This is a genomic window from Burkholderia sp. BCC0397, from assembly GCF_902832865.1.
In the GTDB taxonomy this organism is placed as follows: domain Bacteria; phylum Pseudomonadota; class Gammaproteobacteria; order Burkholderiales; family Burkholderiaceae; genus Burkholderia.
The window spans coordinates 115344-172155 of the sequence record NZ_CADFDL010000002.1 but is presented as its reverse complement, the minus strand read 5'-3'; the positions used below and the strand labels follow the sequence as shown (position 1 = coordinate 172155).

Here is a 56812-nt window from a genome sequence, read left to right as displayed (position 1 = left end):
CCCAGCAAGGGGTCGCCAGTGAACGCCAGTGGTGGGTGAATGACCTTGGCGCGAAGCACGACCTGCTCAGAGCGAGCTTGTGCTGGGGGCACATGCCGCGCCATATGGTCGAGGCAGACCTCGCGAAGGGAACACTGGTCGAGCTCCAGCGGCGCGCGTGGCACATGCGCCCCCTCACGTTCATGATCTCGCAGCGGCGCGGGTACGCGTTTTCCGGATGCGAGATACGGCTGGTCGAACTCCTTGGCAAGTGTCCTTCGCAACGGGTGGGGAGAGGGCGGTCGGCGTGACACGCTACGACGGTTCACGCTCCGTCACATGCTCGAGCAAATGCGCCACAAAGCGGGTGAGCTTGGGCAGCGGGCGCCGGTCGTGTCGATACACGATATGAACGGGATGTGGCTTCGGCGAGTAGCCTTGCAGCACTTGTACCAACGCGCCGCTTGCCAGATCGTGGCTCACCAGGACTTCCGGTTGCAGCAGCAATCCCGCGCCTGCGATTGCGGCCATCCGCAGGCCGTTGCCGTCATTGCAAGTGAACACCGATTCAGCCGAAAAGTGCGCGCTGTCATCGTCCCCGAGCTTCCAGCCGTTTCGGCTGTTCCATACCGTGTGAAACAGGCAGTGATGCGCGCTCAGGTCCTGTGGCGTCTCCGGACGCCCGTACTGAGCGAGATAGCCCGGCGATGCGCAGATCACCATGCGATACCGGGTCAACGGCCTTGCAACGAGGTCGGCATCGCCCAATTCGCCAATGCGGATCGCCAGATCAAAACCCTCGTCGATCAGGTCGACGTTGCGATTGCTCAATTCCAGCTCGACACGCACGAGCGGATACATCTGCCGGAAAGTTGCGGCTAGCGGCGCAATGACACAGGCGCCAAAGGTGATCGGCGCGCTGATTCGCAATGTACCGGAGGGTGACGCGCGTAGCCGTTCGACCGACGTTTCGGCGATGCGCATGTGTTCGAGCGCACGCTTGGCGTCTTCGTAGAACACGCGACCGGCATCAGTCAGACTCTGGCGCCGGGTCGTGCGCTCGAGCAGGCGCGCAGCGAGACGCTCCTCCAGTTCGCGCACATATTTGCCGACCATGACCGCCGAGATTTCCAGCCGCCGCGCCGCCTCGGTGAAGTTGCCGCCTTCGACGACGGCAACGAAGGTTTCCATGGCACGCAGCCTGTCCATATTGCGAACCGTAGGTTAGTAGTGTCGGAAATTAGAGCACATTTATCGGATCGTTGGTTCGGTGAAGAATGGCGACGTTCCAACCTGAAACGCGAAAAGGAGTGTTCGATGAAGATCGTCGTAATCGGTGCCGGCGGGGACGTCGGTCGTGCCGCGGCAGATGAGCTTGCGCGTGATGGCAAGCACGAAATCATTCGCGTTGGCCGCACCCGCGGAGACCATCAGGTCGACATCACCCGTGACGACAGTGTCCGTTCGCTGTTCGAGCGGATCGGGCGCGTCGATGCCATCGTGGTCGCCGCAGGCAATGTCATATTGGCGCCAATCGAAAAGATGACGACGGCCGATTTCCATCAAGGCCTGCAGGACAAGCTACTCGGTCAGGTGCGCGTCGCGCTGGTGGGTCAGCATTACCTGAGCGATGGCGGCTCGATCACGCTGACGTCGGGCATCGCCGTCGATGATCCGATTGCGCAGGGTTCTCACGCTGCAGCGTCGAATGCCGGGATTGAAGGATTCGTGCGTGCAGCTGCGTGCGATTTTCGTCGGGGTATCCGAATCAATGCCGTCAGTCCAGCCATGCTGATCGAATCCGTGGAACGGTTTGGTCCGTTCTTCCCCGGTTACGAAGGCGTGCCGGCAGCACGTGTGGCAATGGCCTATCGCCGCAGCGTGGAGGGCGTGCATAGCGGCCGCATCTATCGGGTTGGCCACTGAAATAAAGCGCTCGCGGCACGTCCGCTGCTCCAGTTTGTCGCCACTGCCAACCCTATTCGTCCGGTGAATGGCCGCTCTACATCGGAACGTGCCGCATGGGTCACGCGATGGCGACCGGCAGCAGTGGCTCGGCTACGGCCGAGCGCGTCGGGCGGCTACCGGCCATGAAGCGTCGTTCGGCGCGATCGCCATATGGACATTCGAGCGGCTGCTCTTCGCTCGTGAGCAGCGGCCTACCACCACTGACTCGCTAGGCCGTCCAGTAGGTCAGCGTATAGTAGTGCTTGCCGGCCTCACGTCGTATTAGCAATTGGCCCCTGAGCCCCGATAGCTCACCGGTTCCGGAGCCGGGCACTATGCCGATGCGCAACGCCTCGCACCCCGCATCCATTTCGCCGAGGTGGGCTAGTGCGAATCCACCGTATCTACCGTCCAACACACCTTCAAACGATTCAAGCGCAACGTAAGTTGCCTCGCCCTGTTGTGGCTGCCCTGCGGTTAGCATTTCCTCGAGTGCCCGACCCTTCAACCCACCACGGTATGCTTTTTCGATAACGTGGCGTCCTATGACCGAGGCATTGGCCGGAACGGCGATCATATCGGGGGGCGCGATTTTCACGTCAAATTTGCCGACGGCGACAAACGACTTTTTGTCTGAAGGAGCAACGTTCATGGGATCTTGACCTTACCCCGCCGAGTACACCATTCGTAATTTAGTCGGCTCGCCGGTTTTCGATTGATGCAATTGCCGGAATTGGTCCGGCGCCAGTTGCCCCAAGGCACTATGCGGGCGGACCGAGTTGTAATCGATTCGCCACGTTTCGATGCGCTTGCGTGCGTCCTCCAGGCTGACGAACGCATGCTGATTCAGGCACTCTTCACGCAGTCGCCCGTTGAAACTCTCGATGTATGCGTTTTCCACCGGCTTGCCGGGACGAATGAACTGCAGCTTGACGCCATGCTCGTGTGCCCAAGCGTCGAGCGCTTTGCTGATGAATTCCGGCCCGTTATCCACCTGAATCAAGTTTGGGCACCGTCCTCGTTGCCGTAGCTGCTCGAGCACGCGCGCCACGCGGACACCCGTTAGCGAGAAGTCGACCTCGATGTGCGGACATTCCCGGTTCCACGTGTCGATGATGGTCAACATTCGAACGCGCCGACCATTCGCAAGCGCATCCGCAACGAAGTCCATCGTCCAGATCTCGTCCGCGCCAGTGGGCGTCGGCATCACGACGCGCAGATGACTCGGACGCTTCTTTCGTCGCCTCATGCGAAGCGACAAGCCTTCTTCGCGGTATAGACGTTCGGTCCGTTTGTGGTTCTGAACCAGTCCTTCTCGACGCAGCAGAACGTGCAGGCGAGGCGAACCAAACCGCGGCCGCTCCTGCGCCAGTTCGCGCAGACGCTGCCGAACAACATGGTCGGCATCTGCCGGCGCCGGTCGCCGAAACGTCCGTCGATTCAAGCCAACGAGCGCGCACGCCCGGCGCTCCGAATAGTCATGCTGTTCAATCACCTGCTGCACGACTTCCCGGCGCTGCACGGGCGAACTCACTTTTTTCCGAGAACGTCCTTCAGAACCTGGATGTCCAGCGCCTGGTCTGCCACCAACCGCTTGAGTCGCTGGTTCTCCTCTTCCAACTGCCGCAATCGGCGCGCTTCCGACACATCCATGCCACCGTAGCGGCTACGCCAGTTATAGAACGTCGCGTCCGATATGCCGTGCTTGCGACAAAGGTCTGCGACCTTCATGCCTGCATCGGCTTCCTTCAGCACCCCGATAATCTGCTCTTCACTGAACCGCGACTTCTTCATGACAAGGTTTCTCCTGCGGCCTCGCCACTAACTTTACAGTGGGATACTTCGGAGGGGAAAGGTCAATCTCTCCCAAGGGATTTGCGGCCATAGACGAGACTACTCTCACGCCGCAAACTAAAATTGCATATATTGCTTCATCATCGACTAAAACGGGGCGGTTCTTCTTCGCATACCCTGTTTCCGAGCGTTCCCAAAAACTATCTGGGAAATTGGGAAACGAGCTGCCCAACGAGAAATCCCAGATGGTGTCTGGGAAATTGAGCCTCGCTTGGGCCGCCACCCGGAGAGGAAAATCCCCCTCCAGGGCACGACAGTGTTTGCCACCGCCGTGCCCACATGTGGCTCCCAGAGCTACGCAGCGCGGATAACGAAGAATGGTCTAATCTGAGCCTAGCTAATGCCCTCGCCGGTCGGGCGCTCTGGTCCGTCACTTCACAGCAGCATTCCCTCCGTCGGCAAAGAGGGCCGATCCAGTGACGAAGCTGGCCATGGAGCTGGCTAAAAAGAGCGCGGCAGATGCGATTTCTTCAGGTTGGGCAATGCGCTTCATGGCATGCAATCCAGCCGCCCATTCTTTTTGGCTCTGGTCGCCCGCCATTCCAGTATCCGCCCCCCCAGGCAGCAGTGCGTTGGCCCTGATGCCTTGGGCGCCGTAGTCGGCGGTGATGCCTTTCACCAATCCCATCAACCCGGCCTTCGAGGCGCCATAGGCAGCCATACCAGGCAGGCCCACGCTGGTGCCAACGAAGCTGGAAGTGAATACGATCGAGCCGCCATTACGTGCGAGCATGGCGGGTATCTGACTGCGGGCTCCCAGGTAGGCCGCCGTGAGGTTGACCGTCAGGGTTTGCTGCCACTCTTCCGGCGAGATGTCGGCAAGCGGTTTAATCGCTCCGACAGTTCCCGCGTTATTGATGGCAATGTCGAGACCGCCGAACTCGTGCATCGCCGCTGCCACACACTGTTCGTGAGTGTCGGCCTGGCCAACGTCGCCAGCGAACACATAAGCCCGCCCGCCTTTGCTGCGAATCTTGTCGGCAACCTGATCCAGCCGCGCCTGATCTCGCGCCGTCAGAACAACTGCAGCGCCTTGCGTAGCGAACATCAGAGCTATTGCCCGCCCGATACCAGCAGATGCACCGGTAACGATGGCCACCTTTCCGTCTAGTAGAGACATTAGTGAGACCTTCTTCTGTTGTTGAAGGCTGCATTCTGGTTATCCCCGCTACGCTTGGCACTCCGTTTCTTGCGGTCAAAGCTCATGCGACGGTGCACGAACCTTGTGGCGATGTGCTGGCACGACGCCAGATTTGAACCTGATTAGCCCCATTTCCTTATACGGAAGTCACTACTCTTCCCGTAGTGCTTGAATGGTGAGCGCGGCGTCCATGGTTCGACTACAGACAACCGCGTCGGGCGGCAGTCGGCCAGGATGAGACATTCGCATCGCTGTTCACGTTCACCGAAATACGCATGCATTGGCCAGAGCGAATCGATGCGGCGATCCTAGCCTTCGGAGTGCTTCACGGTGCACATCAACTCGGCTTCGCAGGCCACTTCGCCGTCCACGGTCGCGTTAGCCTGGAATTTCCAGATACCACGGATGCAACGCACCACGGAAACGTTCAGATGGAGTTGGTCGCCTGGGCGTACCACGCGCTTGAATCGCGCGCCGTCGATCCCGACCAGGTAATACAGCGCCCCTGCCCTCCGCTCCGTGTCCGCGCCGAACGTCAGTAGGCCGGCTGACTGGGCCAACGCCTCAATAATCATGACACCCGGCATCACCGGTTGCCCAGGGAAGTGTCCCACGAAGTACGGCTCGTCGATCGTCACGTTCTTGAGGGTTTTGATTCGCGTCTGCGGCTCGAATTCGAGCACGCGATCGACCAGCAGAATCGGATACCGATGCGGCAGCAGCTCCAGAATCTTGCGGATATTGATGTCGGATGCGTTCATGGTGATTTGTCTTCGTCGTGTTTGTGTGGAGCCCGGTACCCGCGGCTGCCCCGATTTAGGCTCATTTGAAAGTGAAAGCTTTCGGGCCGCGGCTCCGATGAATAAGGGGCGTCAATTCGCATCGTGCACTTTGAAGTTCGAACATAGGGCATATATTCTTTAAGAATTCTCAGCACACAACGCGCTCAGTCACGCGGTCGTGCTCCGGTCTAAGATCGGAGGAAGTAGTCGGTGCCATCACAGGCGAAGCGGCGGCCCGTAGCGATCGTCTGCGCGTGCACGTCGGTATTCGCGTACCGCAACGACCGCAAGATTGCCGCGCGGCACCATCCTCACGGTAAAGTCATAGCCGTCGAGGTATTCGCGCACGAGACGCGCGAGTCGGTCGTTCACACCGGCCTTCGTCCTGCACGTGAGCACGCGGTGCGGAGCCCGAATTCTATCCGTCGTTCCGATCGCACGGGCAGCGCACGACAATCGGGAACAATCGATCACAATTAAGCACACATTTGCCGCAGATTCCGGATAGTCGCGCCACGCGATCGAACCTAGACTTCGGGCTCCGCCACTCTTGTCCCGATATTGTGCGTCCACAAGTCTATCAACGCCGGAAGTCAATCCATTCGGATTCGAAGGGCGGTAGCAGGATGGTGGCGACCACGTCCGGCGCCATTCGGCCAGGAGGGGACATTCGATCTACGAAGCAATTTCGTTGACAATTTGATGTGCCTCCACGTCTCTCCCTGTTATTGTTGCTGCCCGGAATGTGAGAAAACGATCACCCGATTGAACATACATACGGGGAAAAATGATGCTCCGTCGACGACTTGTTGCGATGGCGAGCGCAGTGGTTTGTTTTGTCGGATACACGCTTGTCGCGCAGGCACAGCCAGACCTCGTGCGGTTCCGCGAACATACAGAGGGTGCTCAAAACCGTTACTCCGACCGACCGGAGATCAACCCGTCTCCCCAAAAAATCCTGGACATCCAAATACACAAGGATCCACGCATCGAACTTTGGCTCGACTCGTTATATGCCACGACGCGCGACGAATGCATGACGCAGACCACATTTGCACGCCTCGTGGGTGCTCTGGACGTCGGGCAAGGGGTCTATGATTCGGTTCGGCTACCGGCGGGCCAAAGCGACTTTACCGTACGCTTCTTTCTTGATCGCTATTTGCCTGGTCGGTGCAACTGGCAACCGATGGGAATTGGCCACTCCGAATTTTTGCCAGAAGACTCTGGTCATCCAATCGTCCATAGTGGAGTCGTCGGAATAGCTCATAGAGAGATAACCCCATGGGGACCTGTAGGTCTGAGCGACACGGACGGCGCTTGGGTTTGCCATCGCAGAGAGAATTCTCGGACTCACGTGAAGGAACTCTTTTGTATCGCAAAACCCCGTCCGCTTGAAAAACAGTACATGTCAATCGAGGGCGGTCGCGTGAAAATCGAATTCGCGTTGGCACCGGATTGAGTCAGGTTTTTGACGCTCGGCCCTACGCCGGGCATCGGTGACAACCGGCTCAGCGAGTGTCGTCTTTCAAGACATGCGAGTGGCTGATTCGGGTCGGCATGCGTCATACCCGGTTGCCATGCGAACGCAGCGCGCGCCCGTTCCTTGACGATTGAAATCCGATGGAGCAGGTAATGAAAACAAATAGGGTCGCATTGATTGCCGGGATTTGTGGAAGCCAAGCTTTTGGAATGGCAGGAACATTGGCGTCCTTGTTGTTCAAAGAATTCGCACTCGTCCCCGTTTTTTCAACGTTCGTCTTCACGGCAAGTTACATTGCAAATCGGATTTGCAGGACGGACGAGGCCGTTGCCATGTCATTCCGGCGTCTGCGCCCGTATCACTGGTCTTTATTCATGATCAGCGGGATACTCCTACTGCTGGTTCTGCCGCGCATTTTTCATTAAGAGACAGGAATTTTAAAAAGAGATTGATTAAGGAAGGGGGTGCATGTGACACAAAAAAACGTCCCGTGGACATTGTCCATAATTTCGATCTTTATGATTTTCAATGCCGTTCTCATGGCATTTGTCGTGCGCAGGTCCATCGAAACCGGTGTCGCCAGCGCTTTAGTTAAAGGTCGAATAATTCAATCCGTCCGCTCGGTCGATCCAGCTGGATTCGAACGAATTGTCCATGGGCTATCTATATTAGGCTGGGTCTCTGGAATTCTTGGTGCAATTGGGCTGATTTCGATAGGAAGACTCGCGTTCCCGAGGATAACGAAGTAGAGCGGCATTTCTACCAGCTCCAGCACACCGGCGTCCTCGACGCCTTTCAATGGCGGCAGCTGGCGAGGTCGCTCAATGGCCATTGCGCCTTGGAAGCGGTCGTCGCAGCGGTGGAGGCGCGAATGACGGCAACGGGTCGATATCTGCCGATCCCGAAAAGCGCGAGCATAGGTGTGTGCGCAGGTTTGCGCGCTACGCCTGTCGGACAGGGTGCAGGTACTGCTGCATCACCGGATGGATGCGCCGATGATCGCAGCGTTCTTGTCGAGCGTCACGTCCGGCCAGTCCGTTTCGCGGCCACAAGAGATGCACCGGCACCCATGCCGTCTTCGTCCGCCGACTACCCGCTGCAACTCATCGAACATCCACCGCGCGTGCCGGAACCGTTGCCGCGACCAAAACCGCATCGCTGATTTTCGGCAACCACGCAAACGCGATCGTGACCAGCGTGAGGCCGACGACGAGCATCGGCACCACCATCGGCCACGCGCCCGACTGATAGCGCGGATCGGTGAAAACCGCCGCCGTCTGTCCCACGCCGAAAGCGCAGAACATCATGATGAAGCCGGACCAGGATACTGCGCGGCCGGCAAGGTGAGGCAGGCCGCTGACCGCCCCTGCCTGCCCGCAAGGCTGATGAATTCCGTGGCCGAGGCAATACACGCCATGCCCGACGAGCAGCGGCCAGATGCTGCCGGGAAGCAGCGCACATCCCAATGCCTGGATCAACGCGCCTGAAAGGCTCAGCGTCGCGCCTTGCCGCACCGTTCGCAGCATGCTTTGACGTCGCAGCAACTGGCGGCAGCCGTAGGTACTCAGGACATAGACGAGCGTACCGCTCGCCGGTATCCAGCCGTATCGCTGGGGCGAGATGCCGAGCTGCCGGATGTAGATCGTCGGAGAAAGCAGCAGAAAACAGAACATGCCGGTGTACGTCGAGGCGGCCAGCAGCGTCCAGACCCTGAACGTGGCATTGCCGAGTATCTCGCGCACGTCCCGGCTCGAGCCTCGGCTCGGCGCGATTTCCGCGGCGCTTTCCTCGAAGCCGTACCAGCACATGACGAGCAAGCCGAACGCATACAGGCTCATCCCCGCGAGTACCCATCGCCAGCCGGCGTGCTGCGTGACATACGCACCGAGAATCGGGGCAACGAACGCCATCATCCCCATTCCCATGAAACCGCGCGCCATCACGTACGGGCCGTCGCCCGCCGAATACCGGTCGCGCACCGCCGCACGGGCGCATACCAGTATCGCGGCCATTGCAAAGCCCTGCATCGCACGCGCGGCCACCAGCAGCGCGGCGGTTGACGCGAGCGCCGCCGCCAATGCGGTCAGCGCATAGAGCGCAAGGCCGGTCAGCAAGACGGGACGGCGGCCGAATCGGTCGGAAAGACTGCCCATCGGCAATTGTCCGATACCGAATATCAATGCGAAAACCGTGAGGCTGACGCTGGCGGAGCCCAGCGTTGCGGCGATTTCAGGCAGCGCCGGCAGGTAACTGTCGGTCGCCACCGGCTGGGCCGCCAGCAGCAGCGGCAGCATGAGCGCGAAGTTCAGGCGAGCGGGTCGCGTGGTGTCCGGCATGACGGTTTTCGGCACGGTATCGGGCGTGGGGTGAAGGCAGCGGCAATGCCAAGGCCGCTCGCCGCAGGTCGTTCGTATGGACGCGCCGAGTCTACCGGATCACGCCTGCCGACCCTGTCGCGATCGATGCCGTGGCGCATCGGGATCGCCTGCATGCCGATCCCCATCGCGTGTTCAGTCAAACGGCACGGCCAGCCGATCGATCACCGCACTGGTTGCGGGGCGCACGCCGCGCCACCATGCGAACGCCTCGGCCGCCTGCTCGACCAGCATGCCGACGCCGTCCGCGATGCCGTGCACGCCCGCGTTTTTCGCGAGCCGGAGAAACGGCGTGAGACGCTTGCCATAGGCGAGTTCGTAGGCGGTTCCCGTCGGACTGAACACGCTCGGCGGGACAGGCGGCAGGTCGCCGGTCAGGCTGGCCGACGTCGCATTGACGACCAGGTCGAAACGTCCCATTCGCGCGAGGTCCGCGTAGCTGGTGGCCACGAGCGGGCCGCGCCCGGCGACCTGCGCGGCCAGGGCGCGCGCCTTGTCGACGTCGCGATTCGCGATCACGAGCTCCGCCGGGCCGGCTTCGAGGAAAGGCAACAGCGCGCCGCGTGCCGCGCCGCCCGCACCGAGCACCAGCACACGCTTGCCGGCCATCGGAAGATTGAGGTTCGCTTCGATATCGCGAACCAGCCCGATTCCGTCGAAGTTGTCCGCCAGGATGCGGCCGCCGTCGAACTTGAGCGCGTTGGCCGCGCCCGCAAGCTGCGCACGCTCGCTGCGTTCGTCCGACATCGCGAACGCGTCGAGCTTGAACGGCGCGGTGACGTTGATGCCCTTGCCGCCGCCCTCGAAAAACGCGCGAACCGCGACAGCAAAGGCGCCTGCCGGCTCGAGCGGTCCCTCGATCGCCGTATAGCGGAGGTCCTGCCCCGTCGCTTGCGCGAAGAGGCCGTGAATCAGCGGGGATTTCGTGTGCCCGATCGGATTGCCGATCACCGCGTATTGGTCGGTCATCGTTAGCTCGCTTTTGAATAGAGGACGCCGTCGGCCTGCATCGCGTCGATTTCGGCCGCATCGAACCCGAGGGAGCGCGCGACTTCCGCGTTGTGCTGCCCGAGATCGGGCGCGACGTCGCGAATCGTCGTATCGCAATCGGAAAACCGGAACGGCAGGTTGGGCAGGCGCAGCGTCCCGTAGCGCGGATGCTGTTGCTCGACGACCATGCCTCTGGCCTGGATCTGCGGATCGTTCAACACTTCGTCGATGCGCTGCACCTTCGCGCACGGAACGTCGATGCCGTCCAGCAGTGCCAGTACCGACGCGACGGAACGCGCGGCCACCCATGGCTCGACCACCGACAGAATCTCCACGCGGTGCGCGTTGCGCCCGGTGCTGTCGTGAAACCGCGGGTCGGCGCCGAAACCCGCCGGCCCGCCGTGCGCCGCGATCAGTTCTGCGAAGCGCTTCCACGCGTCGTCGACCTGCGCGGCGATCACGAGATCGCCGTCCGCGGCACGGAACACGCCATAGAGCGTCGAAGTCGGCATGTCGTGTCCGGTCTGCTCGGGCAGCACGCCCTGTAGCGTGTAGCACTGCACAGCATATTCGTGCATCGACACCAGCGTGTCGTACAGCGCCATGTCGACGTGTTGCCCGCGGCCGCTCTTCACGCGCCCCAGCAGCGCGGCGTTGATCGCCGCGACCGCATGAATGCCGGTGTACATGTCGCCGAGCGAAATGCGCAGCAGCGGCGGCCGCTCGCCGGGCGTGCCGACCATCTGCATGATCCCGCTCTTGGCTTCGGCGATCAGCCCGAAGCCTGCGCGATGTGCGTCGGGACCGGTGTGCCCGTACGCCGAAATCGAGCAGTAGACGAGGCCCGGATTGCGCGCCGACAGTTCGGCATAGCCGAGCCCGAGCTTGTCCAGCGCGCCCGGCCGGTAGTTCTCGATGAAGACGTCGGCGGAGTCGCACAGCCGCTGCATGAACGCCTTGCCGCGCGCGTCCTTCATGTTGACGCTCACGCCGCGCTTGCCCATGTTGAGCTGCAGGAAGTAGCCGCTTTGCTGGTCGTCGAGCACGGTCGCGTGCTGGCGCCCGGCGTCGCCGGCGCCGGGACGCTCGACCTTGATGACTTCGGCGCCGAGCGCCGCGAGACAGCGCCCGACATACGGGCCGGCAAGGAAGTGGCTGTAGTCGACGACGCGAATGCCTTCGAGGGGACGAGCCTGCATCACAGTGCCTCCGGGCGGCGCGGTACCATCAGGCGATGTTCGCCGCGTTGAACGACTTCGCCGTCCTGATTGATCAGCTCCGACGGCAGCACGACGATGCCCCAGTCCGGGCGGCTCTTGCTGGCCCGCATCGAACCGACGCGGAACGTCACGTGCAGCACGTCGCCGACCTTGATCGGCAGCAGGAAATCCCAGGTCCAGCCGAGCGACATGCCCGGCAGGAAGCGATAGTCGCTCTGGGTCTTCAGGCCGTCGGCAACGGACAGGCCGAACAGCCCGTGCGCGACGAGGCAGCCGAAATGGCTGGCGTTCGCGTATTCCTCGTCCACGTGAACGGGCGTATGGTCGCCGGTGAGGTCGGCATACGCGAGAATGCGCTCCTTGGTCACGAGGTAGGTCGGGCTCGTGCACGTGTCGCCCTCGCGGGCGTCGTCCCAGTATTTCTCGACGATCGTCATGGTCATGCCTCCGCGCGCGGGTTGATCGCCAGCGCCTGCGCGACGCAGGAAGCCGGCCGGGCCTGGATCAGTTCGACGGCGAGCCCGTCGGGCAGGCGAATCCAGTTGCGCCCCTGCGGCATCTCCGTCACGTCGAATCGCTGCGCGGCGGCCAGCGCGGCCTCCAGGTCTTCGCACATCACGCCGAGATGGGCGAGCCGGCCTTCCGGGCCATCGTGTTCCGGCGCGTGGATGAACTGCAGGCCGCCGAGCGTCCAGTACTGCCGCGGTGCGTCGAGCGTGCCGTCCACTTCGCGCAGCGTCATGCCGAGCACGTCCTCGAAGAAACGGATGTGCCAGCGGATGTCCTTCACCCAGATCGCAACGTGTTCGAGATAGGCTTTCGTGGCACTCATGCGGCAGCCTCCTCGCGTTGGCGATCGGCCATCGCGCGCTCCAGCCCCTTGATGCAGGCGACGAGCGTGGCGTTGACGGGGGTCGGCACGCCGTAGCGCTGCCCGCAGCGCACGACCGACCCGTTGATGAAGTCGATCTCGGTGATCGAGCCTTTCTCCAGGCTTTGCAGCATCGAGGTCTTGAAGGCCGCCGGCAGCCCTTCGGCGGCGAGCGTCCACGCCTGTTCGGGATCGGTCATCGACAGCTTGACGCCGGCGGCCTGTGCCGCCGCGATCGCTTCGGCGACTGCCGCGAGCGACGTCGCCTTCAGCAGCGGCTCGTCGTAGAGCTGCCCGTAGGTGAGGCCGGTGAGGCCGGTCAGCGCGCCCGTTGCGACATTCACCAGCAGCTTGTCCCACATCGTGCCGACGATGTTGTCGCTGATCGTCGTCGCGAGGCCGGCGGTATCGAATGCGGCGGCGATCGCCTGGACACGCGGCGTGATGCGGCCGTCGAGTTCGCCGATGTAGGTGGCCTTGCCGATCACGCCGGATTCGATATGGCCCGGCCCGCGCAGCACGCCGCCGACGTAGGTCTTGCCCGCGAGTACGCGCTCGCGGCCGACGGCATCGCTCAGGATGTCCTCGTGCCCGAGGCCGTTCTGCAGCGACAGCACGACGGTATCGGGCCCCACCAGCGATTGGGCGCCGCGGATGGCCGCGTCGGTGTGGAACGACTTGACCAGCACCACCACCAGGTCGGCCGCGCCGACTTCGGCAGCCTGCGTCGTCGCGTGGACGCGTACCTGCCGGGAGCCGCGGGCGTCATCGACCCGCAGGCCGTCGCGGCGCATCGCATCGACGTGCGCGGGCGAGCGGTCGATCAACCAGGTCTCGTGACCGCCTTCGGTGAGGGTGGCGCCGATCGCACAGCCCAGTGCGCCCGCACCCAGAATTGCAATTTTCAATGGTGTCTCCTTGACGTATGGCCTCACGATAGGAGTCGCCGCTCATATCGACAATTCAATGGATACAATGGCGTCATTGCCATGGACAATAATGCGACGATGCCCGCCGATCTGCCCGACCTGAAGCTGCTTCAGCTATTCGATCTCCTGTACGACGTGCGCAGCGTCACGCGCGTCGCCGAGCAACTCGGCCAGAGCCAGCCGACGGTCAGCATCTGGCTCGGGCACTTGCGGGAATACCTGCACGATCCGCTCTTCATCCGCACGCCCGGCGGCATGGCGCCGACACCGCAAGCCGACGCGCTGATCGGGCCATGCCGGGAAATCCTCGAATCGCTGCGGCGCTTCACGGCGTGGGAGATCGCGTTCGATCCCGCGACCGCCCAGCGGCGCTTTCGCATCTGCATGACCGACGCGAGCCACGTCACGCTGCTGCCGCGGCTACTGGCCCATGTCCGGGCGCAGGCGCCGGGCGTTCGGCTGGAAGCCGCACGGATCGACGGCAATACGGAGCGGGCGCTCGAATCCGGCGAAGCCGATCTCGCGATCGGCTACGTGCCATGGCTCGGCGGCGGGATTTACCAGCAGAAGCTGTATGACCAGGACTGGATTTGTCTGGTGAATCGGCATCACCCGAGGATTCGCGGCCGGCTCGGGATAAAGCAGTATCGGTCGGAAGGACATGTCGCCATTACGGCGGGAACCGGAGCGCAACTGCTCGAACAGGCGCTGCGGCAGGCGCGCATCGAGCGAGACGTGGTGCTGGAATTGCCGGGTTTTCTCGGTTTGGGGGCGATCGTCCAGACGACCGACCTGATCACGACGCTACCGCGTCATATCGGCGAGACACTGGCCCAGGCCGGCGATCTGGCGGTTCATGCATGCCCGATCCCGGTCGACGGGTTTGCGGTGCGGCAGCATTGGCATGCGCGCTATCACCACGAGGCCGGCAACCGGTGGCTGCGCGGCGTCGTGATTCGACTGTTCGGTAATTCGCACTGACGTGCGGCTTCGGCGTTCGCGATGGAGGCCAGAGGCCTCGTGGCTTGTTGGATGCATCGACTGCGGGGCCTGGCCGCGATTGCAAGGTGATCATCGATAGACGATCTGCGCGGCAAGGTCGTGCTTGATCGAGGTCGGCAACTCCAGTTTCGTGATTTCGCAAAAGCGCCCGGCTTTGAACAGAACGGCAACCGCATCACATCCGGTAGGCCGTTTCGGCGCCGAACCGGTCGACCACAAATTCAGTAAAGCTACGCAGCTTCGGTGATTTCTGCCTCTCTTGCAGATAAAGCAGATTCATCGACCGTTCGGGGGCGGCAAAGTCCGGCATGATCTCGATGAGGCGCGCGTCGCGAATGTCCTCGCGTATCAACATGGAAGGAAGCATCGCGATACCCAGTCCTCTCAATGCCGCCCGGCGCAACGCATCCGCACTGTCGATTTTCAGTCTGCCGTCCACGGAGATGCTGATCGGCCCATCCGGACCTTCGAGCATCCATTGAGATTGCGCCGCGTGCCATTCCGATCGGGGCGGATACGCATACGTCAGGCATTGATGCTCGCCAAGCGCGTGCGGCGTAGTCGGCGCGCCATGTTCGTGAACGTAAGCGGGCGACGCACACAGCACCAGCCGATATGGCGCCAGCGGACGCGCCACCACATCCGGGTTGGCGAGCGCGCCGATGCGAATGGCTGCCTCGAAACCTTCATCGAACAGATCGGCGAGCGAGTCGGTTGCGACGATATCGAGCTTGACCTCGGGGTAGCGCTGGTAATAGTCCGCGAGCGCGGGAATCAGGCACTCGTTCGTAAATACGACAGGCGCCGTCACGCGCAAACGCCCGCGTGGCTGCTTGCGGTGATCGAGCGCAAGCTGTTCCGTGTCGTCGACCAGGCCGAGGACTTCGACGCATCGCTCGTAGTAAGCCTGGCCGAACGCGCTGACTTTCTGCTTACGGGTCGTGCGGTGAATGAGGACCGCGCCCAGTCGATTTTCCAAAGCTTGCAGGTAGTTGCCGACCATGGTCGGCGACAGATTGGATGCTTGCGCCGCCGCCGTCAGGCTGCCCGTTTCCACGATGCGGACGAATACGGCCATCGCCTTGAGGAGATCCATTGCGCAATGGTACTGGATTCTGTTTCAAGGTGCGGCGCGTTTATCCGCCACCCGTTTGGAAATAGATTGCGATAGACGAGCGAAAGGAGGGCAGACATGCTGTATGAACTCACGACGTTGTCGTGTCCGCTTCTGGACCAGGATAGGGTGTCCCGCCGCGCGCATCGCTGGGTATCGGATGCCGACGCGCAAGGGAGGCTGCTTGGCGCATGGCGCACGGAAATTGGTGAGCTATCGCGGATTGTCGTGCTGCGTGGCTTCGCGACGATGGATGAATTGCAGCGTGAACGCAATCGGGCATTGCGCGCCGAGCGACCTTTCGGAATTGAAAGCGCGTCCGTTCGATTGACCATGGAAAGCTATGCGCTTTTTCCTTTTCTACCCGACATCGAACCGACGGCGTTTGGCGACTTCTATGAGATTCGCCGCTACTGGCTGAAAGCCGGCGGTATTGCGCCGACCATTTCCGCGTGGGAACGTGCAGTGGGGCCGGCCAAAGCCTATACGTCGCATCTCGTTTGCAACATGTACGCGCTCGATGGACCGCCGCGCATCACGCACATTTGGGGATTCTCGAGTCTGGAAGAACGCATGGCGTTGAGAAAGCGGCACTATGCGGAGGGTCTTTGGCCTCCGGCAGGCGGTCCGGAGCAGATCGAAAGGGCGACGTCGACGATCGGCTTGCCGGAGGCGTGGTCGCCGTTGCATTGAATGCGCCGCCGGCGCAGCACGCCTGGGTGGGCGGCGCGCGGATAGATCTGGCGTCGGTTTTGTTGCCGGGGTTCCCCGATTGCCTTCAAAGGACAGGGCGAGGACATTGCGGGCGTCCCGACCGCGCTGCTCGCGCTGGCAGCGGTTCTGCTACTGACGCTGCCGTTATCGTGGTGCGTACAGAAGGGCCTGGAAGCCTAGCCCGGTGCGATCGACCTGGCGAACTCGATGAATTGCTCGACGCAGGGTGACGAGAACGGTTCGGACCACGTGACGACCAACTCGAGAACATGCGGCCTCGCCAGCGGCACGTAAGCGACGCCCGAGCGTTGCAACGTCGACGCGAAGCTGGGCACGATGGCGACACCGCGTTCCGCTGCCACCAGCGACACCAGCGTCGTGATCTGCGATGCGGTAGGTCCGATCCGCAGCGTAACGCCTTCATGCGCGCACAGATCCTCGAGCGCCGCGTTCAGCGCGGAACCGTAACCCGCCGGGAACGTGACGAAGCTCTCCTCGACGAGTTCGGAGAACTCGATCGTCGCCTTACCCGCATATTGGCTCTGGGCGGGAACCGCGGCGACGAGCGGCACCCGCGAGACGACGAGGGAGGACCCGATGCTCGGCCCCGACGTCTTTGCCGCCGACCAACCGAATCCAACGTCCATCGTGCCGTCGGCGATCTGCTGGCGTTGACTGGCGGTCGATACTTCCCGAAACGCCAACTCGACTTCCGGCATGCTCCGGCTCACATTGCGGATGATGTCCGAAAACGCGTCGGACATCGGAATGGAGCTCGCATAGCCGATCACGACGCGACCGACCATCCCTTGCGCCATCTTGCGCGCCGTTGCCTCCGCCTCGCCGACTGCCTGAATGACGCTCCTCGCGTGTTCGAGAAACAGCGCGCCTGCCGGCGTGAGCTGGACCGCGCGTGTCGATCGTTCGAACAGCCGGATCCCGAGGTCGGTTTCCAGCGCGGCGATATGGCGCGTCAACGGCGGTTGGGCGATACGCAAACGCAACGCCGCGCGTCCGAAGTGCAATTCATCGGCGACGGTCACGAAATAGCGGAGGCGGCGTAGGTCGAGCATTTTTGTCTTTTCGGTATCAATAGCCACGAAAACAGTATTGGCACGCGTGTCGCCCCCTCGTCAGACTGTCACGCAAACCAGAGAGGGCATCACCCGTGGGCAACAGAACCATTCGATTCGCATTTTTCCTGTGCGGCTTCGCGGCTTTTCTCAATCTTTATTCGACGCAGGGCATCCTGCACGAACTCGCCGCGGCCTTCAACGTGAGCGCCGAGCAAGCGGGCCAAGGCATCAGCGCCACCACGTTGGCGGTCGCCATTATCGCGCCGTTCGTCGGTGCGCTGGCCGCCCGCTTCGATCGCCGGACGGTCATTTCGTGCGCCGCCGTGGCGTGTGCGCTCCCCGTCCTCTGGTCTGCGCACGCGGCGAGCTTTGCATCGTTCCTCGCTGCCCGTTTTGCCGCGGGCGTGCTGATGCCGTTCATCTTTGCGATCTCGATCGCCTGCATCGGCGAGATCTTCAGCCACGACGAGGCGACGGAGGTCAGTGCGCTCTTCGTCGCCGGCACGACACTCGGCGGATTCGCCGGACGCTTCGTGACCAACGTCCTGACGTCCGGGTTCGGCTGGCGTCACGCACTCGATTGCATCGCGTTCCAGTGTCTCGCGACGGGCCTCGCGATCCACGCGTGCCTGCCGGCGTCCGGCGCCGCGCGTCCGGACGCGGATGGCGCATCGACGCCGCGCTGGAAGCTCTTGACGCGCGGCCCGCTGCTCGCGTCGTTTCTGGTCGGGGCGTGCGTGCTCGCATCGCAGGTGGCGACGTTCACCTTCGTCGGACTGCGACTCGCCCGTGCGCCATTTCGCTTCAATACGGTCGAGATCGGCGCGATCTATGCGGTATTTCTCGTCGCGGTCGTCGTCACGCCGCTCGCGGGCCGCGTCGCGGCGAAACGCGGCCCGCGCGATCTGGCGCTCGCGGCGGCCGGGCTCGCCATTGTCGGTGCATTGCTGACGCTGTCGAACAGCGTCATCATGATCCTGACCGGTCTCGCGCTCAGTTCAACCGCGGTATTCGTCGAGCAGGCGTCGGCCAATGCGTTCATCTCGCGGGCGGCACCGGGTGCAAGATCGACGGCGATCGGCATCTACCTGTCCTTCTATTACTTTGGCGGAAGTCTCGGGTCGGTCCTGCCCGTTCCCGCATGGAGTCGCTGGGGGTGGGTGGGCTGCGTCGCATTCGTCGTCGGTGCTCAGGCGATCGCAGGCGCGCTCGTGTTTTTCTTCTGGCGCGGGACGCCTTCCGCCGACGCAAGCAAACCGCGCTTACCTGAAGTCAGGCTGACTCGATAGTTGATTTCGACTTACCGCGCTCAACCGCCGAACCCGCGTTATCCGCCGAACCGTGCACTGCCGGCACCTTGATCCGCACATAAAGAAACGCGCGCCGTTCGCGATCGGGCAGCACCTGCGGCCCGTAGCTGATCCTGACCGCTCCGTCATCGATCTCGCCGGCCTGCGCGAAACGCCACGCACCCGGATCGCTGTCGAGCAGGAATTCGGCGCGCGCATACGCGTGCGGCTCGAACAGTTCGGGAATCGTCACCGTCCTTCCGTCGAGCTTGTCGAGCAACGCTTCGACCACGTTGAAGCCGTAGCCGTCGCGCACGATGTCGCAGATGAAGCTGCCTGCGATGCGCGGATTCAGCTCGATCACGTGCGGCACGCCGTCGTGCACGATGCAGTCGAGATGCACGGGCCCCCACGTGAGCCCGGCGGCGGCCGTCGCACGCGTGCCGACGTCGATCAGCGCGCGCAGCGTGTCGGCGTCGAGATCGAGTTCCGACGTATACCCGCGTTCGAGAAAACCGGCGCCATGCCGCTTCAGCTTGCGCAGCGCGCCGACGTAGCGGCCGTCGAAATACTCGACGCAGTATTCGCTGCCGTCCAGGAATTCCTCGATGACGACGCGTTCGGTCGCCAGCGACGGTGCATCGGCCTGCACGGCAGCGAGCGCATCGAGCTGCGCGCGCACGGCGGCGATGTCCTCGCAGCGGCGCACGCCGTCGCTCGCGGAGCCTTCCGACGGCTTGACGACGACCGGAAATCGCAACGGGGCAGCCGCGGCCGCGAGCGCCGCCGGCGCGGCCAGCGTGCCGGCGACGAACTGGGCAGCCGGGATCCCGTGCGCGGCGAGCAGCGCCTTCTGGTTCGACTTCGACACCGCGTGCGCGACGTGCCGCGCATCGGGGCCCGGCAGCCCGAGCGCATCGGCGACCCACGCGGCGGTGCGCGCATAGGTGTCGTGCGCGGTCGTCACGCGTAGCGTGTCGAGTTCGTCCGGAAAGCGCGCGCGCAGCCAGCCGGCGAGTTGGCCGGCGTCGGGCGCGAGGTTGACCGTCTCGACGCCGTCGGGAAACACGCCGTCGAGACGATGGCCGGGCGCGGTGATGACGGTCACGGCCGCCTGGCGTGCGAGGGCGGCGCGCACCAGCGCGACGCTGCTGCCGGTGGCGCGTGCGCCGATCACGATGAGTCGCTTCATGAGGAATCCTTGACCGAGGGCGGAAGAGGGAAGCCGGTTAGGGCCTGTTCACGCTAATAACGGGCTTGCGCTGGCCCCCAGAAGGGCCGAGCGCAAGGATTGCGACGAAGCGAATACTCGACGTATTCGCGAGGAGCATGACGCGGCGATCGGCCCTTCTGGGGGCCAGCCCCACGAATGCATTTTTCCAAACAGGGGAACGTGCCTTTGCGCCCGCATGGCGGCGTCGTTCGTCGTTGCAATAGCTACGGCTATTGCGCCTCCTCTCTTCTTGCCCTGCGGGCGCAAAGGCACGTTCGCAAGCCCGTTATTAGCGTGAACAGGCCCTAACGTGCGCGCCTGCGCAGGCGCTGCGCTTCGAGGCGCGGCAGCAGATGCTGGACGACGCGCGGCAGCGTATAGATCGGCAACTGCGCGCACGCGAACACGAGCGCCATGGTCGGCGTCGCGGACAGCCCGAGCGCGGCCCACATCAGCCCGACGTTGCGATTGGCGACGATCAGCGCGACGTTCAGGCGCGTGCGGACGTCGCCGGGCGTGAGCCCGTACGCGACGATCTGGAAACTGGCGTTGACGGCGAACGCGAGGGCGATCGCGGTCAGCGCGCGGTGCGGTGCGTCGATGATCGACTGCTGCATGCCGGCCATCGTGCCGAGCGCGAAGATCAGCAGCGCGACGACGACGATCGCGTCGATCGGCGTCGCATGGCGCGCGAGCCGCGCGCCGGCAAAGCGCCGCACGAGCAGCGCGACACCCTCGGCGCTGCCGATCAGCAACGCGAGCCGCAGCGCGAGGCTCGACGGCGAGATCGACACCGCCGCGTCGTGGCCGTCGTGGCTGAACCAGGCCGTCAGCAGCGGCGCGGTCAGCGGCACGAACACCATCGACGCGAGGGTCGCGACGAGCGCGACACTGGCGTCGAGCGACAGCATCCGCGCGATCGTCGACGTGCCGCTCGACGGCGGCGCGCAGTACGCGATCACCAGCGCCACGACCCAGTCGTACGGCAGGCCGGCGAGCCGTGCGGCGATGCCGAGCGCGACCGGGCACGCGATCATCGTCACGGCGGGCAGCAGCAGCGACACGGCAGGCTGCCGCGCCACCGCGCGCACGGCGCTCGGCTCGACGCGCAGCAGCGTGCCGAGCACGAACAGGAACACGGTAACGGGCATCAGCGGCCGCGCGAGATCCGCGAGCGGCGGCGCCAGCAGCCCGAGGCCGACGCCGCACGCGAGCACGGTCGGGCCGCGCCGCACCAGCGCGGCGATCAGTGCGCGCATGGGCGAACCTCGGGCCGGCGGCGAACGAGGGTGAAGCCGAAGCTGGCAGCGGATGGCATGCGGATTCCTTGTAAGGGGTCGGCCGGCATGGAATACCCGCTAGGCTAATCCCGATGATGGGCGAAGTAAAATGATATAAACTGAATCGGTAACAAGAGAAAATGATATGAACATCCCTCTGCTCGAAACTTTCCGGGCCGTCGTGCAGGAAGGCAGCGCGTTGCGCGCGGCCGAACGGCTCGGCTGCACGCAATCGAACGTCACGGCGCGGCTGCGTCAGCTCGAAGAGTCGCTCGACGCGCCGCTGTTCGACCGGCACGGCAAGCGGCTGGTGCTGAACGATGCCGGGCGCCGGCTGATTCCGTATTGCGACCGTATCCTGCGCCTCGTCGACGAAGCGACGCAGGTGGTGCGCGAAACGCCGGTGGCGCGCAGCTTCCGGCTCGGTTCGATGGAAAGCACGGCCGCGACGCGGCTGCCGGCGTTGGCCGCCGCGCTGAAGGAGCGCGATCCGGCGCTCGGCCTCGCGGTGCAGATCGGCAGCGAGCCGGATCTGGCCGACGCGCTGTTGCGCGGCCGGATCGACGCGGCGCTCACCGCCCGTGCGGTCGTGAGGCCCGGACTGCGTTACGAGCCCGCGTTCGCGGAAGACATGGTGCTGGTGAGCGCGGCGACCGTCACGCGCCGGCAACTGCTGGCCGACAACACGGTGCGCTTGCTCGCGTTTCACGACGGCTGCCCGTATCGCGCGGTCGCGGAGCACTGGCTGAAGGCGCGCGGCGTCGCGATCGAATCGGTGTCGTCGTTCGGCACGTTCGGCGCGATCCTCGGCTGCGTCGCGGCCGGGATGGGCGTCGCGATCCTGCCGAAGCGGATCACGACCGAACACGTGGCGCGCAAGGAGCTGCGCACGCATGCGTTCGACGATCTCGACAGCGTGACGACCTACCTCGTCACGCCCGACGAAGCGCCTGCGCTGCCCGAGCTCGACGCGTTGCGCGCGGTGCTTGGCCGGCAGGCGGGTGCGCTGCTCGCGCGCTGATACAAGAATGCCGCGGTCCTAGGCCGGCGCGACCGCACCTTCGTCCGCGAAGAAATCGGCCTCGATTTCACGAATCCGCCGGCAATCCTCGAGCAGTCGCTCGAAGGTCGGGCTGTACAGGCCGACCGTGCCGAGCGCCGTCTGCAGGTCGGTGGTCACGCGCAGCGTGTCGCCGACCTTGATCCACTGCTTGAGTCCGACGAACGACGGCAGCGCCTGGATCGCCTGCCACGTGAAATCCTGCCGCAGCACGCCGTCGCGCGACGACAGCAGCAGCACGTGCCCGCAGTACCCGCGAAAATCCGTCGGCGCGGTGACGTCACCGAACAGCCGCTCCGGATGCAGCACGGCTTCGACGGTGGCCGACACGTGATTCTCGCCGCTGACCGCGCTCGTCAGCCGCGGATCGAGGCTGCCGTGCAGCCGCGCGTTTAGTTCGACGATCGTCGGGCCGTCGGCCGTATCGAACAGCTCCAGGTGGGTCGGCCCGAAGCGCACATCGAGCGCGTCGAGCACGTCGGCCGCGTAGTCGAGCAGCGGCGCGTAGCGCGGGTCGGCGTGATTCAGCACCAGCATCTTGTCGAGCCGCGGCGCGTGGGTGCGGTCGCGATGCACTTCCCACAGGCTGACCACGCGATGGCGGCCCTCGAACGACACCGAATCGACGATGTATTCCTGCCCCTCGGAATAGCTCTGGATCACGATGTCGTCGTTCGGCTGGTTGTACAGCGAACGGGTGGCCAGCACGTCGCGCGCGGCGGCCTCGACTTGCGCGAGCGTCCGGCAGATCTTCACGCCGGCCACGCCCGCGCTGCGCGCCGGCTTCACCACGAGCGGCAACGTGCCGTGCGCGCGCGCCCAGTCGAGCGCTGCATCGACCGACGTGCTGTGGAAGTGCGCCGGTGCGCGCAGCCCGGCCTGGCGAATGCGCTCGTTCATCGCGAACTTGTCGCGTCGCGCGGCGGAGGTCGCGAGCGGGTTGCGAGACGGCACGTCGAGCCGCTCGGCCAGCGTGTCGGCGAGCTCGAGCGCCGCGTCGAGGCCGTGCAGCACCGCACCGATCCGCAGGTCGCTCAGCTGTGCGAGCGTCGCGTCGATGTCGCCGCGATGCTGGACCTGCCGAATGTAGTCGGACGGCACGAACTGGTTCCGGTAGATTTCCGGCAGATCGGGGTCGCTGATCACGTGCACGCAACGGATGCCGTATGCGCGAAACGCGGGGGCCAGGTAGGCGGCGGTCGACGCGCCGTCGACGATCAGGACGGTATCGATGAAGCGATGCTGCATGGATTCCTCGCTCGGATGGGGGATCGGTTGAAGGATGTCGGGCGGCTGCGTGTTCAGGCCCGCGTGCCGGTATCGGCTGCGCCGCCGGGCCAGCGCACGGCCAGCACGACACAGATCGCGACGAGCACGGCCGCGACGGCGAACGCGCGCGACGCGCCGGCTACGATGGCCGCGCCCTGGCCGGCGACCAGTGCGCCGAGCGCCGCGACGCCGATCGCGGCGCCCACCTGGCGCGCGGTATTGAGGATCGCGGACGCGGTGGCCGAGCGGCCGGCCTCGACGCTGCCGAGCATCGTCGACGTCAGCGCGGGAATCGCGATGCCGCCGCCGACCGCCATCGCCGCGAGACCCGGCGCCAGCAGCGCGTACGGCGTGTGCGCGGCGAGCGTCTGCCACAGCCACACGTACCCGGCGAGCGACACGGCGAGGCCGACGATGACGGTCGCGCGAAACCCGTAGCGGACCGCGAGCCGCGCGCTCGCGAGGTTGGCGAGCATGATGATCGTGAGCGGCGCGAGCGCGAGCCCCGATTCGGTCGCCGTGAAGCCGCGCGCGTTCTGGAAATAGAGGCTGAGCGAGAAAATCAGCCCGTAGAACGCCGCATTCGTGACCGCGCCGATCGCGAGCACGCCCGGCACGCGGGCGATCCGGAAGAACGCGAGCTGCAGCATCGGCGCGGCCACGCGCCGTTCGATCGCGATGAACCACGCGCCGAGCGCGACCGATGCGATCAGTGCGCCGGCCGCATACGGGTCGCCGATTCCGCGCGCGCCGGCCCGGATGATGCCGCCCGTCAGCAACCCGAGCGCGAGCACCGCGACGATCTGGCCGGCCGGATCGAACAGCCGCGTACGCGCGGCGGCCGAATCCTGCACGTGGCGCAGCGTGAGCCACAGCCCGAGCGCGCAGATCGGCAGGTTGATGAAGAAGATCGCGCGCCAGCCGAGCGAATCGATCAGCAGGCCGCCGAGCGTCGGCCCGGCCGCGCTGATCGCGCCGCCCGTCGCGCTCCACCACGCGACGGCTTTCACGCGTGCGGCGGCATCGCTGGCGCAGGCATGCGTGATGAGCGCGAGCGACGTGGGCAGGATCATCGCGGCGCCGACGCCTTGCGCGATGCGCGCGGCGACCAGCGCCGCCAGCGACGGCGCGAGCGCGCAGCCGAGCGACGCGAGCAGGAACAGCGCAAGGCCGTACGCGAACAGCCGGCGGCTGCCGAAGCGGTCGGCCAGCGTGCCGGACGTCAGCAGCAGCGCGGCGAACGACAGCGTGTACGCATCGACGATCCACTGCAGCGCGTGGACGCTCGATCCGAACGCCTGGCCGAGGCTCGGAATCGCGACGTTGACGACGGTCACGTCGAGCTGGACGATCGCGAAGCCGAGGCTCGCGGCCGCGACGGTCGGGAAGATGGCGCGCAGCGACGTGCGCGGCGAATCCGCGGCGGCGGTCGGCGCGCGGTCGACGTGATTGACGCGGTCGAGCGCCGGAGCACGGTCGCTCATCGCGGCTCCCGGCGCGTATGGGACGTGCGGGGCGTGCGGGGCGTGTGGTGCGGCAGGCGGTATCGATTCATCGGGCAGGTTTCCGTATGGGGGATGAGGGAGGCCAGTTGCCCATCGGGCGCCGGCCGCGTCGTCGAATCCGACAGAAAACTAGCATCGACCCGTTAGCGAGTACAAATAATAAGCAGCGATTTTTTAACAAGTATTCGTGTTAAGGACGGCGCAAACGACGTGAACCGGTTCCGGCCGCATTGCTGAACTTATATCGATAATTTTTGTTAGCAATCGAATTAATATCATTTCGCAATGCAATGACGGTCTCCTAGTCTTGTCGAGCGCTTCGCCCCGAGGACGGCGGAGCGCGGCGGTGATGCCACGCCGCTCTTCGAACCAGATCTTTATACGAGAGACCTATGACCTATCTCGCAGATGCACGCATCGCTTTGACGGCAGCAGAATCCGCTCATATCCGCAACACGCTCGGCGCGCTGGATTACGACCCGGCCGGCGGCGCAGGCTATATCAGCGCAGTCCGCAAGCTGGCCTACAACGCGTTTCCCGACCGGATCGTCGACGCGTTCGATCGGGCGAAGGCGCCGACCGCGGACGCGCACGGCTCGATCGAGATCGACAACCTGCCGATCGACGACGACGTGCAGGGCAGCCCGCGGTTCGAGGAAACCGGCCGCTCGTTCAAGGCCGGCGTGCTGAGCGAGAACGTGCTGGTCGCGTTGAGCACGCTGGCCGGCGAGCCGTACTCGATCGCGCACGAAGGCCGCGAGCTGGTGAACAACCTGACGCCGCACAAGGCGACTGCGCGCGACTATACGGGCCTCGGCTCCGAGGTCGAGCTCGACTTCCATATCGAGAACGCCGCGCAGGCCCACATGCCGGAAGGCGACACGTCGCCGTTCGTGCTGCTGCTGCTCGGCGTGCGCAGCGAGGTCGGCGGCGGCCCGTACACGCGGCTCGCCGATGCGCGCCGCGCGCTGCAACTGTTGTCGCCGGACGATATTGCGCAACTCTACGGCGAGCACTACATCATCCGTGTGCCGTACCGGTGGCGTGGCGCGGCGCCCACGCCGCGCGACAACACCGACCTGAGCGCGGTGCTGTCGGGGCCGATCGATGCGCCGCGCGTGACGGTCGCGTTCTATCCGGACATGGTGCTGGCGGTCAACACGCGCGCGCAGGAAGCGCTGGCCAACCTGTATCGCGCGGTGCGCGAGGTGTCGTTCGGCGTGCAGGTGTCGCCGGGCAAGCTGGTGCTGATCAACAACCACTTCACGCTGCATTCGCGCGACCGCTTCGATCCGCAGTACGACGAGAACGACCGCGCGTTCCGCTGGGTGCAGCGCGTGTTCGTCGCGCGCAGCCTGTGGAACTTCCGTGCGTTCACGCCGCTGCAGGCGCGCGTGTTCGACCCGAAGGCGCTGTATGCGGGCGAGTCGGCGCAGGCGAGGCAGCCGTCGTCCGTCGTGCAACCCGTGCCGCAGCATGCGGCCGCGGTCGAACTCGAAGCGACGCCTGCGTGACCGACCCGGCGGGGCAGCGACCGGCGCCGAACGTTGCCGGCCCGCTGCCCGCGCTCGCTTCAAGCATCCTCGAATAAAAACAGGACTCCACAAGACATGAGAAGAACCGCCTTTCCCGCTACGCAAATCGTCCGCATGCTGGCCATCGCGCTGATCGCCGGGAGCATCGTCGCCGCGCACGCCGCGTCGTTCGACCTGAGCCCCGAGCAGCCGGCCCGGCAGCGCGGCGCCGTGAACCCGGCGGTCGAGCAGGCGCTGCCGGCCGGCTTCCGGTTTGCCGAAGCGAACACGCTGACGATCGGCATCGCGCCGAACCTGCCGCCGCTCAGCACCTATGCGACCGACGCACGCACGGTGGTCGGCTTCGATCCCGATCTCGCGCAACTGATCGCCGACAGCATCGGCCGCAAGCTGAAGATCGTGCCGCTCGCATGGGCCGACTGGCCACTCGCGCTGCAGTCCGGCAAGGTCGACGCGGTGATCTCGAACGTGACGGTCACCGAGCAGCGCAAGGAGAAGTTCGACTTCTCGACCTACCGGAAGGACCAGCTCGGCTTCTACGTGAAGACCAACAGCAAGCTTGCCGCGATCCGCGAGCCGAAGGATGTCGCCGGGCTGCGCGTCGTGACCGATTCGGGCACGAACCAGGAAAAGATCCTGCTCGAATGGAACCGGCAGAACGTCGCGCGCGGCCTCGCGCCGGTCGAGATCCAGTATTACGCGGATGCGGCCGAGCGCTGGGTCGCGCTGCAATCGGGCCGGGTCGACACGATCTTCAGCGTGAATTCGATGCTCGCGTACCAGGCGTCGCTGCGCGGCGATGCGAAGCTGATCGGCACCGTCAGCGGCGGCTGGCCGCGCACCGCGGATATCGCGATCACGACCCGCAAGGGCAGCGGCCTCGCCGATCCGCTGACCATCGCGATCAATGCGCTGATCGCGAACGGCAGCTACCGGAAGGCGCTCGATCACTGGCGGCTCGATGCCGAGGCGATCGACCGGTCGCAGACCAATCCGCCGGGGCTGCCGCGCACCTGAATCCGGCACGCGGCGACGCTCATGTGATCGCCTCTGCAGGATCACGTGAGCGTCGTCGTAGTCGTTGTCGGCGCCGTCCTCCGCGCCGATCGCGTTGAAGTCGGTATGCGACGGCAGCGTGAAATGGCCGTCGCGATCCGGCTACGGTTTGACGCCGGGTGGTTTCGTGTCCGGCCGGCTGGAGGCGATCTCGATCGTCGTTTCCCAGCGGAAGTAGCCCGATACGGCGCCGTCGCGATCGAGCACCGCGAAATCGGCCTTGCACGTGGTGGCGCCCGGGGCCAGCACCTCGCTGCGCCAGAAATGGTCCTTCATGGGCCGGCACGACGGATGCAGCAGGTCGTCGCCGTCCGGCACCGCCGTGGCGGCGTCGCGGATTTCCGCTTCGATCGGCGCGACGATGCCGGCGTCCTTCAGCGTGAACCGGACGAACAGCACGGTCGCCTCCGCACGCAGCGCCAGCGCGGTTTCGCGCAGATGAAGCTGATCGCCCGGTTGCAGGCCGGCGAAGAACCGGTTGTCGTTGTGGCCGACCTGCCCGGCGTCGCCGGGACTCAACACGTAGATGTGCCTGCCGTCGATCACGGTCGGCGCGTCGGCATCCCGGCTCGCATCGGGGTAGGCCGACAACAGCGTGATGGCGTCGACGATCGCGAGTACATCGCAACGAACACCAGACATGAGCACGTCCTCCGCAACAAGAGAGCGGCACGGGCGGCCGTCGCGCGCCCGCCCGCGTGCAGCGATCAGTTATGGATCGAGATGAACGGATCCCACGAGAAGCAGCCCTGGCTCTGGCAGTTGCGATCGATGATCTGGAACTGGAAGTGGTAGGTCACCCGGCCGACCTTCAGGCATTCCGACGACCAGTAGTAGTTCGCGACCTTCTGGCACGTCGGCACTTCGGGTTTGCTCGTGTTCGGCACCGGGATCGACGCTTCCGCGACCCGCGGCGTCGGCGTCGAGATCAGGTCGTTGCCGACGTTGCCGATGAACTTGTAGAACACCACCTGGTTTTCGAAGCCCAGCGACAGGCTCGTTTCGCGCCAGCGGATCAGGTCGCCGACCTGCGCTTTCAGGTCGAGCTCGCCGCCGGCCTGCCCGGAAATGACGTTGTCCTGGTTGGTCACCATATAGACGTAGCGCCAGTCGATCAGCGTCGGCGCGGCCGGATTCTTGCTGGGATTCGGATATTTTTTGAGAATGGTTTCGGTATCGAACGAGACGAGCACATCGGTAACGCGTGACATAGAAGCTCCCGTTTGAAGTAATGGGACTCATCGTTGCGCGAATTGCTTCGTGCAGTCGCCATCGCCTTGTGCTGCAAGGCTTTTCGCCGGTATCGACACATGCAGCAACGACGGCAAATGCAGATTATCCCGTTTGGTTAAATATGGAAGCTGTAAATGTAAACAGGTCGATAAAATGATTTATCGGGTTAATTTTAAAATCTGAATCAACCGAATCGATGCGTGACATAAATATCACGACATTGAATCTGTTAATTGATTGGCCGATTATTGGCGGGGACGGGAAACGGGCCGCTTACCGGTACGTCCAGAGCCGGTGCAGCACGAACGTCGTGGGCGGGATCAGCAGCGCGATCGCGACGACGCCCATCGCGCGCGACGCATCCAGCGCCTCGGCGGCGCGCGCGATGAGCATCGTTTCGACGAAGCCGGCGAGCGTGACCGCGAGAAAGCGCGTCGCGTTACGGGTGCGCACCGTCGACGAGAAACTCCACAGCGTATTCGCCAGATACGAGAACGCGGTGGCGCAGAGGAACGCAACCGCGTTCGCGGCGACCGGCGTCGCATCGAGCAGCGCGAACAGCGCGGTCGCGACCAGCGTGTGGATCGCGGTCGAGCAGAGCCCGGACATGCCGAAGCGCACGAGCCGCGTGCGCTCGGCCTGGAGCAGGCCGATCATGGCGCCCGCGCGTCAGCGCGCGCCGATACGCGGCCGGGCCGGCTGCACGCGCCGGCGGGCGGGCTGGCGGCGTGCGTCGCGCGCGACCGGCAGTTCGATCACCTTGCCGTGCGCCTGGTAGCGGCGGCGGATCAGGTAGACGGGCCGTTGCTTCGATTCGTCGTAGATCCGCCCGACGTATTCGCCGACGACGCCGATCCCGATCAGCTCGATGCCGCCGATGAACAGCGTGACCGAGATCAGCGACGCGTAGCCGAGCACCGGATTGCCGAACAGCAGCGTGCGGAAGATGATGAAACTGCCGTACAGGAACGCGAGCGCCGCGATGCCGAGGCCGATGTAGGTCCAGCTGCGCAGCGGTACGGTGCTGAAGCTGGTGATGCCTTCCAGCGCGAAATTCCACAGCTTCCAGCCGGAGAATTTCGAGTGCCCGGCGCTGCGCGGATCGCGCTGGTACTCGACGATCACGGTCTTGTAGCCGACCCACGCGAACAGCCCCTTCATGAAGCGGTGCCGCTCGGGCAGGTTGCGCAGCGCGTTCACGACCTTGCGGTCCATCAGCCGGAAATCGCCGACGTTTTCCGGCAGCTTCACGTCCGACAGCAGGTTGTGCACGCGATAGTAGATCGCGGCGGCGGTGCGCTTCGCGAACGAATCGCACGCGCGGTTGCTGCGCTTGGCCGCGACGACCTCCGCGCCGTCGCGCCAGTGTTCGATCAGCACCGGGATCAGGCTCGGCGGATCCTGCAGGTCGGCGTCGAGCGGGATCACCGCGTCGCCGGCCGCTTCGTCGAGGCCGGCCGTCAGCGCGGCTTCCTTGCCGAAGTTGCGGGTCAGGTCGATCACGCGCACGCGCCGCTCGGCGGCGCCGATCCGGACCAGGCGTTCCAGCGTGTCGTCGCGGCTGCCGTCGTTCACGCAGACGATCTCGAAGCGGATCGCGTCGATCGCGGTCAGCAACGGAATCACGACGTCGAAGAAGCGCTCGACGGCTTCGCCTTCGTTGTAGAACGGCACGACCAGCGAGACGAGCGGCGTGTAGATGGATTCCCGCATGATGATTCCCCTTGTGATGTCGCTTTACCGGTGGGCGCCGAGCGTCGGGCGGTCGGTGCGGCGCATGCCGTGCGCCGGGCGGTGGTGCTGTCGGAGCGGGTGGGTGAACCCGGTCTCGGTCGAGGTGTCGCGCGCGTCGGGCATCGACGGCACGTCGCGTCTTTCCTGGGCGATCCGGCTGACGAGCAGCGCAAGCGACGCGAGCGTCACGAGCGGCATGAACTGGAACGACAGGTGCGGCACGATCGCGAGACCCGCGAGCGGCATCGGCCACAGCAGCATCAGCCATTCGCGATCGAAGTGCCGCCAGCCGTGCGTCCACGCATAGCGTGCGTACCACGCGATCACGATGCCGTACCACGTCAGGTCGTAGTCGTACAGATAGGGGCTGACGAGCAGGCAGGCGCACGCGAGGGTCGCGGCGCGCAGCGCGTACGAACAGGCGCCGCGCCACGCGTAGACGACGGCGAGCGCCGCGCCCGCCGCCGACAGCAGCTGAAGGCCGCGCGCGACGAACACGGGCCAGCCTGCCATCGTTGCGAGCGCGAACACGGTCGGCATGCGCGCGAGCTTCGCGTGACCGGTGCCGACGATTGTGTAGACGTGGGCGATCAAGTGCATGAACGCGATCCACGGGCCGACGCCGAACGCGAGCGTCGCGAGCAGGGCGCTGACGGCGATCGTCGCGGCCCATGCGGCCAGCGCGCGCCATTGGCCGGCACACAGCAGCGCGAGCGGGAACAGCACCGCGAGCTGCGGCTTCATCGTCAGCAACCCGAAACAGATTCCGGCGCAGACGGGGCGGCGATTTAGCGCGAGCAGGCCGACAGCGGCGAGCGTCGCGGTGAAGAGGCTCGTCTGCCCGACGATCACCGTGAGGAACGCGCCGGGGAACGCAAGTGCGCACAGCCATGCGGCATCGCGCTGCACGGTCGCGCGGATCGCCGCCGCGAACAGCGCGATTCCGATGCCGAGCCACAGCACGATCGCCAGCGTGTACGGCAGCCAGCCGAGCGGCAGCACGAGCAGCAGCATCGTCGGCGGATAGAGCCACGGCAGCGTGCCGTCCGCGAGCGTCATCGTCGGGATCGCGAGCTTTTGCACCGCGAACAGCGTGGAGTAATGCCACGCGTCGGCGCCGTGCCCGTGCGCGGCGAGCCATGCGGCGCTCCAGACCGGCGAGAAATCCTGCGACAGCGGCTCCAGCGCGCCGTCGTGCGACAGGTGCAGGCGGATCAGGTAAATGACGATGAACAGCAGTTCCGTCAGCAGCACGGCGGCCGCATAGAGGCGCACGCGATCGCGATTGAGCCAGTGCGGATAGCGGCGCGGACCGGCGATCGGGAGTTCCGGATGCAGGTCGGCGGCCGGGTGTGCGTGGCGGGCGAACGACGGCGTTTTCATCGTGCGCTCCGGGACGCGAGCGTCGTGCGGCGCACGACGACGAACAGCACCGCGAGCAGCACGACCGGCCCGATCTGCGGCAGCTTCATCAGCCGGTTCAGCATTTCGAAGATCGGCAGCAGCCACGCCAGCACGAGGATGCCCTGGTCGCCGGGCAGCCAGCCTTCGTCGAGACCGTACGCGATCAGGCAGAAGAGCGCGATGCCGAGCCACGTCAGTTCGTAGTTCCACAGGTACGGCGTCGTCAGCAGCGTGGCGACCGCCAGCACCGCGCCGCGCAACCGCATGTCGCGCGTGCGGCGCCATACGTCGACGGCCGCGGCGAGTGCGACGAGCGCGACCGCCGCCTGCGCGGCCAGCGCGGCCGCCACCGGCGCGCCCGCGAGCCGCAACGCGGCGAACGGCGTCGGCGACGCGAGCCAGTACGACGCGAGCATGAAATGCTGCTCGCGTACCGTCGACATCGCATGACTCAACCCGTGCAGCGCGGCGGGGCCGGCCAGTGCGACGCCGGCCGCCGCGAACAGCGTCGCGCTGAGCGCCGCCGCCGCGAAGGTGCGCCACGCACGCGTCGCGATCAGCACGAACGGGAACACGACGGCGAGTTGCGGCTTGATCGCGAGCAACCCGATCAGCACGCCCGCCACGACCGGGCGCTTGCCGAGCAGATGCAGCGCGAGTGCGGCGAGGCCGGCGGTCAGGATGCTGTTCTGCCCGAACAGCGCGGACATGCACACCGCCGAATACGCGACGACGACGAGCGCCGCGGCACGCGGCACGGGTAGATGCGCGCGCAGCCCCGACAACCGCGAGACGGCGAACGCGTAGCATAAAAGACTGCCCGCGAAAAAGAGGAAGTAAGCGGGCAGGAAAGGCACGAGGGCAACCGGCGCGATGAACAGCAGCATCGTCGGCGGATAGAGCCAGGGAAGCGGCCGGTTTTGCAGATACGCACCGAAGTGCGCGAACTCGGCCTGCAGGAATGACGTGGTGTCGTAGGCCGCCGCGGCATGGCCTTGCAACACGAGATGCGATGCGGTCCAGAAGACCGAGAAGTCGGTGCCGGGGCGGGCGGTGGCATTCGACGTGAAGCCGTCGGTCACGACACCCCAGACGATCAGCAGCGCAGCGAAGAGCATCAGCATGATGCAGCTGTACGGAATGATCCGGTCGGCCGTCAGCCATTGAGCACAGCGTCTGGCGCGAACCCGCGTTTCACCACGATTGGCTGTGTGCATGATGCCCCGTCTGTCGTTTGGCCGCGTGGTCTGTCGCAGCCGTTTGATGTTGTCGTGCCTGCGGATCGATCGCTCTGAAATGGCGTTGTCCGGTGAATTCATTGTTGAAGAAAAAAACGCGTGATGCAAACCACGCACGGCCGGCCGGCATTGAATGTGTTCAGCGATTCGGGTGAAAACCGCCATTTCTGGTATGAGAAAACGCCGCGGCGGGGATTCGTGTTTCTGGCCTGAAACATTCCGCGATTTTTGCCGGCTGTGCATGCCGCCGAACCCGCGACGCACGAGCGGCTCGCCGCGTTCGGGAAAATCCCGAGAAAATTTTTTGGATCCTTTGTGCAGCGCGGCGACGGGGTTTCATGCCGACCGTGTGCACCCGAACCGCGTATATCAAAGTTGAAACATTTCGGCAGCCGGGCGTTTGGCGGGGGGGCGTGCGGATCGCCGGAACCCTTGGTGCGCCTCGATTCCGCCCGGGATGGCCTGCTCTTTGCGTAAGCGTTGGCACGGCAGTCGACGGCGTGACGACCGGGCGGTTCAGGCAACAGGCAGACGAACCGGCTCGCGAATCACCTGCGGAAAAGACGGTCCGGCGCGCGTCGGGGAACACGCAGCTCCAGCTCGATCAACCGCGGGAACCGTCGTCGAACGACCAACCAGACCCGATAGCTTCCGGGCGATAAGAAAGCGGCATGGCAGTACATGGGGAATAAAAATGAAAGACCACAGCACATCGCGGATCGCAAGCCGCGTTAAAGACACATTGCGGCTTTGCCGGGAGTTCATCTCCCGTTCAACTGGATTCCCTGCGTCGAACGGCCGTCGTGCCGTTCCGGTCGATCGACCTGCCCGGTTCATCCGGCCGGTCGAACCGTACACGCGTCTCTCGCGCTCCGTTTCACTGATACCCGTTCGCACGGACAGGGATATGCCAACCCGTCCCCGCAGCTGAGCGTTGCGCTTCCGAATTTTCGAGTAGTGCCGGTGGTGCCCACCCCCGACGTCCTGACCGACGAAGGGTATTTCATAGCAGTCCGAAAGGAGAGTGCTCATGTCAAGAATCATCGAAAAGATCGCGTGGTTCGTCCAGGATCAGGACGGCGTGACGGCCATCGAATATGGCCTGATCGCCGCGCTGATCGCGATCGGCATCGTCGCCGCGCTGGCGACGGTCGGTACGGATCTGAAGACCGTGTTCAGCACGATCGCAGCGGATCTGGACTCGGCGGTAGCAGGCCTCTGACGGACGGTACGACGAACGGTTCGTCCGAATCGTTCGAATCGTTCGGCGGCGCCACACGGCATCAACGACATACCTCGACGTATCGATGCACGGTCATCCGACCAGCCGGTGCGCGAGGGTTTTGAAAGTTACCACGCAAGGAGATCACCATGTCCAAGTTCATTCAACAAGCCGGCCGTTTCATTCGCGACGAAGACGGCGTGACGGCCATCGAATACGGCCTGATTGCCGCCCTGATTGCGATCGGCATCATCGCCGCGCTGTCGACCATCGGGAAGGACCTCAAGACCGTGTTCAGCACGATCGCGGCCGACCTCGATTCGGCGGTGGCAGGCATCTGATGCACCATGCCGCGGACGGCTCGGCTGGTGCAGCGTTCGAGCCGTCCCCGGCGATTCCGTCAACCGGAAACCGGAGACCATCATGCAAGCCATCACGCGTGTCGCACGTCGCTGGATCGCCGACGAACAGGGTGTGACGTCGATCGAATATGCATTGCTCGCATCGATGTTCGCCATCGCGGTACTGGGCAGTGTCGTCACGCTGAAGGGCTCGCTCGGCGATGCGTACGAGGTGATCGCCGCGGCCGTGACGGCTGCCGTGAGCACCGCCGTGACCACCGCGTTGTCCATGGTTTCCTGATCAACCGATTCGATTCGCGAGGTTCGCCATGCTTCCCGTTGCGCTGCCTTATCCGGTTCCGTTGTGCGTGACGCTGCTCGCGGTCGCCGCTGCCAGCACGGACATCGCGACCCGTCGCATTCCGAACCGTCTCGTGTTGCTCGGCCTGGCCGGCGCGCTGGTCGCCCAGTGCCTGCTGCACGGCGCGCCGGCGGGCGTGCTCGGATGGCTCGCCGGCGCTGCAACCGGCTTCGGCCTGCTGCTGCCGTTCTACCTGTTGCGCGGGATGGCGGCGGGCGACGTGAAGCTGATGCTCGCGATCGGCGCATGGGTCGGTGCGGAAATGACGTTTTACATCGTGCTGGCCACGTTCCTGGCCGGCGGGATCGGCGCCATCGCCTACGCGCTGCTGCGCGGGCGGATGCGCCAGATGTGGGCGAACGTGCGCACGCTGATCGTGCGGCGCTCGCCGGCGGCGCGCGCCGAGGCCGACGACGGCCCCGTCGAGATAGCCTCGGTCGGCACGCTGCCGTACGGCGTGGCGATCGCGGCCGGCACGCTGGGCATGCTGTTCGCGTCGTGCGCATAGCGCGGCGGATCCGCAACGAGAACGCAACGAGGAAGCAACGATCATGAACACGAACCACACCGAACCGAGACGCGACGCGCAGGTGGCACGCCTGCCCGATCCGCCGCCGTCGCGGGAGGTCCATACGAAGCTGGGCGCGCAGCTGCCGTCGGCGCCGCGCTCGCTCGCGGAAACCGGGCTGAGCATGGCGTTCGTCGGCGGCCTCGTGCTGAAGTCGACGCTGGTGCTCGGCCGCCCGTCATACGGCGACCTGGTCGAGCGACACTGCCTGCCGCTCGCGGTGCTCGACGACGTCTTTGCGTTCCTGGTGCGCGAGCATCTCGTCGAGCTGACCCATCGCGGCGCGACCGATCTCGACGTGACGTTCCGCCTGACCGATGCGGGCCGCGTGCTCGCGCTCGAGGAACGGGAGCGCAGCGGCTACAGCGGGCCCGCGCCGGTGACACTCGACGCATATCTCGCGAGCGTGGCCGCGCATTCGGTGCGCAAGCTGCACATCGGCCAGAGCGACGTGTGGGCGGCGTTCGAAGGCGTCGTGATCGACACGGCGGTGCTCGATGCGGCGGCCGCCGCGCTGAACGCGGGCCGGCCGCTGCTGATCTACGGCCCGGCCGGCAGCGGCAAGACCTTTCTCGCCGAGCGGCTCGGCGCGCTGATGCACGGCCGCGTGCCAGTGCCGCACGCGATCTGCGCGGCCGGCGAAGTAATCCAGGTCTACGACCCGCTCGTGCATGTCGACGCGGAAGTCCAGGCCGGCGGCCAGTCGGTCGATCGCCGCTGGCGCCTGTGTCGCCGGCCGGTCGTGATGTCGGGCGGCGAGCTGACGCTCGACGAGCTCGACCTGCGTCGCGACGAAGCGGCCGGCTTCTACCAGGCGCCGCCGCACATGAAGGCGAACATGGGCATGTACGTCGTCGACGATCTGGGCCGCCAGCGCGTCGAGCCGCGCGACCTGCTCAATCGCTGGCTGCGTCCGCTCGATCGCGGTGTCGATTTCATGACGCTCGAATCCGGCAACCGCTTCGTGCTGCCGTTCGACGTGTGGCCGGTGTTCTCGAGCAACCTGGCGCCGGAGCAGTTCTGCGATGACGCGTTCATGCGCCGCCTCGGCTCGAAGCTGCACGTCGGCGCGATGTCGATCGACGACTACCGCGCGGTGTACGACGCGGCCTGCGCATCGTTCGGGCTCGTGTCGGCGAGCGATGCGTTCGACTTCCTGCTGCATCGGCTGCATCTGCCGACCGGCAAGGCGTTTCTCGCGTGCTTTCCGGCGGACCTGCTGCGCCTCGTGGCCGCCGGCGCGCGTTACCGCGGCGATCCGCCCGAGGTGACGCACGACGCGCTGTACGACGCGTGGGCGAGTTACTTCGGCGCGGCGCCTGAACGGGACGGCAGCCATCCGCCGCCCATCGAGCGCGGCGGCCGTACGTTCATCACCGGTTGAGCGGTTTCTTTCACGATTCGTCGAGGAGCATTGCCATGAAAAACAGTCGAGCGGTCATGATGCTGGTCGTCGCGATGATCGCGGGTCTTGCCGCGGTCGTATTCGCCTCCCACTGGCTGATGCAGACATCCACGAGCTCGGTCACGTCCGTCGCGGTGGCCACCACCGACCTGAACCTGGGCGAGCCGCTCGGGCCGAACCAGATCCACATGGTGAGCTGGCCGTCGGGCAGCGTGCCGACCGGCGCGTTCGCCGATACGAAGGCGCTCGAAGGGCGCGTCGTACGCACCAGCCTGTCGCGCGGCGAACCGGTGATCGAGTCGAAGCTCGCGCCGGTCGGCACGAAGGGCGGGCTGTCCGCGGTGATCGCCGACGGCAGCCGTGCGATCACGGTGCGCGTGAACGACGTGGTCGGCGTCGCGGGCTTCGCGCTGCCGGGCAACTACGTCGACGTGATCGTCAACACGCAGGCGCAGCAGGGCAAGACCGACGGGCAGAGCATCTCCAAGATCGTGCTCGAGCACATCCTCGTGCTCGCCGTCGCGCAGCAGGTCAGCCGTGACGACACGGCGCCGAAGGTGGTCAACGCGGTGACGCTGGAAGTCACGCCCGACCAGGCCGAACGGCTCGACCTCGCGCGCAGCGTCGGCACGCTGTCGCTCGTGCTGCGCAACCAGGTCGACCAGAAGACGCTGAACACCGACGGCGCGACGAAGATGACGCTGCTCGGCAAGGAACCCGCACCGGAAGCGCCGCCGGCGCCCGTCCATGCGCGGCCGGTCCGCATACACGTCGCGTCGCATGCGGCGCCGGAAGTGCGGCGCGATTGCGTCGGCGTGCTGACCGGCGTGAAGGGCAGCGTCGAATGTTTCTGAAGCAGATCAAACCAGCCAGACAAACAAACCGGCCGCCGGCAACGCGCGGCGGCCTTGGAAGTCGATAACCGGCACGGCGCCGGTCTCTCGGGGGATCAGACGAAATGAAGATCAAACCGCAACGCACAGGTACCGGCCCACTGCGCACACGCGTCGCACGGGGCACGATGATGGCCGCGATCCTCTGTTCGGGATGGCTGACCGTGTATGGCGCACTCGCGCAGGAAGGCATCGAGTCGGCGGTGCTGACGAAGGGCGGCGCCAGCGCGCCGGCCGCGGTCGGCAAGGGGCCGATGCAGATGACGATCAGCATGGCGCCGGTGCCGGCCGCCGCGCCCGCCGCGTCGGCGGGGCCGCTGCGCGGGCCGAACTGCGTCGGCCCGGTGCGCGAATCGACCAGCGTCAGCGTGCCGCTCGGCAAGTCGCTGCTGGTGCCGATGCCGGAGCCGGTGCGCAACCGGACGATCGGCAATCCGGCCGTTGCGCAGGCAACGATGGTGTCGCCGCAGACGCTGTACATCCTCGGGCTTGCGGTCGGCACGACCAACATGATCGTGCAGGGCCGCAGCGGCGCATGCCGCGTGATCGACGTCGCGGTCGGCGCGGACGCCGGCGGCCTGCAGGCGTCGCTGCTGCAACTGATGCCGAACGAGCGCGACATCCACGTGTCGACCGCGGCCGGCACGATCGTGCTGGCCGGCACCGTGTCGAGCTCGCAGGCCGCGCAGCAGGCCGTGCAGATCGCCCATGCGTACGGCGACAGCGCGGGCGATGCGGCGGGCGGCGGCAAGCAGGGCGGCGGCGTGCTCAACATGCTGAACGTCACGTCGCCGCAGCAGGTGATGCTCGAGGTGAAGGTGGCCGAGGTGTCGAAGACGCTGATCAACCAGATGGGCAGCGCATTCAACATCCAGGGCGGCTTTGGTTCGTGGAGCGGCGCGCTCGTCAGCAACCTGCTCGCCGGTGTCGCGAGCGGCGCCATCTTCAACAAGGCGAACAACAAGCCGTTCAGGGTCGCGATCGATACGCAGAACACCGACAACCTCGTCAAGATCCTCGCGGAGCCGAATCTCGTGACGATCAGCGGCCAGGAAGCGACGTTCCTCGCGGGCGGCAAGATCTTCATCCCGATCCCGCAGAGCGGCAGCAACGGCGTCTCGTCGATCACGCTGCAGGAAGAGGAATTCGGCGTCGCGCTGAAGTTCACGCCGACGGTGCTGGCGAACGGCCGGATCAGCCTGAAGGTTGCGCCGGAAGTGTCGGAGCTGTCGCAGACGGGCGTCACGCTGAGCGCGTCCAACATCGGCGGCACGTCGATCCTGCCGCTGATCACGACGCGGCGCGCATCGACGACGGTGCAGATGAGCGACGGCGAATCGTTCGCGATCGGCGGGCTGATCAAGGACAACGCGTCCGGTGCGCTGAAGGCGATCCCGGGGGTCGGAGAAGTGCCGGTGCTCGGCGCGCTGTTCCGCAGCACGTCGTTCCAGCAGGATCGCACCGAGCTGATCTTCCTGATCACGCCGCACCTGGTGAAGCCGCTGCAGACCGCGGATGTTGCCTTGCCGACCGACAGCTTCTCGAAGCCGAACGAAGTCGACGTGTATGCGACCGGCAACATGGAAGGCCGCGGCGGCGTGCGCAAGGCAGGCGCCCAGCCGATGCAACCCGCGAACGGCGCAGCCGCCCCGCAGACCCCGGCCCAGGCGCCGGCGCCTGCTCCGGCGCCCCAATCGGAAGCACCGGTCGCGCCGGCCGCGCTGCCCGCGCCGCGTGCGCCGCAGGACGCCGACGTGCAGCCGCCGGTGCCGGCCGAGCCGCCGAAGGCGCCGGTCGCGGCCGCCCCGCCGGAGCCCGACCCGGCTACCGCGGCCCGCGTCGCGCGCATCGAAGCCGCCGCCGCACGCCTCGCGGCCGCCGGCCCCGATATGTCGGCCCAGCCGACGGCGCGCTCGAAGCACCGGACCGCGGCGGCGCCCAACGCGCAGATTGCGCGCGCCGGCGCGGCACCCCAGTCCACCGATCGTTGAAGCCCTCCAAGGGGAAGCTCATGAAATCCGCCTACCTCGTATTCGTGCGCCGCGCGGCGCTCGCCGTCCCGCTCGCGTTCGCGCTTGCCGGCTGCATGTCGTCGACCCCGGTGTGGGACAGCCGCTTCGGCGATTCGGTCCGCACCGTGATGCACGCCCAGATCATCGATCCGCATGCCGGAGAACATCCGGCGTCGGCATCGGGGGTCGACGGCAGCGCCGCCGCGGCCGCGCTCGACAACTATGACAAGTCGTTCAAGCAGATCCAGCCGCCCGCCAATGCGTTCGTGATCGGCATCGGCAAGGCCACGCAGTAACGACAGCACGCTCAGGGAGAACGCCATGAACCGCGCAGCCCGCTATCCGAAAGTCACGCGTCGCAGCCTGCACCGCCAGCGCGGTGCCGTCGCGATCATCGTCGGCCTCTCGCTGGCGGTGATGATCGGGTTCGTCGGGCTCGCGCTGGATCTCGGCAAGCTGTACGTCACGCGCAGCGAACTGCAGAACAGCGCCGATGCCTGCGCGCTGTCGGCTGCGCGCGACCTGACGTCGGCGATCAGCCTGTCGGTGGCCGAGGCCGACGGTATCGCCGCCGGCCACCTGAATTTCGTGTTTTTCCAGAAGAAGTCGGTGCAGATGTCGACGAATGCGAACGTCACGTTCAGCGATTCGCTGACCAACCCGTTCCTGGCGAAGAACGCGGTCACGAATCCGGCGAGCATCAAGTACGTGCAGTGCACCGCGACGCTGAGCAACATCGCGCACTGGTTCATCGAGGTGCTGAACGTGCTGCCGGGCACGAAGCTCGCGAATGCGGCGGAAGTGTCGGCGAGCGCGATCGCGACCGTCGGCGGCGGGCAGACGACCTGCGCGATTCCCGTGTTCGTGTGCCGCGGCCCGTCCGATCCGGCCTACAAGGTCGGCGACTGGATCTCGTCGCCGTCCGGTTCGTCGTCGACCTACGGGCCTGGCAATTTCGGCTGGGCGGCGCTCGACGGCTCGACGAACGAGACGACGCTCGCGAGCGAGCTGTCGGGCAATACCTGCAACATCACGAGCCCGCCGGACCTGAGCACCGCGGGCATGAAGTCGGCATCGCAGCGGGCCTGGAACACGCGCTTCGGCATCTATACGAACGGTGCGAACGGTTCGAGCGGCCAGCCCGACTTCACCGGCTACGCGTATGTCGGGCCGGACTACGGGCCGCCCGGAACGGCGGGCATCAAGGGTGACGCGTACACGCAGTTCGTGGCCGACCGCGCGGGCTTCAAGTCTTACCAGGGCGACGGTGCGCCGCCGTCGGGCAGCGGAATCGCCACCAACGGCACGGCGACGGCGAGCAACTACCAGACGTTCGGCGGCGATCGCCGCGTCGCGCTCGCGCCGGAGGGCGACTGCTCGACGCTGTCCGGCAACAGCGGCAAGGTGCACGTCACGCAATGGGATTGCGTGCTGATGCTCGATCCGCTCCCGTTCAGCGCCGGCAGCGGCGCCGTCGTGGCGCACCTCGAATACCTCGGTTCGTCGGTCTCCGGCAACAGCCCGTGCGCGACGCACGGCTTGCCGGGCAGCGGCAGCGCGTCGGGAACCCAGGTTCCGATGCTCGTTCAATAGCGGAGAGACGATCATGAAGAAGCTGTCGATTCGTCGTTCGCGCACCCGAGGCGCCGTCGCCGTCGAGTTCGCGCTCGTGCTGATGCCGATGATCATGCTGGCGACCGGCGTGGCCGAGTTCGGCCGCGCGATCTACCAGTACGAGACGCTGACCAAGGCGACCCGCGACGCGGCGCGCTACCTGTCGGTCTGGTTGCCGACCGACAGCGCGTATCCGGTGTCGCAGGCGCAGTGCCTGGTCGTCTACGGCAGCACGACGTGCGGCACGTCGGGCACCGAGCTGGTGCCCGGACTCACGACGTCGATGGTCACGATCTGCGACGCCCAGCACACGACCGGCTGTGGCGACGCGTCCGATCCGTCGCAGTTCGCGAACCTGCCGACCTACGATTCGAACAACAACGCGGCAAGCGGCACGGCCACGGGCGCGATCAACGTCGTCGAAGTGAAGATCAGCGGCTACCAGTACCAGCCGATTCCTGCGTACCCGGGGCTGCCGTCGATCACCTTCGGCAACATCGTCACCGTGATGAGGCAAGTGTCATGAACGCACGCCATTTTCCGCGGTCTCGCCGGGGCGCGCAGCGCGGCGCGGCGATCGTCGAATTCGCCCTCATCGCGTCGGTGCTGATCATGCTGCTGATCGGCATCTTCGAGTTCGGCCGCGTGCTGTTCTACTGGAACACCGCGAGCGAGGCCGTGCGCCTCGGCGCACGCACGGCGGTGGTCTGCGACGTGAACGCCGCGGGCGTCGTGAAGCGCGTGCGATCGCTGCTGCCGCTGCTGTCGAACGCGAACGTGTCGGTCAGCTACACGCCGTCGAGTTGCGACATCAACACGTGCTCGTTCGTGACGGTGAGCGTCACGAACGTCACCGTCAAGACCATGATCCCGTTCGTGAACGTCACGCTGAAGATGCCGCCGTTCACGACGACGCTGCCGCGCGAAAGCCTGACTTCCGCGACCGGCGGCTCCGCCTGCAACTAAACGAACACACGAGGCACACGACATGATCAATATCCTCGTAGCTTCCGACGACACCGCGCGGCTCACGCAGATCGCGCGTCTCGTGGCCGACTGCGGACGCTATCGTACGACGCGGGCCACCGGCCGCCCGTCGCAGATCGAACATCGCACCGACGGGCTCGACGCGTTCGACATCCTGCTGGTCGACGGCACGTCGCTCGAGCCGTCCGAGCTGTCGGCGATCGAGCGCATCTGCCGCGCGCACGCGAACCTGACATGCATCCTCGTGACGGCCGATGCATCGCCGCACGTGCTGCTCGACGCGATGCGCGCAGGCGCGCGCGACGTGCTGCAGTGGCCGCTAGATCCGCAGGCGCTGGGCCGCGCGCTCGAACGGGCGGCCGCGCAAAGCACGCGGCGCGACACCGACGACACGCGGATCGTGTCGTTCATGTCGTGCAAGGGCGGCGCCGGCACGAGCTTCGCGGCCAGCAACATCGCGTTCGAGATCGCCGAGGGCTTCAAGCGCCGCGTGCTGCTGATCGACGTGAACCAGCAGTTCGGCGACGCGGCGTTCCTCGTCAGTGACGAAACCCCGCCGTCGACGCTGCCGCAGCTGTGCGAGCAGATCGAGCGGCTCGACAGCGCGTTTCTCGACGCGAGCGTCGCGCACGTGACGGAAAACTTCCACGTGCTGGCAGGCGCCGGCGACCCGGTCAAGGCCGCCGAGATGCGTGAGGACGCGCTCGAATGGATCCTCGGCGTCGCGGCGCCGCGCTACGACTTCGTGATCTTCGACGTCGGCGTCGGCATCAACCCGTTGTCGATGGTCGCGCTCGATCGCAGCGACCAGATCCAGATCGTGCTGCAGCCCGCGATGCCGCACGTGCGTGCCGGCCGCCGGCTGCTGGAGATCCTCGTGTCGCTCGGCTACTCGACCGACCGGTTGCGGCTGATCGTGAACCGCGCGACGCGCGCGAGCGAGCGGACCCGCACCGCGCTCGAGGAAGTGCTCGGCCTGCAGGCGGCCTGCACGATTCCCGACGACGCCGACACCGTGCTCGAAGCGATCAACCAGGGCCATCCGGTGTCGCGGCTCGCGCGCGGCTCGGCGGTCGCGCGGGCGTTGCAGGGCTGTGCGAAGCAACTCGTCGACGGCGAGGTGCGCGCGGGACGCAGCGCGACGCACAGCGAACCGTTGATGTCCCGGCTGTTCGGCCGCAAGGCCACGCCGAAGCTCAAGTCGATGTAATTCTTTCGGGGAACCATCATGTCATTGCGCGAACAGATGTCCTTGCACCGGGCCCAGCCGCTGGCGGCGGGCAGTGAACCGGCCGGCCCGGCGCATTCGTCGGTGCGCGACGCATACCAGAAGCTGCGCCGCGACATTCACCTGGCCGTGCTCGAGCGCGTCGAGCTCGAGCGCTTGTCGCGGCTGCATCAGGATCAGGTCCGCATGGAAATCGGCGCGCTGATCGCGCGCATCCTCGACGAGGAGCGGGTGCCAGCGAACGACATCGAGCGGCGCCAGCTCGCGATCGACGTGTACGACGAGATGTTCGGCTTCGGCCCGCTCGAAGCGCTGCTGCGCGACCCCGGCATTTCCGACATCCTCGTGAACACCTACCGGCAGGTCTATGTCGAGCGCAGCGGCCAGCTCGAACTGACCGACGTGACGTTCTACGACGACGCGCACCTGATGAAGGTGATCGAGAAGATCGTGTCGCGCGTCGGGCGCCGCATCGACGAATCGAGCCCGATGGTCGACGCGCGGCTGCCGGACGGTTCGCGCGTGAACGCGATCATCCCGCCGTCCGCGATCGACGGGCCGCTGATGTCGATCCGGCGCTTCGCGGTCAACCCGCTGAAGATGGACGACCTGGTGCGCTACCACAGCCTGACGCCGCCGATGGCCGAGCTGCTCGACGCGCTGTCGCGCGCGAAGGTCAACGTGCTGGTGTCGGGTGGCACCGGCAGCGGCAAGACGACGCTGCTCAACATCCTGTCCGGTTTCATTCCGCGCAACGAGCGGATCGTGACGATCGAGGACGCGGCCGAACTGCAACTGCAGCAGCCGCACGTGCTGCGGCTTGAAACGCGGCCGCCGAACATCGAAGGCAAGGGCGAGATCACGCAGCGCACGCTGGTGCGCAACGCGCTGCGGATGCGCCCGGACCGGATCATCCTCGGCGAAGTGCGCGGCGCCGAAGCGCTCGACATGCTCAACGCGATGAACACCGGCCACGAAGGCTCGCTCGCGACGATCCACGCGAACACGCCGCGCGACGCGCTGACGCGGCTCGAGAACATGGTCAGCGTGTCCGGCCTGACGCTGCCGCCGAAGACGATGCGCCAGCAGATCGCGTCGGCGATCTCGGTGGTCGTGCAGGCGGCGCGGCTGACCGACGGCAAGCGCAAGATCGTCAGCATCCAGGAGCTGACCGGGATGGAAGGCGACATCATCAACATGCAGGAGATCTTCACGTTCAAGCGCACCGGCGTGGACCGCGACGGCTCGGTACGCGGCCACTTCTGCGCGACCGGCGTGCGGCCGAAGTTCGTCGAGCGGCTGCAGGCGTTCGGCATCAACCTGCCGGATTCGCTGTACGACCCGTCCGTGCGCTACGAGACGGACTGACGCCAGGGCGCCGTGTGCTGCCGGGGAGGCCTCATGAATGCGATCTTTTACGGTTTTGTGATTCTCACCTTCGTCGCGGTCGTGCTGTCGATCGAAGGCATCTATCAATGGTGGAACGCGCGGCACGGCGCCGCCGCGCGCCGGATCGAATCGCGCATTCGCGCGATGTCGGCCGGCGGCAACGTCCAGCAGGAGCGGCTGTCGATCCTGAAGAAGCGGATGCTCGACGAATCGAAGTCGTTCGACCGGCTGCTGCTGCGCATGCCGCGCGTGCACGCGCTCGATCTCGTGCTCCAGCAGTCGGGCCTCGACTGGACGCTGCCGAAGCTGATCACGCTCAGCGCGACGTTCGCGGTGCTCACGTGGTTCGCGGTGAGCTTCGCGCGGTTGCCGCAACTGGCCGCGGTGCCGATCGCGCTGTTCGCCGGGTGGGTGCCGATGATGTACGTGCTGCGCCGCCGCGCACGCCGGATGCGCAAGCTCGAGCGGCAGTTGCCGGAAATCTGCGACATGATCGCGCGCGCGCTGCGTTCCGGCCATTCGTTCACGAGCACGCTCGGGATGGTCGGCGACGAGTTTTCCGAGCCGATGGGCGGCGAATTCCGCGTCACGTTCGACGAGGTCAACTACGGTGTGTCGCTGCACGACGCGCTGATGAACCTTGCGACGCGCGTGCCGGTGCAGGACCTGCGCTACTTCGTGATCGCGGTGCTGATCCAGCGCGAGACGGGCGGTAACCTGGCCGAGCTGCTCGACAGCATCGCCGGGCTGATCCGCGAGCGCTTCAAGCTGTTCGACAAGGTGCGCGTGCTGTCGGCGGAAGGGCGGCTGTCGGCATGGATTCTCGGGCTCTTGCCGTTCGGCACCGCGGCGGTGATGGCGCTGCTGAACCGCGAATTCCTGTCGGTGCTCTGGGAGGATCCGGCCGGGATCCGGATGGTCGGCACGATGCTGGTGTCGATGCTGTTCGGCCTGTTCTGGATCCGCCGTATCGTCCGCATTCGCGTCTGACGCGCGAGCCGAATAACGAACCGTTGCGAGGCTGTCATGCAAAACCTGAGCGTGGTCCAGGCCGTGATGCTGGGCGGATTGTTCATCTTCGTGGTCGGCGGCGTGCTCGTCGCGATGCTGCTGTTCGCGCCGCGCGGCATCCAGCGCCGGATCCAGCAGGCCGGCGGGGCCGGGGCGGGCGCCGTCGCCGGCACGGGCGACGGCGACGACGCGGCGTCGCGCTGGGTCGCGAAGCTGGTCGAGCTGTCCACCCCGATCTCGAAGCTGTCGGTGCCGAAGGAGGGCTGGGAGAATTCGCCGCTGCGCATCCGGCTGATGAATGCCGGCTGGCGCAACCAGAGCGCGGCCGCGCTGTATTTCACCGCGAAGACGGTGCTCGCGCTCGGCTTGCCGTGCGCGGCGCTGCTGGTGCTGATCACGACGCCGCTCGGCGACGAGCGTGCGCTGCTGTCGGTGATCCTCGTGGCGCTCGCCGGCATCGGCTACTACATCCCGAACATCGTGCTGTCGCAGCGGGTCAAGGTGCGCCAGCAGAAGATCTTCGAGGATTTCCCGGACGCGCTCGACCTGCTGACGGTATGCGTCGAAGCGGGGCTCGGGCTCGACGCGGCGCTGATGAAGGTGAGCGAGGAGCTGCGGTTTCGCAGCGAGGTGGTCGCGAGCGAACTCGACCTGCTGCTGCTCGAGATGCGCTCCGGCTTCACGAAGGAGACGGCGCTGCGCAATCTCGCGCTGCGCACCGGCGTTGAGGATATCGAATCGTTCTGCGCGATGTTGATCCAGGCCGACCGGTTCGGCACGAGCATCAGCGAATCGCTGCGCGTGCTGTCGGACATGCTGCGCACGCGGCGCCGGATGCGCGCGGAGGAACGCGCGGCGAAGATCGCGCTGAAGCTGCTGTTCCCGCTGATCTTCTGCATCTTTCCCGCGCTGATGATGGTGCTGCTCGGGCCGGCGATGATTCACGTCTATCGCGTGCTGTTGCCGACGTTCGTTGGCGTCGCGCAGTGAGTGGCGCGCGGATGCGGCTTCTGGCGCATCGATAAAGGCTGGACGTGCCGGCCGCTGGCGATTCGGCGGCCGGCACGGCAACAGGCTTCATGGAGGCTTCCTCCCCAGGCGGCGCCGCGAGACAGGTCGACCATAGCGGCGTCAATGCATCCTGGACCCATGGTCGGCCATGGAACAAGCCGTAGTCCACCGCCTTCGCGGCTGCCCCCTACTGCTAACCTGAAGCGGCATGTCCCGTGTCGGGGCGGCCGGCGCGCGGCGCATCACTGGAAGTGGTTGCCCGGATTGATCGCGCGCTTGCCGGATCGTCTACGTCACCGTGCCTTTCTTCAGCTCGTCGATGCACGGAATCCCGGCGCGCCGTTTCGGCCGCAGGAATTTCGGCACCGCGCTCGGCTGACCGACGCCTGCATGGCTTTGATCGGCCTTGGGCTTCAACGCGGCCGGCTTCACCTTGCGCGGCATCCGGCAGCCGCCGGCCGGCAGGTCGCCGTACGGTTCCTCGTCGACGGCCGCCGCGGGGGCCGCCGTCATCGCGGGCGAGGCCGAGGCGACCAGCATCGGCGCGAACGGCAACGCATGCAGCCGTTCGCCGGTCAGCACGAACGCACCGTTGGCCACCGCCGGCGCGATCGGCGGCACGCCGGCGTCGCTCAACCCGGTCGGCTGAGCGTCCGACGGAACGAAGAAGACATCCACCGGCGGCGCTTCCTGCATGCGCACGGGCGGATAGTCGGCGAAACCGGCGTTGCGCACCGCGCCATGATCGACGTCGATCGCGAAGCCCGGCTTGGTCGTCGAGAGGCCGAACAGCGCGCCGCCCTGGATCTGCGCTTCGGCGCCGGTCGGGTTGACGATGCGGCCCGCATACACGCCCGCCGTCACGCGATGCACGCGCGGCTGCTGCGCTTCGATCGACACTTCCGTCACGTACGCGACGACCGAGCCGGCCGTTTCGTGCATCGCGACGCCCCACGCGTGGCCGGCCGGCAGCGTGCGCGTGCCATAGCCGGACTGGTCGACGGCCAGCGCGAGCGCCTGGCGATGGGGCGTGTGCTCGGGGCCGGCCAGCCGCGCCATCCGGTAGGCGACCGGATCCTGCCGAGCCGAGTGCGCGAGTTCGTCGATCAGCGTCTCCATCACGAACGCCGTATGCGTATGGCCGCCCGAACGCCACGACTGGACCGGTACGTCGGCGTCGGTCTGATGGACCGACACCTGCATCGGGAAAGCGTACGGGCTGTTCGCGACGCCTTCGGTCAGGCTGGGATCGGTGCCGCGCTTGAGCATCGCCGTGCGCTCGAGCGGCGAGCCCTTCAGCACCGACTGGCCGACGACGACGTGCTGCCAGTCGCGCACGGCGCCGCTGCTATCCACGCCGACGTCGACGCGATGCAGCACCATCGGACGGTAATAGCCGCCGCGCAGATCGTCCTCGCGCGTCCAGATCGTCTTGACCGGGCCGAGATGGCCGGCCGCGAGGTACGCGGCGGACACGCGGGCGGCTTCGACCACGTAGTCTGAAGTCGGCGTCGAGCGCCGGCCATAGTCGCCGCCCGTCGTCATCGTGAAGATCTGGACTTTCTCCGGGGCGACGCCGAGCGCCTTCGCGACCGCCGCGCGGTCGGTCGTCTGCAGCGACGAGCCGCCCCAGATCTTGATCCCGCACGCGCAGCTCGCCGGCCCGACATCGACCGTGCAGCTGAGCGGCTCCATCGCCGCGTGCGCGAGATACGGAAATTCGTAGTCCTTCCGGATTCGCGTTGCCGCCGGCGGCGCGCTGCCGGCGTCGGCCGTGCGCACCACGGTGCCCGGCGTGCCGGCGAGCTGCTTGTACGCCTGCATCTGTTCGGCGGACGTGACGGTCGAGCCGGCGTCCTTCCACGTGATCTTCAGCGCATCGCGGCCGAGCTTGGCCGGCCAGTAGCCGTTCGCGATCACGGCCACGCCGGTGCCGCCGCGATCGGTCGGGATCTCGACGACCTCGACCACGCCCTTGACGGCCCGGGCCGCCGCCGCGTCGTAGCTCGCCACCTTGCCGCCGAAGCGCGGCGGGCGCGCGACCACGGCCACCATCGTGTCGGGCAGGCGCCAGTCCATCCCGTACTTGAGCGTGCCGTCGAGCATCGCGCGCGCGTCGAGGCGCGGGGTCGGCTTGCCGATGAGGCGGAACTGGTCCGGCGACTTCAACGGCACCTGCTGCGGTACCGGCATCGCCATCGCGGCCGGTGCGAGCTCGCCGTAGGTCGCGCGGTAGCTGCCGGATGTCACGACGCCGTTCGCGGTCCGGCACGTGGCGGGATCGACGTTCCAGCGCTGCGCGGCGGCGGCGACGAGCATCGTGCGAGCGGACGCGCCGAGTTCGCGGTATTGCGCGAACGAGTGATTGACCGACGTCGAGCCGGCCGTCATCTGGATGCCCGTCACCGGATCCTTGTACGGCTCGCCGGCCGGCGCGAGCACGGTACGCACGTTGCGCCAGTCGGCATCGAGTTCGTCGGCCAGCGCCATCGGCAGTGCGGTGCTGACGCCCTGGCCGGATTCCGTCCGGTTGACGGCAACGGTCACGGTGTTGTCCGGCGCGATGATCAGGAATGCTTGCGGTGGCGAAGCCTGCAAGGTCTTGCCCGCTTGCGCCGCGGCGCGCGTCGGCGCGATGCCGAGCGCGAGGCAGCCGCTCGCCGCCATCGTCAGCTTCAGGAAGCCACGCCGGCCGAGCATCGGCGCATCGGCTCCGGTGACGGGCGACGCGTCGCGGTGGGGGGCGTCGGCGCTTGCCGGGCGCCCGAAAGTGCGGATACGCATGGTCACAGTCTCCCGGCAGGCTCAGGCAAGCGCGTGAGCCGCATCGTGAATCGCGGCGCGGATGCGCTGGTAGGTTGCGCAACGGCACAGGTTGCCGGCCATCGCGCGATCGATGTCGGCATCGGTCGGGGCCTTGTTGCCGCGCAGCAAGCCGGCCGCGCTCATCATCTGCCCGCTCTGGCAGTAGCCGCATTGCGCGACGTCGTGCCGGATCCACGCGTCGAGGACGGCCTTGCCGACCGCATCGTCGGCGAGATGTTCGGACGTCGTGATGTGCGCACTTCCGACCGCCGACAGCGCCAGCGTGCAGCTTCGGGCCGCCCGACCGTCGACATGAACGGTGCAGGCGCCGCAGTCGCCGGTGCCGCATCCGAACTTCGTGCCGGTCAGCCCGAGGTTGTCGCGCAGCACCCAGAGCACCGGTGTGGACGGATCGGCGTCGATCTCGGCCGGCCGGTTGTTGATGTTCAACGTCACCATCGTGAAGTTCTCCCTTGGACACCTCGTTATCGCCCGCGAAACAGAAAGGCAATGCGGCGGATCTGAACCAATTAAAGCAGATCCGCTAAAAAAACTGCATCGAGGAATTTGAGTTTTTTGCCATTCTTAATGATTTGCGTGGTTTATTTAAAGAGAATCGTTTTCATCTTGCGTAAAAATGAGTTAATGGGAATGAAAGAATATTGAGTTTTGCCAAAAAAATATCCGGCCGATGGAAAACGTTTGCGAGTCGGGCCTATATTTGACTCGCGATCACGCCAGGAGACAGGCGGATCGGACGGCAGGCACGAACAAATCGGTATGCGGGGCAACGGGCGTACGGTCGTCCGACAAGGCTGTTCCAGCGTTTGATTGTCGGGCGGGAGGCCCCGAGTGTGCGGGGTTTCGGCGGGGATGCGTTGTTGGCCTGTATGGGCGGACGTGTAATGAGTCGCGCCCGCCGGGGCTACGCTTCCGGTGTTATGAAAACAACCGTTTTTGATTGGCGGAAAATTTACCGGGTGACGAAGGGGGTTAAAAGTAAAATATGCCGATTCAATAATTCTCGCCGATTCGTTCTCATTTGTTTTTAATCCAGCCAACCGCTTCGGATTGGTGACGGGACGGTGTTTTTCAAAAAAACATCGAATAACGAATTCCGGTATTTGGCTCCGGCATTTTGAATGCGCGGAGTGAATGCCCGGTGTCGTCGATTCTCTTATGGGAAGGTGTGATTATGCGTATGCGCATGGGCTCGAACAAAAAGCGCGCGGAAGCACGTCCGAAATTCCTCGTTCCGACCGGCATGCTGGTCGCGCTGGTCGGCGCCGGGATCGTCCCCGTCGACGCACTGGCCGCCTGCACCGGCACGACGACCGTCACCTGTACCGGAGCGAGTACCACCTATTCGAACGGCACGAACAATCTCAACCTGACCGTGGCGCCGCTGGCGACCGTGTCCGTGGTGCCGTTGATCGGCGGCACCGCGCTGTCGCTGACGGGCAGCGGCGTCACGCTGACCAACAACGGCAGGATCGACCCCGCGCTGTCCGGGTTGAGCTTCGTGTCGAACGGCACGGTGGTCGGCAATAGCGCGTCGGCGAGCACGGTCAACGTCACGAATACCAGCTCGGGCGTGATGATGGGGTCGACGAGTTCGCTGATCAACGGGCCGGCGTTGACGGTATACAACGGCATCGGCGGCACGACGAACATCACGAACGCCGGCACGATCGGTACGACCGGCCTGCTCGGCTTCAGCGCGGGGCCCACCGCGCAGGTGGTGACCACGTCGGGCGGTGCGCAAGCCAACTTCACCAACGCGAGCGGCGGCACGATCAACGGTTCGGTGGTGCTCGCGCCCAGCGGGACGCTGGGCACCGGGAACACGTTCACCAACGCCGGCACCGTCACGGGCAACGTGTCGCTGGGCGCGGCCCTCGGCACGTCGAATACCTTCAACGCAATGACCGGGTCGTCGGTCGGGCTCGGCGTCGATGCCGGGCTGGGCGGCAACAACACGCTCAACCTGCAACTGAACACGGCCGCCGGCGGCGCGACGAACGGCACCATCGCGGTCGATACGTTCGGCAATTTCAACAACTTCGCCGTGCAGGGCGGCACGTGGGACATCACCGGCGCATCGACCGCGACGAACGCGTCGCTGACCGGCGGCACCGCGATCGTCCACGGCGCCGGTGCGCTGGGCACCGGCACGATCGTCGGCGGCGGCGGCACGCTCGAGGCCGGCACGGCCGGCGTGAACCTGCTCAACAACGTGACGCTGACCGGCGGCCTGACAGTGGACGGCGCGACCGGGCTCGCGTTGTCGGGCACGATCGCCGGCGGCGGCGCGCTGAACGCGAGCGGCGCCGGCACGCTGGCGCTGAACGGCGTCAATTCGTTCACGGGCGGAACGAATCTGACGGGTGGCGGCGGGCTCCTCGTCGGCACCGGTGCGGCGCTCGGCGGCGGCGCGCTGAACGTGAGTGGCGCGGGCGGCACGCTCGGCACGAGCGTCGGCGGCACGCTGCTCGGCAACGCGGTGAATATCGATACCGGCGTAACCCTGGGCCTGAACGGTTCGGCCGACCTCGGCCTCGGCGGCACGATTGCAGGCAACGGCAGTCTCGCGCAAACCGGCACGGGGACGACGACGCTGCTCGGCGCGAACACGTTCTCGGGCGGCACGGCGCTGAGCGGTGGCGGGCTGATCGTCGGCGGCGGCGCGGCGCTCGGCACGGGCGCGCTGCAGGTGACCGGTGCGGGCGGCTCGCTGGCGGCCAACGTGGCCGGCACGCTGCTCGGCAATGCGGTGAATCTCGATGCAGGGGCCACGCTGGGCCTGAACGGTGCGGCCGGCCTGAGCCTCGGCGGCACGATCGCCGGTAACGGCGGCCTCGCGCAAAGCGGCACGGGCACGACGACGCTGCTCGGCGTGAACACGTTCTCGGGCGGCGCCACGCTGAGCGGCGGCGGGTTGATCGCCGGCAATGGCGCGGCGCTCGGCACGGGGGCGCTGAACGTATCCGGCGCGGGCGGCACGCTCGCGACGAGCGTCGGCGGCACGCTGCTCGGTAATGCGGTCAACCTCGGCGCGGGCGCGACGCTCGGCCTGAACGGCGCGGCCGACCTGAGCCTCGGCGGTGCGATCGGCGGGAACGGCAGCCTGGCGCAAACCGGCGCCGGCTCGACGACGCTGCTCGGCGCGAACACGTTTACGGGCGGTACGGCGCTGAGCGGCGGCGGACTGATCGCCGGCAACGGCGCGGCGCTCGGCACGGGGGCGCTGAACGTGATCGGCACGGGCGGCACGCTCGCGACGAACGTCGGCGGCACCGTGCTCGGCAATGCAGTCAACCTGGGCGCGGGCGCGACGCTCGGCCTGAACGGCGCCGCCGATCTCGGCCTGAACGGCGCGATCTCGGGCGCGGGCGGCCTGGCGCTCGGCGGCACCGGCGCCACGACGCTGTCCGGCGCGAACACGTTCACGGGCGGCGCGAGCCTGACGGGCGGCGGCAGCCTGATCGTCGAAGGCGGCAGTGCGCTCGGCATCGGCGGCGCGTTGAACGTGGGCGGCCTCGGCGGTTCGCTGAGCGCGGATCTGGCCGCCGGCGCGGCGCTCGCGAACGGCATCAACCTGAACGGTGCATCGCTGACGCTGAACGGCGCGAACGACCTCGGCCTGGGCGGCGCGATCGGCGGCACCGGCGGTCTCGTGCTGAGCGGCACGGGCACGACGACGCTGTCCGGTGCGAATACCTTCGGCGGCGGCACGACGCTGAGCGCCGGCACGCTGCTCGCCGGCAGCAATACGGCGCTCGGCACCGGCGCGCTGAACGTCGCCGGCACGGGCGGTGCGCTCGGTGCGAGCGTGAACGGCACCGCGCTGGGCAACGCGGTGAACCTCGGTGCGGGCGCGACGCTCGCGCTGACCGGCGCGAACGATCTCGGCCTGAACGGCGTGATCGCCGGTACCGGCGGCCTCGCGCAAATCGGCTCGGGCATCACGACGTTGACCGGGGCGAACACGTTCTCGGGCGGCACGACGCTGAGCGGCGGCGGCATCCTCGCCGGCAACGGCAGCGCACTCGGCACGGGCGCGCTGAACGTGACAGGCGCGGGCGGCTCGCTCGGCACGACCGTCGGCGGCACGGTGCTCGGCAATGCGATCCAGCTCGGCGCGGGCGCGGCACTGACGGTTGGGGGAGCGAACGATCTCGGGCTGGGCGGGATCATTTCCGGCGCCGGCGGCCTGTCCGTGAGCGGCCCGGGCACGACGACGCTCACCGCGGCCGAGACGTTCACCGGCGGCACCACGATCGGCAGCGGCACGCTCGCGATCGGTGCGGGCGGTAGCCTCGCCGCGTCGAGCCCCGTCAACCTGACGGGCGCCGGTGCGCAGTTCAACATCACCGGTTCGACCACGCCGCAGTCGATCGGCACGCTGTCGGGTGTCGCGGGTTCGACGATCGATCTCGGTTCGAACCACCTGACGCTGGCGGGCAGCGGCAGCGGCGTCTTCGCGGGCAACATCGGCGGGGCGGGCGGGCTGACGCTTTCCGGCACGGGTTCGCAGGCGCTCACCGGCAACAACACGTTCACGGGCGGCACGGCGCTGACGGGCGGCAGCCTGGTCGTCGGCAGCGGCGCGGCGCTCGGCCTCGGCGCACTCGACGTCAACGGCTCGGCTTCGCTCGGCGCGAGCGTGCCGGGCGTGACGCTCGGCAACGCGGTCAATCTCGGTGCCGGCGTCACGCTGGGGCTGAACGGCGCGAACGATCTCGGCCTGAGCGGCACGATCGCCGGCAACGGCGGCCTCGCGCAAACGGGCACCGGCACGACGACGCTGCTCGGGGCGAACACGTTCTCGGGCGGCACCACGTTGAGCGGCGGCGGGCTGATCGCCGGCAACGGCGCGGCGCTCGGCACGGGCGCGCTGACCGTTGCGGGCGCGGGCGGCACGCTCGCCACGAACGTCGCCGTCACGGTGCTCGGCAATGCGGTGAACCTCGGCGCCGGCGCGACGCTGGGGCTGAACGGTGCGGCCGACCTGAGCCTCGGCGGCGTGCTGTCGGGCGACGGCAGTCTTGCGCAAACCGGCACCGGCACGACGACGCTGCTCGGCGCGAACACGTTCACCGGCGGCACGACGCTGAGCGCCGGCGGTCTCATCGCGGGCAACGGCAGCGCACTCGGCACGGGCGCGCTGAACGTGACGGGCACGGGCGGCTCGCTCGGCACGAGCGTCGGCGGCACGGTGCTCGGCAACGCGGTGAATCTCGGCGCGGGCGCGACGCTGACGGTTGGCGGTGCGAACAATCTGGGCCTCGGCGGCGCGATTTCGGGCGGCGGCAACCTCGCGGTGAACGGCCCGTCGATCACGACGCTCACGGGGGCCGGCAGCTACACCGGCAACACGACGATCGGCAACGGCAGCACGCTGGCGGTGGGCGCGGGCGGCACGCTGTCGGGCGGCAGTTTGTTCGATCTGGCCGGCGCGGGCGCGACGCTCGACCTGAGCGCGGCCACGTCGCCGCAGACGACGGGCGGGCTGGTCGGCACGGCCGGCTCGGCGGTGAATCTCGGCGGCAATACGCTGACGCTCGGCGGCGCCGGTAACGGCACGTTCGGCGGCACGATCGGCGGTGCGGGCGGGCTGACGATGTCCGGCACCGGCACGGAGACGCTGACCGGCGCGAACACGTATAGCGGCGGTACGACGATCAACAGCGGCACGCTGGCGATCGGCGCGGGCGGCAGCCTGGCAGCGGGCGGCGCCGTGAATCTGGGCGGGGCCGGCGCGACGTTCGACCTGAGCGGCGCAGGGCTGCCGCAGGCGATCGGCACGCTGTCGGGCGTGGCCGGTTCGACGGTGAGCCTCGGCGGCAACGGCCTGATACTGGGCGGTGCAGGCAGCGGCACGTTCGGCGGCACGATCGCGGGGGCAGGCGGCAGCGTGACGCTGTCGGGTACGGGCACCGAAACGCTGAACGGCGCCAACACGTACACGGGCGGCACGACGTTGACCGGCGGCGGCACGCTGCTTGCCGGCAACGGTGCGGCGCTCGGCACGGGCGCGCTGAACGTCACCGGCGCGGGCGGCTCGCTCGGCACGACCGTCGGCGGCACGGTGCTCGGCAACGCGATTCAGCTCGGCGCGGGCGCGGCCCTGACGCTCGGCAGTGCGAACGACCTCGGCCTCGGCGGCATCATCGCCGGCGGCGGCAGTCTCGCGCAAACCGGCAGCGGAACGACCGCGCTCACCGGCGCGAACACGTACACGGGCGGCACGACGCTGAGTGCCGGCGGCCTGTCGGTCGGCAGCAACACGGCGCTCGGCACGGGCACACTCAGCGTCACCGGCAGCGGTGGCGCACTCAGTGCGAGCACGGCGAACCTGCTGCTGGCGAACGCCGTCGATCTGGGTACCGGTTCGGTGCTGAATCTCGGCGGCGCGTTCGACTTCGGCCTGAACGGGATGATTTCCGGCGCGGGCGGCGTGGTGCAGTCCGGCTCGGGTACGACCACGCTCGGCGGCGCGAACACCTATGGCGGCGGGACGACGCTGAACAGCGGCGGACTGAGCGTGGGCAGCAATACGGCGCTCGGTTCCGGCGCATTGAACGTGACCGGCAACGGCACGCTGAACGCGAGCGTGAGCGGCACGACGCTCGGCAACGCGGTCACGCTCGGCGCGGGCGCGACGCTCGGGCT

52 protein-coding genes and 1 pseudogene (2 of these 53 only partly in view) are annotated in these 56812 nt (G+C 66.3%); 26 read left to right on the top strand and 27 right to left on the bottom strand.

Features of this window, described 5'->3' with window-relative positions; translation table 11 throughout:
- On the top strand, positions 1-290 hold the 3' end of the coding sequence (locus tag HWX03_RS05870; RefSeq protein WP_175870645.1) for a LysR family transcriptional regulator. It extends 634 nt beyond the left edge of the window; only the last 290 of its 924 coding nucleotides appear in the window; its start codon lies beyond the left edge, outside the window; the stop codon is at positions 288-290.
- 4 nt (positions 291-294) lie between these two features.
- On the opposite strand, the gene HWX03_RS05865 is transcribed toward HWX03_RS05870, so the two are convergent.
- Positions 295-1188: a LysR family transcriptional regulator gene (locus tag HWX03_RS05865; RefSeq protein ID WP_175870644.1), complete on the bottom strand. Its 894-nt coding sequence runs from the start codon at positions 1186-1188 to the stop codon at positions 295-297.
- Positions 1189-1296: 108 nt separating this feature from the next.
- Here HWX03_RS05865 and HWX03_RS05860 point away from each other — a divergent pair, with 108 nt between their 5' ends.
- Complete coding sequence (locus HWX03_RS05860; RefSeq protein WP_175870643.1) at positions 1297-1905, top strand: short chain dehydrogenase; 609 nt, start codon at positions 1297-1299, stop codon at positions 1903-1905.
- 250 nt (positions 1906-2155) lie between these two features.
- Here HWX03_RS05860 and HWX03_RS05855 read toward each other — a convergent pair whose 3' ends face one another.
- The 5 genes and pseudogenes from HWX03_RS05855 to HWX03_RS05835 form a co-directional block, all read right to left on the bottom strand.
- Complete coding sequence (locus tag HWX03_RS05855) at positions 2156-2578, bottom strand: DUF3224 domain-containing protein (protein WP_175870642.1); 423 nt, start codon at positions 2576-2578, stop codon at positions 2156-2158.
- 12 nt (positions 2579-2590) lie between these two features.
- Positions 2591-3720: pseudogene (locus HWX03_RS05850) on the bottom strand (IS3 family transposase).
- Between the two features lie 430 nt (positions 3721-4150).
- The gene (locus HWX03_RS05845) at positions 4151-4900 is read right to left on the bottom strand and encodes an SDR family oxidoreductase (RefSeq protein ID WP_175870641.1); all 750 of its coding nucleotides are present in this window, start codon (positions 4898-4900) and stop codon (positions 4151-4153) included.
- 329 nt (positions 4901-5229) lie between these two features.
- A complete protein-coding gene (gene fabZ / locus HWX03_RS05840) occupies positions 5230-5682 on the bottom strand; it encodes a 3-hydroxyacyl-ACP dehydratase FabZ (RefSeq protein WP_047852776.1) in 453 nt (150 codons plus the stop codon).
- 237 nt (positions 5683-5919) lie between these two features.
- Entirely contained in the window at positions 5920-6075 is a 156-nt protein-coding gene (locus tag HWX03_RS05835) for a hypothetical protein (protein WP_175870533.1), read from the bottom strand.
- 442 nt (positions 6076-6517) lie between these two features.
- Between HWX03_RS05835 and HWX03_RS05830 the strand changes: the two genes are divergently transcribed.
- Positions 6518-7162 carry a hypothetical protein gene (locus HWX03_RS05830; protein WP_175870640.1) on the top strand — a complete coding sequence of 215 codons (645 nt, stop codon included), beginning with the start codon at positions 6518-6520 and terminating at the stop codon, positions 7160-7162.
- 1124 nt (positions 7163-8286) lie between these two features.
- Here HWX03_RS05830 and HWX03_RS05825 read toward each other — a convergent pair.
- The 6 genes from HWX03_RS05825 to HWX03_RS05800 all read right to left on the bottom strand — a co-directional run bounded on the left by HWX03_RS05825 (position 8287) and on the right by HWX03_RS05800 (position 13547).
- Positions 8287-9519, bottom strand: a complete 1233-nt coding sequence (locus HWX03_RS05825) for an MFS transporter (RefSeq protein WP_175870639.1) — start codon at positions 9517-9519, stop codon at positions 8287-8289.
- Positions 9520-9693: 174 nt separating this feature from the next.
- Positions 9694-10527, bottom strand: coding sequence for a shikimate dehydrogenase (aroE, locus tag HWX03_RS05820; RefSeq protein ID WP_175870638.1), 834 nt, complete (start codon positions 10525-10527; stop codon positions 9694-9696).
- 2 nt (positions 10528-10529) lie between these two features.
- Entirely contained in the window at positions 10530-11747 is a 1218-nt protein-coding gene (locus HWX03_RS05815) for a CoA transferase (RefSeq protein ID WP_175870637.1), read from the bottom strand.
- Positions 11747-12205: a MaoC family dehydratase gene (locus HWX03_RS05810; RefSeq protein ID WP_012336918.1), complete on the bottom strand. Its 459-nt coding sequence runs from the start codon at positions 12203-12205 to the stop codon at positions 11747-11749. The genes HWX03_RS05815 and HWX03_RS05810 overlap by 1 nt, the downstream gene beginning before the upstream one ends.
- Positions 12206-12207: 2 nt before the next feature.
- Complete coding sequence (locus HWX03_RS05805; RefSeq protein WP_124637510.1) at positions 12208-12600, bottom strand: VOC family protein; 393 nt, start codon at positions 12598-12600, stop codon at positions 12208-12210.
- Entirely contained in the window at positions 12597-13547 is a 951-nt protein-coding gene (locus tag HWX03_RS05800) for a 2-dehydropantoate 2-reductase (protein WP_175870636.1), read from the bottom strand. Before HWX03_RS05800 ends, HWX03_RS05805 begins: the two co-directional genes overlap by 4 nt.
- An 81-nt stretch (positions 13548-13628) precedes the next feature.
- Here HWX03_RS05800 and HWX03_RS05795 point away from each other — a divergent pair, with 81 nt between their 5' ends.
- Positions 13629-14549, top strand: a complete 921-nt coding sequence (locus HWX03_RS05795; protein WP_175870635.1) for a LysR family transcriptional regulator — start codon at positions 13629-13631, stop codon at positions 14547-14549.
- A gap of 196 nt (positions 14550-14745) precedes the next feature.
- Here the strand turns inward: HWX03_RS05795 and HWX03_RS05790 are convergent, their stop codons facing one another.
- The gene (locus HWX03_RS05790) at positions 14746-15666 is read right to left on the bottom strand and encodes a LysR family transcriptional regulator (RefSeq protein ID WP_175870634.1); all 921 of its coding nucleotides are present in this window, start codon (positions 15664-15666) and stop codon (positions 14746-14748) included.
- 96 nt (positions 15667-15762) lie between these two features.
- Here HWX03_RS05790 and HWX03_RS05785 point away from each other — a divergent pair, with 96 nt between their 5' ends.
- Entirely contained in the window at positions 15763-16377 is a 615-nt protein-coding gene (locus HWX03_RS05785; protein ID WP_175870633.1) for an NIPSNAP family protein, read from the top strand.
- Between the two features lie 197 nt (positions 16378-16574).
- On the opposite strand, the gene HWX03_RS05780 is transcribed toward HWX03_RS05785, so the two are convergent.
- Complete coding sequence (locus HWX03_RS05780; RefSeq protein ID WP_175870632.1) at positions 16575-17471, bottom strand: LysR substrate-binding domain-containing protein; 897 nt, start codon at positions 17469-17471, stop codon at positions 16575-16577.
- 95 nt (positions 17472-17566) lie between these two features.
- Between HWX03_RS05780 and HWX03_RS05775 the strand changes: the two genes are divergently transcribed.
- On the top strand, positions 17567-18763 hold the full coding sequence (locus HWX03_RS05775) for an MFS transporter (protein WP_175870631.1): 1197 nt from the start codon (positions 17567-17569) through the stop codon (positions 18761-18763).
- Here the strand turns inward: HWX03_RS05775 and HWX03_RS05770 are convergent.
- Positions 18747-19955 (bottom strand): ATP-grasp domain-containing protein, encoded by a 1209-nt coding sequence (locus HWX03_RS05770; protein ID WP_175870630.1) that lies wholly within the window; start codon positions 19953-19955, stop codon positions 18747-18749. The two genes, HWX03_RS05775 and HWX03_RS05770, sit on opposite strands and share 17 nt — an antisense overlap.
- Before the next feature lie 326 nt (positions 19956-20281).
- The gene (locus HWX03_RS05765) at positions 20282-21235 is read right to left on the bottom strand and encodes a hypothetical protein (protein ID WP_175870629.1); all 954 of its coding nucleotides are present in this window, start codon (positions 21233-21235) and stop codon (positions 20282-20284) included.
- 166 nt (positions 21236-21401) lie between these two features.
- Between HWX03_RS05765 and HWX03_RS05760 the strand changes: the two genes are divergently transcribed.
- Entirely contained in the window at positions 21402-22277 is an 876-nt protein-coding gene (locus HWX03_RS05760; protein WP_174428882.1) for a LysR substrate-binding domain-containing protein, read from the top strand.
- Between the two features lie 18 nt (positions 22278-22295).
- Here HWX03_RS05760 and HWX03_RS05755 read toward each other — a convergent pair whose 3' ends face one another.
- Both HWX03_RS05755 and HWX03_RS05750 read right to left on the bottom strand, forming a co-directional pair.
- Positions 22296-23564: an ATP-grasp domain-containing protein gene (locus HWX03_RS05755; RefSeq protein WP_175870628.1), complete on the bottom strand. Its 1269-nt coding sequence runs from the start codon at positions 23562-23564 to the stop codon at positions 22296-22298.
- A 53-nt stretch (positions 23565-23617) separates the two neighbouring features.
- Positions 23618-25069 (bottom strand): MFS transporter, encoded by a 1452-nt coding sequence (locus tag HWX03_RS05750; protein ID WP_175870627.1) that lies wholly within the window; start codon positions 25067-25069, stop codon positions 23618-23620.
- 413 nt (positions 25070-25482) lie between these two features.
- Here HWX03_RS05750 and HWX03_RS05745 point away from each other — a divergent pair, with 413 nt between their 5' ends.
- Complete coding sequence (locus HWX03_RS05745; RefSeq protein WP_175870626.1) at positions 25483-26604, top strand: TauD/TfdA family dioxygenase; 1122 nt, start codon at positions 25483-25485, stop codon at positions 26602-26604.
- A 96-nt stretch (positions 26605-26700) separates the two neighbouring features.
- A complete protein-coding gene (locus HWX03_RS05740) occupies positions 26701-27642 on the top strand; it encodes an ABC transporter substrate-binding protein (RefSeq protein WP_175870625.1) in 942 nt (313 codons plus the stop codon).
- A 141-nt stretch (positions 27643-27783) separates the two neighbouring features.
- Here the strand turns inward: HWX03_RS05740 and HWX03_RS05735 are convergent, their stop codons facing one another.
- The 6 genes from HWX03_RS05735 to HWX03_RS05710 all read right to left on the bottom strand — a co-directional run bounded on the left by HWX03_RS05735 (position 27784) and on the right by HWX03_RS05710 (position 33269).
- On the bottom strand, positions 27784-28323 hold the full coding sequence (locus HWX03_RS05735; protein WP_175870624.1) for an AidA/PixA family protein: 540 nt from the start codon (positions 28321-28323) through the stop codon (positions 27784-27786).
- A 65-nt stretch (positions 28324-28388) separates the two neighbouring features.
- Positions 28389-28892, bottom strand: coding sequence for an inclusion body family protein (locus tag HWX03_RS05730; protein ID WP_006483191.1), 504 nt, complete (start codon positions 28890-28892; stop codon positions 28389-28391).
- A gap of 295 nt (positions 28893-29187) precedes the next feature.
- Complete coding sequence (locus HWX03_RS05725; protein WP_175870623.1) at positions 29188-29571, bottom strand: GtrA family protein; 384 nt, start codon at positions 29569-29571, stop codon at positions 29188-29190.
- Between the two features lie 12 nt (positions 29572-29583).
- A complete protein-coding gene (locus HWX03_RS05720; RefSeq protein ID WP_175870622.1) occupies positions 29584-30627 on the bottom strand; it encodes a glycosyltransferase family 2 protein in 1044 nt (347 codons plus the stop codon).
- Positions 30628-30651: 24 nt separating this feature from the next.
- The gene (locus HWX03_RS05715) at positions 30652-32031 is read right to left on the bottom strand and encodes a glycosyltransferase family 87 protein (protein ID WP_175870621.1); all 1380 of its coding nucleotides are present in this window, start codon (positions 32029-32031) and stop codon (positions 30652-30654) included.
- A complete protein-coding gene (locus tag HWX03_RS05710; protein WP_175870620.1) occupies positions 32028-33269 on the bottom strand; it encodes a glycosyltransferase family 87 protein in 1242 nt (413 codons plus the stop codon). The genes HWX03_RS05715 and HWX03_RS05710 overlap by 4 nt, the downstream gene beginning before the upstream one ends.
- Between HWX03_RS05710 and HWX03_RS37185 the strand changes: the two genes are divergently transcribed.
- Positions 33268-33393: a hypothetical protein gene (locus HWX03_RS37185; protein ID WP_279612213.1), complete on the top strand. Its 126-nt coding sequence runs from the start codon at positions 33268-33270 to the stop codon at positions 33391-33393. The two genes, HWX03_RS05710 and HWX03_RS37185, sit on opposite strands and share 2 nt — an antisense overlap.
- A 413-nt stretch (positions 33394-33806) precedes the next feature.
- On the opposite strand, the gene HWX03_RS05705 is transcribed toward HWX03_RS37185, so the two are convergent.
- Positions 33807-34322 carry a hypothetical protein gene (locus tag HWX03_RS05705; protein ID WP_175870619.1) on the bottom strand — a complete coding sequence of 172 codons (516 nt, stop codon included), beginning with the start codon at positions 34320-34322 and terminating at the stop codon, positions 33807-33809.
- On the opposite strand from HWX03_RS05705, the gene HWX03_RS05700 reads away from it, so the two are divergent.
- The 15 genes from HWX03_RS05700 to HWX03_RS05630 all read left to right on the top strand — a co-directional run bounded on the left by HWX03_RS05700 (position 34321) and on the right by HWX03_RS05630 (position 47311).
- Positions 34321-34512 (top strand): Flp family type IVb pilin, encoded by a 192-nt coding sequence (locus tag HWX03_RS05700; protein ID WP_050015345.1) that lies wholly within the window; start codon positions 34321-34323, stop codon positions 34510-34512. The genes HWX03_RS05705 and HWX03_RS05700 overlap by 2 nt on opposite strands.
- A gap of 149 nt (positions 34513-34661) precedes the next feature.
- Positions 34662-34853 (top strand): Flp family type IVb pilin, encoded by a 192-nt coding sequence (locus tag HWX03_RS05695; RefSeq protein ID WP_050015343.1) that lies wholly within the window; start codon positions 34662-34664, stop codon positions 34851-34853.
- A gap of 82 nt (positions 34854-34935) precedes the next feature.
- Positions 34936-35154, top strand: a complete 219-nt coding sequence (locus tag HWX03_RS05690; protein WP_175870618.1) for a Flp family type IVb pilin — start codon at positions 34936-34938, stop codon at positions 35152-35154.
- A 28-nt stretch (positions 35155-35182) separates the two neighbouring features.
- Complete coding sequence (locus tag HWX03_RS05685) at positions 35183-35722, top strand: prepilin peptidase (RefSeq protein ID WP_175870617.1); 540 nt, start codon at positions 35183-35185, stop codon at positions 35720-35722.
- Between the two features lie 43 nt (positions 35723-35765).
- Positions 35766-37166, top strand: coding sequence for an ATP-binding protein (locus tag HWX03_RS05680; RefSeq protein ID WP_175821025.1), 1401 nt, complete (start codon positions 35766-35768; stop codon positions 37164-37166).
- 35 nt (positions 37167-37201) lie between these two features.
- The gene (cpaB, locus tag HWX03_RS05675; RefSeq protein ID WP_175870616.1) at positions 37202-38041 is read left to right on the top strand and encodes a Flp pilus assembly protein CpaB; all 840 of its coding nucleotides are present in this window, start codon (positions 37202-37204) and stop codon (positions 38039-38041) included.
- Between the two features lie 104 nt (positions 38042-38145).
- Positions 38146-40071: a type II and III secretion system protein family protein gene (locus HWX03_RS05670; RefSeq protein ID WP_175870615.1), complete on the top strand. Its 1926-nt coding sequence runs from the start codon at positions 38146-38148 to the stop codon at positions 40069-40071.
- A 20-nt stretch (positions 40072-40091) separates the two neighbouring features.
- Complete coding sequence (locus tag HWX03_RS05665; protein ID WP_175870614.1) at positions 40092-40388, top strand: hypothetical protein; 297 nt, start codon at positions 40092-40094, stop codon at positions 40386-40388.
- A gap of 25 nt (positions 40389-40413) precedes the next feature.
- Complete coding sequence (locus HWX03_RS05660) at positions 40414-41685, top strand: TadE/TadG family type IV pilus assembly protein (protein WP_175870613.1); 1272 nt, start codon at positions 40414-40416, stop codon at positions 41683-41685.
- A gap of 13 nt (positions 41686-41698) precedes the next feature.
- A complete protein-coding gene (locus HWX03_RS05655) occupies positions 41699-42232 on the top strand; it encodes a TadE/TadG family type IV pilus assembly protein (RefSeq protein WP_175821030.1) in 534 nt (177 codons plus the stop codon).
- Positions 42229-42672, top strand: coding sequence for a TadE family protein (locus HWX03_RS05650; protein WP_175821031.1), 444 nt, complete (start codon positions 42229-42231; stop codon positions 42670-42672). The genes HWX03_RS05655 and HWX03_RS05650 overlap by 4 nt, the downstream gene beginning before the upstream one ends.
- A 22-nt stretch (positions 42673-42694) precedes the next feature.
- Complete coding sequence (locus tag HWX03_RS05645; RefSeq protein ID WP_175870612.1) at positions 42695-43903, top strand: AAA family ATPase; 1209 nt, start codon at positions 42695-42697, stop codon at positions 43901-43903.
- An 18-nt stretch (positions 43904-43921) separates the two neighbouring features.
- On the top strand, positions 43922-45289 hold the full coding sequence (locus HWX03_RS05640; protein WP_175821033.1) for a CpaF family protein: 1368 nt from the start codon (positions 43922-43924) through the stop codon (positions 45287-45289).
- A gap of 33 nt (positions 45290-45322) precedes the next feature.
- Positions 45323-46300 carry a type II secretion system F family protein gene (locus HWX03_RS05635; RefSeq protein WP_175870611.1) on the top strand — a complete coding sequence of 326 codons (978 nt, stop codon included), beginning with the start codon at positions 45323-45325 and terminating at the stop codon, positions 46298-46300.
- Positions 46301-46336: 36 nt separating this feature from the next.
- Positions 46337-47311: a type II secretion system F family protein gene (locus HWX03_RS05630; RefSeq protein WP_175870610.1), complete on the top strand. Its 975-nt coding sequence runs from the start codon at positions 46337-46339 to the stop codon at positions 47309-47311.
- A 309-nt stretch (positions 47312-47620) separates the two neighbouring features.
- Here HWX03_RS05630 and HWX03_RS05625 read toward each other — a convergent pair whose 3' ends face one another.
- The gene (locus HWX03_RS05625; protein ID WP_175870609.1) at positions 47621-50116 is read right to left on the bottom strand and encodes a xanthine dehydrogenase family protein molybdopterin-binding subunit; all 2496 of its coding nucleotides are present in this window, start codon (positions 50114-50116) and stop codon (positions 47621-47623) included.
- 21 nt (positions 50117-50137) lie between these two features.
- Entirely contained in the window at positions 50138-50596 is a 459-nt protein-coding gene (locus tag HWX03_RS05620) for a (2Fe-2S)-binding protein (RefSeq protein WP_175870608.1), read from the bottom strand.
- A gap of 736 nt (positions 50597-51332) precedes the next feature.
- On the opposite strand from HWX03_RS05620, the gene HWX03_RS05615 reads away from it, so the two are divergent.
- On the top strand, positions 51333-56812 hold the start of the coding sequence (locus tag HWX03_RS05615; protein WP_175870607.1) for an autotransporter-associated beta strand repeat-containing protein. 7237 nt of this gene lie beyond the right edge of the window; only the first 5480 of its 12717 coding nucleotides appear in the window; it begins with the start codon at positions 51333-51335; its stop codon lies off the right edge, out of view.

What these genes read in the sequence shown, in the direction of transcription:
- HWX03_RS05865 (WP_175870644.1), bottom strand. Translation starts at nt 1,188, where the DNA reads ATGGACAGGCTGCGTGCCATGGAAACCTTCGTTGCCGTCGTCGAAGGC.
- HWX03_RS05860 (WP_175870643.1), top strand. Translation starts at nt 1,297, where the DNA reads ATGAAGATCGTCGTAATCGGTGCCGGCGGGGACGTCGGTCGTGCCGCG.
- HWX03_RS05855 (WP_175870642.1), bottom strand. Translation starts at nt 2,578, where the DNA reads ATGAACGTTGCTCCTTCAGACAAAAAGTCGTTTGTCGCCGTCGGCAAA.
- HWX03_RS05845 (WP_175870641.1), bottom strand. Translation starts at nt 4,900, where the DNA reads ATGTCTCTACTAGACGGAAAGGTGGCCATCGTTACCGGTGCATCTGCT.
- fabZ (WP_047852776.1), bottom strand. Translation starts at nt 5,682, where the DNA reads ATGAACGCATCCGACATCAATATCCGCAAGATTCTGGAGCTGCTGCCG.
- HWX03_RS05830 (WP_175870640.1), top strand. Translation starts at nt 6,518, where the DNA reads ATGGCGAGCGCAGTGGTTTGTTTTGTCGGATACACGCTTGTCGCGCAG.
- HWX03_RS05825 (WP_175870639.1), bottom strand. Translation starts at nt 9,519, where the DNA reads ATGCCGGACACCACGCGACCCGCTCGCCTGAACTTCGCGCTCATGCTG.
- aroE (WP_175870638.1), bottom strand. Translation starts at nt 10,527, where the DNA reads ATGACCGACCAATACGCGGTGATCGGCAATCCGATCGGGCACACGAAA.
- HWX03_RS05815 (WP_175870637.1), bottom strand. Translation starts at nt 11,747, where the DNA reads ATGCAGGCTCGTCCCCTCGAAGGCATTCGCGTCGTCGACTACAGCCAC.
- HWX03_RS05810 (WP_012336918.1), bottom strand. Translation starts at nt 12,205, where the DNA reads ATGACGATCGTCGAGAAATACTGGGACGACGCCCGCGAGGGCGACACG.
- HWX03_RS05805 (WP_124637510.1), bottom strand. Translation starts at nt 12,600, where the DNA reads ATGAGTGCCACGAAAGCCTATCTCGAACACGTTGCGATCTGGGTGAAG.
- HWX03_RS05795 (WP_175870635.1), top strand. Translation starts at nt 13,629, where the DNA reads ATGGACAATAATGCGACGATGCCCGCCGATCTGCCCGACCTGAAGCTG.
- HWX03_RS05790 (WP_175870634.1), bottom strand. Translation starts at nt 15,666, where the DNA reads ATGGATCTCCTCAAGGCGATGGCCGTATTCGTCCGCATCGTGGAAACG.
- HWX03_RS05785 (WP_175870633.1), top strand. Translation starts at nt 15,763, where the DNA reads ATGCTGTATGAACTCACGACGTTGTCGTGTCCGCTTCTGGACCAGGAT.
- HWX03_RS05780 (WP_175870632.1), bottom strand. Translation starts at nt 17,471, where the DNA reads ATGCTCGACCTACGCCGCCTCCGCTATTTCGTGACCGTCGCCGATGAA.
- HWX03_RS05770 (WP_175870630.1), bottom strand. Translation starts at nt 19,955, where the DNA reads ATGAAGCGACTCATCGTGATCGGCGCACGCGCCACCGGCAGCAGCGTC.
- HWX03_RS05765 (WP_175870629.1), bottom strand. Translation starts at nt 21,235, where the DNA reads ATGCGCGCACTGATCGCCGCGCTGGTGCGGCGCGGCCCGACCGTGCTC.
- HWX03_RS05760 (WP_174428882.1), top strand. Translation starts at nt 21,402, where the DNA reads ATGAACATCCCTCTGCTCGAAACTTTCCGGGCCGTCGTGCAGGAAGGC.
- HWX03_RS05755 (WP_175870628.1), bottom strand. Translation starts at nt 23,564, where the DNA reads ATGCAGCATCGCTTCATCGATACCGTCCTGATCGTCGACGGCGCGTCG.
- HWX03_RS05750 (WP_175870627.1), bottom strand. Translation starts at nt 25,069, where the DNA reads ATGAGCGACCGTGCTCCGGCGCTCGACCGCGTCAATCACGTCGACCGC.
- HWX03_RS05745 (WP_175870626.1), top strand. Translation starts at nt 25,483, where the DNA reads ATGACCTATCTCGCAGATGCACGCATCGCTTTGACGGCAGCAGAATCC.
- HWX03_RS05740 (WP_175870625.1), top strand. Translation starts at nt 26,701, where the DNA reads ATGAGAAGAACCGCCTTTCCCGCTACGCAAATCGTCCGCATGCTGGCC.
- HWX03_RS05735 (WP_175870624.1), bottom strand. Translation starts at nt 28,323, where the DNA reads ATGTCTGGTGTTCGTTGCGATGTACTCGCGATCGTCGACGCCATCACG.
- HWX03_RS05730 (WP_006483191.1), bottom strand. Translation starts at nt 28,892, where the DNA reads ATGTCACGCGTTACCGATGTGCTCGTCTCGTTCGATACCGAAACCATT.
- HWX03_RS05725 (WP_175870623.1), bottom strand. Translation starts at nt 29,571, where the DNA reads ATGATCGGCCTGCTCCAGGCCGAGCGCACGCGGCTCGTGCGCTTCGGC.
- HWX03_RS05720 (WP_175870622.1), bottom strand. Translation starts at nt 30,627, where the DNA reads ATGCGGGAATCCATCTACACGCCGCTCGTCTCGCTGGTCGTGCCGTTC.
- HWX03_RS05715 (WP_175870621.1), bottom strand. Translation starts at nt 32,031, where the DNA reads ATGAAAACGCCGTCGTTCGCCCGCCACGCACACCCGGCCGCCGACCTG.
- HWX03_RS37185 (WP_279612213.1), top strand. Translation starts at nt 33,268, where the DNA reads ATGATGCCCCGTCTGTCGTTTGGCCGCGTGGTCTGTCGCAGCCGTTTG.
- HWX03_RS05710 (WP_175870620.1), bottom strand. Translation starts at nt 33,269, where the DNA reads ATGCACACAGCCAATCGTGGTGAAACGCGGGTTCGCGCCAGACGCTGT.
- HWX03_RS05700 (WP_050015345.1), top strand. Translation starts at nt 34,321, where the DNA reads ATGTCAAGAATCATCGAAAAGATCGCGTGGTTCGTCCAGGATCAGGAC.
- HWX03_RS05705 (WP_175870619.1), bottom strand. Translation starts at nt 34,322, where the DNA reads ATGAGCACTCTCCTTTCGGACTGCTATGAAATACCCTTCGTCGGTCAG.
- HWX03_RS05695 (WP_050015343.1), top strand. Translation starts at nt 34,662, where the DNA reads ATGTCCAAGTTCATTCAACAAGCCGGCCGTTTCATTCGCGACGAAGAC.
- HWX03_RS05690 (WP_175870618.1), top strand. Translation starts at nt 34,936, where the DNA reads ATGCAAGCCATCACGCGTGTCGCACGTCGCTGGATCGCCGACGAACAG.
- HWX03_RS05685 (WP_175870617.1), top strand. Translation starts at nt 35,183, where the DNA reads ATGCTTCCCGTTGCGCTGCCTTATCCGGTTCCGTTGTGCGTGACGCTG.
- HWX03_RS05680 (WP_175821025.1), top strand. Translation starts at nt 35,766, where the DNA reads ATGAACACGAACCACACCGAACCGAGACGCGACGCGCAGGTGGCACGC.
- cpaB (WP_175870616.1), top strand. Translation starts at nt 37,202, where the DNA reads ATGAAAAACAGTCGAGCGGTCATGATGCTGGTCGTCGCGATGATCGCG.
- HWX03_RS05670 (WP_175870615.1), top strand. Translation starts at nt 38,146, where the DNA reads ATGAAGATCAAACCGCAACGCACAGGTACCGGCCCACTGCGCACACGC.
- HWX03_RS05665 (WP_175870614.1), top strand. Translation starts at nt 40,092, where the DNA reads ATGAAATCCGCCTACCTCGTATTCGTGCGCCGCGCGGCGCTCGCCGTC.
- HWX03_RS05660 (WP_175870613.1), top strand. Translation starts at nt 40,414, where the DNA reads ATGAACCGCGCAGCCCGCTATCCGAAAGTCACGCGTCGCAGCCTGCAC.
- HWX03_RS05655 (WP_175821030.1), top strand. Translation starts at nt 41,699, where the DNA reads ATGAAGAAGCTGTCGATTCGTCGTTCGCGCACCCGAGGCGCCGTCGCC.
- HWX03_RS05650 (WP_175821031.1), top strand. Translation starts at nt 42,229, where the DNA reads ATGAACGCACGCCATTTTCCGCGGTCTCGCCGGGGCGCGCAGCGCGGC.
- HWX03_RS05645 (WP_175870612.1), top strand. Translation starts at nt 42,695, where the DNA reads ATGATCAATATCCTCGTAGCTTCCGACGACACCGCGCGGCTCACGCAG.
- HWX03_RS05640 (WP_175821033.1), top strand. Translation starts at nt 43,922, where the DNA reads ATGTCATTGCGCGAACAGATGTCCTTGCACCGGGCCCAGCCGCTGGCG.
- HWX03_RS05635 (WP_175870611.1), top strand. Translation starts at nt 45,323, where the DNA reads ATGAATGCGATCTTTTACGGTTTTGTGATTCTCACCTTCGTCGCGGTC.
- HWX03_RS05630 (WP_175870610.1), top strand. Translation starts at nt 46,337, where the DNA reads ATGCAAAACCTGAGCGTGGTCCAGGCCGTGATGCTGGGCGGATTGTTC.
- HWX03_RS05625 (WP_175870609.1), bottom strand. Translation starts at nt 50,116, where the DNA reads ATGCGTATCCGCACTTTCGGGCGCCCGGCAAGCGCCGACGCCCCCCAC.
- HWX03_RS05620 (WP_175870608.1), bottom strand. Translation starts at nt 50,596, where the DNA reads ATGGTGACGTTGAACATCAACAACCGGCCGGCCGAGATCGACGCCGAT.